Origin of the sequence: Tateyamaria sp. Alg231-49, from assembly GCF_900143535.1 — a bacterium.
Classification (GTDB): Bacteria; Pseudomonadota; Alphaproteobacteria; order Rhodobacterales; family Rhodobacteraceae; genus Tateyamaria.
The window spans coordinates 341,739-397,689 of record NZ_FRFA01000001.1; the positions used below are offsets into that span (position 1 = coordinate 341,739).

Here is a 55,951-nt window from a genome sequence, read left to right on the forward strand (position 1 = left end):
GTCCGAGGACAAAAGGCGCAGCCCCTTTGTGGCTTCGATGGACGCGGCATCAGATGTGCTCAACTCTGCCTGAGCGGGCAACGCAAGTACGGTCAGGGCAAAAACGGCAAGGCAAGTACGCAACAAGGCCATCAAGGATCCTCCACATCATGTTTTAAAAAGATACGGGTGAAGCAGACAACTGGATGTCCTGTGATGCTATTTTGAGAGCACAAGCCGTTTCGGGTCAGTCGACCAGACCTGCCCTCCTAGTCGCCTGACAACCAGTTTTCCTTGTGCTTGGACGAATTGGCACAACGCGAAAAACGCATGCCACCCCGACTGCTTTGCCATCCGTTCGATATCGGCGCGGCACGCATCGATCTAATCAAAAGTTCGAGGGGTCGCGGTGATAGCCACCGCTCAGGCGGTCTGTCCCTAAGATGGCCAAGGCGGGTTACGGGGCCCCCGATCAGCCCGCACGGCCAGAGCCCTGCAACGCTGAAGCGTGCCAAAGCACCCTTTCCTGCGGCGGGCGAAACGTGACGTGGCCCGACCCACTGCTGAAGAGGCCATGCCACGGAAAGCCGAACGGCTTACTTGGACGCTGCGTCCATCGCATCCAGACGCGCCTTTAGCGCCTCATTCTCTTCGCGCGCCTTTTGCGCCATCGCGCGGACCGCGTCGAATTCTTCGCGGGTGACGAAATCCCGATCCGCGAGCCAGCGGTCCATCATCGACTTCATCGCCGTTTCTGCTTCGTCCCGCGCGCCTTGGGCCACACCCATCGCGTTGGTCATCAGTTGCGAGATATCGTCGAAAATCTTGCCACGTGCCTGCATCTGTCGTCTCCTGTTCACAATTGATCTCTATATGGGGGCCTCGTGCCCACGGGGCAAGCTTGACCTTGCCTGCAGCCAGAGGCATTCAGACGCAGATGAACGCGCTCCTCCCCTTCCCCAACATCTCGCCCGAGATCTTTTCAATCTCGCTGTTCGGCATGGATCTGGCCCTGCGCTGGTATGCGCTGGCCTATATCGTGGGGATCATAATCGGCTGGCGGCTGGTGGTGATGGCGGTCAAGACCCCGCGGCTTTGGCCCAATCAGCAGCCTGTGATGACCCCCGCACAGATCGAAGACATGCTGACTTGGATCATTCTCGGCGTATTGTTGGGTGGGCGTCTGGGCTACGTGCTGTTTTACCAACCCGGCGTGTACCTCGAAAATCCGTTCGCAATCCTCGCGATCTGGGAGGGCGGCATGGCCTTTCATGGCGGCCTCTTGGGCGTTGTGCTGGCGGCCTTCCTCTACACGCGCCGCCACAATATCCCACAGCTGAGCGCGGCAGACGCGATCGCTTTGGGCGTACCACCGGGCCTACTGCTTGGCCGGATCGCCAATTTCATCAATGCAGAGCTGTGGGGGCGACCCACCGAACTGCCTTGGGGCGTGATATTTCCAGGGCAAGCCGCACAATACTGCCCGCAGATCGTCGGCGCCTGTGCGCGCCACCCTTCGCAGCTTTATGAGGCCTTTCTTGAAGGATTGGTGCTCCTCATCGTGCTCTTGTGGATGGTGTGGCGGCGCGATGCGTTCAAGCGGCCCGGTCTGGTCTGTGGCACGTTCCTTGCCGGATACGGGCTGTCCCGCTTTGCCGTTGAATTCGTCCGTCAACCGGATGCGCAATTTGTCGGGCCTGCCAACCCCTTGGGGCTGGCGTGGCATGTGGGCGGCTACGGACTGACCATGGGGCAGCTCTTGTCACTGCCGATGATCCTGCTGGGTCTGTTCCTGATCCAGCGCGCCCGTCGGATCGGAGTGCCCGCTGCATGACGTTGCAGCAGGATCTGGCGGCGCGTATTGCGACCTCGGGACCAATCACCGTCGCGGACTACATGAGCACGGCACTCCTGCACCCGACCTTCGGATACTACAGCACCCGCGACCCGTTTGGCACCGATGGGGATTTCACGACCGCCCCCGAAATCAGCCAGATGTTTGGCGAATTGATCGGCCTGTGCCTTGCGCAAAGCTGGCTGGATCAGGGATCACCGGCCCCCTTCACACTGGCAGAGCTCGGCCCGGGACGCGGCACTTTGATGGCCGACATCCTGCGGGCGACAGCGCAGGTGCCCGGGTTCCACAATGGTGCCCGCATCGTGCTGGTCGAAGCCTCGCCCATCCTCAAGGCACGGCAGGCAGAGACACTGGTTCATTTTTCACCGACATGGACCGACACGGTGGCCGACCTGCCCGATCTCCCCCTCTGGCTTGTTGCGAACGAGTTTTTTGACGCCCTGCCTGTGCGTCAGTTTCAGCGCGATGGAACCGGATGGCGGGAACGCAGTGTTGGTCTGAAGAACGAAACACTGACCTTCGGCCTCTCGCCCGTCGGCCCGCAACCTGCACTCGATCACAGGTTGGAGGACACAAAAGACGGTGATCTGGTGGAACTGAACGCCCCGGCGCAAGCAATCACTGCGGACATCGGCGCGCGCGTGGCCAAGGGTGGTGCTGCACTGATCATCGACTACGGCGAATGGCGCAGCCTTGGGGATACACTGCAAGCCTTGCGCGGGCACGCCCCCGTTGACCCACTGGATGCCCCCGGCACAGCCGACCTGACCACACATGTGGATTTCGAGGCCCTAGGCACCGCTGCCGCCCCGGCGGCTTTCACGCGTCTGACCCCCCAGGGCGTCTTTCTGGAACGGCTTGGGATCACCAATCGTGCGCAAACACTCGCCGGTGAGATGACCGGGGCGACCCTAAATGCCCATATTGCAGCACATCGGCGGTTGACGCACCCCGATGAAATGGGAAACCTGTTCAAGGTGCTGGGTCTCTACCCCGCAGATGCACCGCCCCCGCCCGGATTGGAGCCATGACACTTGAAATCCTAACTGCCGACACTCTCGCGCCCCTGCGCCACGGCTTTTTCACGCGCAAAGGTGGGGCGTCGTCGGGCGTGTTTGAGGGGCTGAATTGCGGCACCGGCAGCACCGATCAGACCGAAATCGTGGCCATCAACCGAAGCCGCGTGGCGGCCGCGCTTGACGTCCCCGAGGACCATCTTGCAAGCGTGCACCAAATACACTCAAGCGACGCGATCCATGTCACCGGTCCGCAGACTGAAAAGCCTCGCGCTGACGCACTGGTCACGGCCACACCAGGGATTGCGTTGACCGTGTTAAGTGCGGATTGCCAACCTGTGTTATTCGCCGACGCGCAGGCAGGCGTCATCGGGGCCGCCCATGCCGGCTGGAAAGGCGCACAAGGGGGCGTGCTTGAGACAACGGTGGACGCGATGGTCGCCCTCGGGGCCAACCGCGAAAACATCCACGCCGTCATCGGCCCTGCGATCAGCCAGCGCGCTTACGAAGTGGGCCCCGAGTTCTTTGACACCTTTCTGGATGAAGATCCCGACAACACACATTTTTTCGCAGGTGGTGACGGGGACCGGATGCATTTTGACCTGCCCGGCTATGGGTTGGCGCGGTTGCGCGCCGCCGGGGTGGGGTCCGCTGAATGGACCCGGCACTGCACGTATTACGACGCCGACCGGTTCTATTCGTACCGCCGGTCAGTGCACGCCAAGGATCCCGATTACGGACGGCTGATCTCGGCCATCGTGCTGTGATCGCGGCACAGTCGGGGCAAAAATTGCCTCAACAGCGCCCCATTGTTTCCTGTTTCGCACAAATGCATCGGGCGAAGCCCAGATAACTAAGGGTTTTTGCAACGTTCGCGCCCCGCCATGATTGACCAGATGGTTTTACTCAAATTTTCGAAAATCGCGCGGCAGCGTCAAAAACACGCCCGATTGCAACGCCATTCTGTGTTTGAGGCGGGCAAAACGCCCGAACAGAACAAAAACGCGAAGGCGACAGAACACATGGCAAAAGCACGTTTCATCAAATCCGTGGTCAAATCGGCCAAAGAAGACACCCCCCAATTGCCATGGGCGCGCGGGACACGGCGGGCAGCCTTCATCGCCAAGCGGACCACACCTGCGGCGTTGCGCAAATCAGCCTAGGTGCCGCTGGCACCTCTCGAATCAAATGTGGCGCGCTTGCCCTGCAAGGCGTCAACAATCCCGGCCAAAGGCGTATCATTGATGCGCCTTACTCTGTTTGTGTCCCGCATTTATTGACAGTTTGCAGCGAATTTCAGAATTATGAGTCATTGTTAAGACACATGGCACGTGCCCATCTGTCGTCGTCGGTGGGGGCCGACACAGATGTGACCAGTAAGACTGAGGTTACACATGACGATCCCCGCTCCTATGCGCACACGGCGCGCCCCCTCCACCCCTGTAATGCCGACGAGGTCCTATAATGTGGCCGCGCTCAACCCCGATGGCACGCGCTTTGTGCACAGCTTTCAAGCGCCGATGCTCCCCCTGTTTGAAACCGCATTTTCTGCTTTTGCCCGCGGGACGACTTTGGCTGGTCCTCATGGGGCTATTGCTATCGAAGACCTTGTGCCCGGTGACTGGCTCAACACTTCGGCGGGTCAACCGGCAGAGGTGACGTGGATCGGATCCACCACCTTCGTGCCTGCCCATGCAGGGCGGCGCATGCCGTTGGTGCGGATCATGGCGGACAGCTTTGGGCAAAGCCGCCCATCTTCCTTTGTTTCGCTGGGCAAGGGCGCACGCGTTCTGCAAACGCCACCGCATTTGCGCGGATCAACGGGCGGGGCGCAGACCCTGACCCCAATCAGCGATTTTGTTGACGGCGTGAACGTGATCGAAGTCTCTCCGCCCACACCGGTTCACCTGTATCACCTATGCCTGACGCGCCACGCGGCGGTGGATGTGGGCGGCATGATGGTCGAAACGTTTCACCCCGGCATGGGTGGCACCCGCGACATGTCATACGCCCAGCGCGATCAGTTTCTGTCGATGTTCCCGCGAATTTCGCACATCACCGATTTCGGCCCTCTGGCACACCCGCGCGCGCCCGAAGCCGAAGAGGCCGCCTAGGCCGACTTGGCCAATCGCGCCTCAAGCACATCAAACGGCACGCCGGGGGCATCCTTGGCCTGCCGGATCACCAGCGATGTCTTGACGGATTCAACATTGGGTGTGGTCAGCAATTCGCCCGTCAGAAAGCTCTGAAAGCTAGACAGGTCCGGCGCCACGCATTTCAGGATGAAATCAACCTCGCCGTTCAGCATGTGACACTCGCGCACCAGCGGCCAAGCGCGGCAGCGATCTTCGAACGCGCTCAGGTCAGACTCGGCCTGACTGGCCAGACCCACATTGGCAAACACCTGCACTTCAAACCCCAGCACATGGGCATCCACATCGCCGTGATAGCCGCGGATGTATCCAGACTCTTCCAGAGTGCGCACACGACGCAGGCAGGGCGGGGCCGAAATACCAACCCGTTTGGCCAGTTCCACATTGGTCATGCGACCATCTGCCTGCAATTCGGCCAGAATCTTGCGATCAATCTCGTCGAGACGTGTGGTTGCCATGACTACCCCCTATTTTAAGCGATATTATAGCAGGCCGGGCAAAACGCGCAATAATATTTCACACCTGCGCAACATCTGAAAAGAATGCGGCGCAGGCGCCATGCACAGCGCGCACATCTGCCTGCCAAAATCGGGGTTCAAACCCATAGCACTCGGGTCTATATCATCCCAACAATCCCTGCCTCAGGAGAGCTGCCAAATGCCCGACACAAAACGCACCAAGGTTCTGATCATCGGCTCCGGCCCTGCCGGATATACGGCGGGCGTCTACGCGTCGCGTGCTATGCTGGACCCGATCCTCGTGCAGGGGATCGAACCGGGCGGGCAATTGACCACCACGACCGAGGTCGAAAACTGGCCCGGCGACACCGAAGTACAAGGTCCTGACCTGATGGTGCGTATGGAAAGCCACGCCAAGGCGATGGGCTGCGAAATCATCGGTGACATCATCAGTTCCGTGGACTTCTCCAAGCGGCCGTTTGTTGCGCAATCCGACAGCGGCACCGTTTATGTGGCCGACGCAATCATCCTTGCCACGGGCGCGCGTGCCAAATGGCTTGGCCTGCCGTCTGAGGAAAAATTCAAAGGCTTTGGCGTCTCCGCCTGCGCCACCTGCGACGGCTTCTTCTATCGCGGTCAGGAAATCGCCGTGATCGGCGGCGGCAACACGGCCGTGGAAGAGGCGCTGTTCCTCACCAATTTCGCCTCCAAGGTTACGCTGATCCACCGCCGGGATGAGTTGCGCGCAGAAAAGATCCTGATTGACCGGCTGATGAAAAACCCCAAGATCGAACCGCTCTGGTTCCATCAGCTCGAAGAGGTCTATGGGACGGACGCGCCCCTTGGCGTCGAAGGGATCAAGGTCAAACACACGCAAACAGGTGAAATCACAGACATCCCAGCCAAGGGCGTCTTTGTGGCCATCGGCCACGCGCCTGCCAACGAACTGGTCAAGGATGTGCTGGACACCCACATGGGCGGCTACGTGGTCACCAAACCCGACAGCACAGAAACTTCCATTCCGGGCGTGTTTGCTGCGGGCGACCTCACAGACCACAAATACCGGCAGGCCGTCACGTCTGCGGGCATGGGCTGTATGGCCGCTCTCGAGGCGGAACGGTTCATCGCCGAAAACGGTGTCGAGGACGCAGCGATGGATTACACCGCCGTCGCTGAATAAATCCTGCCCTTGGACTGTTACCTCAATGGCGCGCGCCTCCCGTTGACCGGGGCGGGCACGCGCGCCACTGTGCACGGACCAGACAGGATCGAGAGAACAAGATGAATTCAGAGCTGTGGCGCGGCAGTTGGGCGACCCGCATTCGGATCGTGTCCGGGTTGATCTTGATGGCCTATGTCGCGGCCCACCTGATAAATCTCGCCTCGGTCCTGATCTCACCAGATGCCTATGACATGGTGCAAAAGGTGCGGTTTTGGGTCATCCGTTCTGATATCGGCACAACCGTGATCGGACTGGCGCTGCTTGCCCATATGGCGCTGTCACTGGGCAAGGTGGCCTTGGCGCGTTCTCTTCGAATGCCGCTGCGCGACGCGCTGCAAATATCGCTCGGGTTGATCATACCCCTGATCCTTGTCAGCCACGTGATATACACCCGTGCGGCACACGAAGTATTGGGCGTGAACACCACGCTTGGCTATATCAACACTCTGATCTGGACCACGTGGGATGGTTGGATGCAGGCGCTCTTGGTTATTGTCACATGGGTGCACGGCATGATCGGGATGCACATGTGGTTAAGGGTGACGCGTTGGTGGCGGGCATCATTTCCTTGGATTGTCGGCGTCAGCGTCCTGATCCCGACACTCGCGCTTGTTGGGTTTGTCATCTCGGCGCGTGTGATGCGCGGATTGATGCAAGATCCACGGGCCGCAGACCTTGCCCGGCAGGCATGGAACTTCCCTGACAGGGAAGGGTTTCAGCTGCTGGCCCAAATCGATCAGCAATCCACTCTGGCAGTGTGGGCAGTGCTGGCCCTTGCCCTGTTTGTCTTTGCCGTACGTCGCACGATGGCGGCATTGCGCAAACCGATCCGTGTTCAATACATTGATGGCCCGCAAGTGCGCGCACCGCGCGGCCAAACCCTGCTGGAAACCTCGCGGAGCAACGGCGTGGCCCATACGGCACTGTGTGGCGGACGTGGACGCTGTACCACCTGCCGCGTCATCGTCGAAGACGGGATGGACGACCTGCCCCTACCCTCCGAGGCAGAGGCCCGCACGCTGGCCGCCGTCGGCGCGCCCCCCAACGCGCGGCTTGCCTGCCAGATGCGGCCCAGCGCCCCGATCAGCGTCTTTCGCGTCTTTGCGCCTGACGGCAAACGCAGCCGCGCCCACGCAAGCCAAGGGAAAGAGGCGCAACTGGCCGTCCTGTTCCTTGATATGCGCGGGTTCACCGCCCGCACCGACGGGCAGTTGCCCTATGACGTTGTGTTCCTGCTGAACCGCTTTTTCGACCAGATCGTGCCACCGATCAACAAGGCTGGCGGGACCGTGGACAAGTACATGGGCGATGGGCTGATGGCGGTGTTTGAGACGGACACGCCCAGTGCCTCTGCACGTGCCGCGATCCAAGCTGTCGAAGGCATCGGACACGCGCTAGAGGCTTTCAACGAAACACTCAAAAGCGAAGGCGGCGCGCCCGTAGCGATTGGCATCGGTGTGCATTTGGGCAATGTCGTGCTGGGCGAGATTGGGGCAGCGGGCCAAGCGCCCCGGACGTTGATCGGGGACACGGTGAACACCGCCTCACGCCTCGAAAGCGAAACCAAGGGGCTGGCTGTTCAGGCCCTGATTTCCGAAGAGACCCTTCAAGCCGCCGGACACGCCGTGGCGACAAGCAACATGGTCCAGCTCTCCTTGCGCGGCCTTGAACATCCCCTGCCCGCGCTGGCGATAGATCAAGCCAACCAATTGCAAGACACGCTGGGGAAAGTCGGCGAAAACGCCCTCGCATAGTGCTGCGACACCTGTGCTGGACAGGCCAGTGCCGTCACAAAACCGCTATACCTGACAGTTTCGGCGGTTTCTGTCAGTACAGCCGCCCCGTCTCGTTATAGGCCATGCGCGCTTCGATGTCCTCTAGTGGGCTGTCCATCTTGCCCATGTCCTTCAGGGCCTCGGCATAGGTCGGCAGGCCCTCGATCGACCCCCAATGCTCTGGCTGCCACATCCGGGACCGGATCATCGACTTGCCGCAGTGAAAGAATGCCTCTTGAACGCGCACGATCAGCGCAAGGTTCGGGCGGTGACCATTGACGGTTGTCATGTCCAGAATGTCATCATCCCGCGCAATTTCGCCCACACCATTGATGCGCACGACTTCCTTGCGCATCGGAACCACCAGCATCAGGCCGATGGCCGGGTTTTGCAGATGTTGTGAAATGTATCCCCGCGCTTGTTGCCGATGCGGTCGGGGATGGCGAGAGTTGTGGGGTCCAGAACCTTGATGAACCCGGCCGGGTCCCCTTTGGGCGAAACATCCATCCGACCGCTTGCATCGCTGCTGGCAATGGCGACAAAGGTGGTTCTTTCGATCCACGCCCGGCAATTGTGATCAATGTGGTCAATGATCTTGTTGACCTGACTGGGATGCATCGTCGGGGTGTCGAGGATATCTTCAAGCTGCTCGGCAGTCGTGACCGGCTTTTGGATTTCGTACATGCGGCTACCCCGTTTCGGCGATCGACAGAGCAGAACGCTAGCACTGATCACGTGCCATTCAAAATTGATATGGCAGAACAGCCCGCCCAAAAGGCAGGCGCAAGCGTGCCCGATTAACCACAGATCCAAAAACCGGCGGCAAATTCAAAGTTTGTTCTTTTCTGAACATATTTTTCATGGCATATGTTCACGCGTGAACAAACACGAGTGACCCGGTGCCCAGTACTGCATCCAAATCCAGCGACGCACGCGACGACCAGATGTTCCGTCTGCTACGTCAGCTCGACGTAGCACCCGATGCGTCCCAACGGGCCATGGCGCAGACCATAGGCATATCGCTGGGCCGTCTCAACGCCCTGCTGCGCGATGCCACCACCGCCGGTCTGGTCAAAATCGGCAACAAAGACAGCACCGACAAACGCCAACGTTTTTCTTATGCGCTCACAACCCGCGGAGCAGGCGAAAAGAACCGCCTGACCGACCAATTCCTGACCCGAAAGTTCGCCGAATACGACGCGCTCTACGCCGAACTGACGGGCACCACCTCCGGCTTTAATCCCTTGAACTACAGGACCAAATTGATGGAAAACAACCTCGCCCCGATCCCCGAGCTGTTCGTGTCCTACGACAGCGCCCAGAAACTGAAAGCCGACGCAGGCGATCTGGTCAGCTGGGACCTCACACCGCGCCAGATCTGCGATCTGGAATTGCTGATGAACGGCGGGTTCAACCCGCTCAAAGGGTTCCTGTCCGAGGCCGATTACAACTCTGTCGTGGACACGATGCGCACCACAGACGGCGCACTGTGGCCAATGCCCATCACACTGGACGTAAACGATAAATTCGCAGGCCAGCTGGAAATTGGTCAGGACATCGCCCTGCGCGACCAAGAGGGCGTGATCCTCGCCACCATGACCGTGACAGACCGCTGGACACCCAACAAAGCACACGAAGCCGAACAGGTGTTCGGCGCCGACGACAGCGCGCACCCGGCCGTCAACTACCTGCACAACACCGCAGGCGACATCTACCTCGGCGGGCCCGTCACAGGCATCCAGCAACCGGTGCACTACGACTTCCGGGCCAAGCGCAACACACCCAATGAATTGCGCGCCTATTTCCGCAAAATGGGCTGGCGCAAGGTTGTCGCCTTCCAAACCCGCAACCCGCTGCACCGCGCGCACCAGGAACTGACCTTCCGCGCCGCACGCGAGGCCCAAGCCAACCTGCTGATCCACCCGGTCGTCGGGCTGACCAAACCCGGTGACGTCGATCACTTCACCCGCGTGCGCTGCTACGAGGCGGTGCTGGACAAATACCCCCAAGCCACCACATCCATGTCCCTGCTCAATCTGGCGATGCGCATGGCTGGCCCGCGCGAGGCGGTATGGCACGGCCTGATCCGGAAAAACCACGGCTGCACCCACTTCATCGTCGGTCGTGACCACGCTGGCCCCGGCCAGAACTCGGCAGGCGAAGATTTCTATGGGCCTTACGACGCACAGGACCTGTTCCGCGAACATCAGGCCGAAATGGGCATCGAAATGGTCGACTTCAAACACATGGTCTGGGTGCAGGAACGCGCCCAATACGAGGCCATTGACGAGATCAAGGACAAGGATGACATCACCATCCTCAACATCTCGGGCACCGAATTGCGCCGCCGCCTGTCCGAAGGGCTGGAAATCCCCGAATGGTTCTCCTTCCCCGAAGTCGTGGCTGAACTGCGCAAAACCAAACCACCACGGGCACAGCAGGGCTTTACCGTCTTCTTCACCGGGTTTTCCGGGTCGGGTAAATCGACAATCGCCAACGCCCTGATGGTCAAACTGATGGAAATGGGCGGTCGCCCCGTGACGCTGCTTGACGGAGATATCGTGCGCAAAAACTTGTCCTCCGAACTTGGGTTCTCCAAAGAGCACCGCGATCTCAACATCCGCCGCATCGGGTATGTGGCCAGCGAGATCACCAAGAACGGCGGCATCGCGATCTGTGCACCCATCGCGCCTTATGCGACCACCCGGCGGGCTGTGCGCGAGGATGTCGAAGCATTTGGGGCCTTTGTCGAAATCCACGTCGCCACCTCAATCGAGGAATGCGAACGCCGTGACCGCAAGGGGCTTTATAAACTGGCGCGCGAAGGAAAGATCAAGGAATTCACAGGAATCTCAGACCCCTACGACGTTCCTGCCAACCCAGAACTGAGCGTCGAAACTGAGAATGTAGATGTGGACAACTGCGCCCATCAGGTCCTGCTGAAACTGGAAAGCATGGGGCTGATTGCGGGATAATCCCCCCTTTTTCACACACCATCAAACCAATCAAAACGCGCCCTGTTCCGGGGCGCGTTTTTTGATGTACCCAACACGGGCACGCCTCGTCCCCTTCTAAGGCGCGCAAGCGGTTGGCATAAATGCACCACCCAAGCGGGCCACCCATTGCGCCCGCGTTGGTTCATTGGGTCAAAACTGCTATATCGACAGGCGAATAAAAGCGGCAATCACGCCTCTGACCAAATCGCAAAGATGCCATGTTTCACGGCTAAACCCGGCTCGAAAAGGAAGTCTCAGACCCATGGCCGATCCGTTTCTGTCAGAGATCAAATATCTGGGCGGTGCCAACCTCGACTTCATCGAAGTTGCGGTTGATGTGGGCTATGACGTGTCAGATTTGGTTCTGACCATCTACAATTCAAACGGCTCGATCAGAAGTTCAAGCAACCTTTCGGTGCTGACCCCAACCACCGTGAACGGCAAAGATGTTTACCTGATCGAAAACGGGGATGCCACGAACTTTAACGGCGTGGCCCTGTCGAACGCGGTGGCGTTGAGCGAAAACGGCACCGTTTATTCCTTTGTGTCCTTCAATGATACCGTTGGCGGCGTGACCGCAACGGAAGGTCCCGCAAGCGGGACAACCTCTGATGAGATTGGCATCGCCGGAGCAGGCTCATCCCTGGAAACAGACGATGGCGGGACGTCCTACTTCACCCAGACAAACCCAAACCCCGGCAGCGTGCCCTGCCTGACAACAGGGGCTAAAATTCAAACCAGTCATGGCTTAGTCAAGGTTGAAGACCTCAAGTCAGGGGCGCATGTCTACACGTTTGACGGGGTCCACAAACCGCTGAGAAAAATCTTTAAACGTGCCATCAGCAAGGATGAACTGAACCAGAATCCACGGCTCTATCCGGTGCGCATATGCGCGGGCGCCTTGGGGCCGGGCCTCCCGTCAGAGGACCTGTTGGTGTCGCGCCAGCACAGAATGGTGGTGTCATCTCCCATCGCCAAACGCATGTTCGGCAGTGCCGACGTGCTGGTTGCGGCCAACAAACTGACTTCGCAAAAGGGCATTTTTGTCGACACCTCTGTGTCCTCTATCGAATACTTCCATCTGTTGTTTGATGCGCACGAGATCATCTTTGCAGACGGCGCACCAACCGAAAGCCTGTTTCTTGGGGCCGAAGCGATGAACACCCTGCCCACAAAAATTCTCAATGAAATCAGGCGGATATTTCCCGGCATCAAGTTGCCGCTCGAAGACGCGTCTTCGAAACTTTATATACCGACCAACCGGCGACAAACAAAGCTGGTCGAAAGACACCTAAAGAACCAAACACGTCTGGTCACCGCCCTTTAAGAGGCGCAGGCAAGGTGCGTTGATCCTTACCGTTGCGCTTGTATCCTCGGGCGAGCGCCCTAATCCACCAAGCCCAACTGTCGGGCAATGGTGACGCTGTCGTAGTAATCGCGCCCTTCAACCACCATCCCATCCTTGACCCGCATCACCGAACAGTACCGCACCTCGGCCCGTTTGCCCGTAGCCGGGAAATCCCCAAGGCTAGAGCGCAGTGTGCCCTTGTGCGTTCCGGTGTTGCGAAACTCGACCGTCGCCCACTCTCCACACTGGCTCACGATGACGTTCTCAACCTTGCACAGCCCATCCGGAAACGCCTCGCGCCAACGATAGTAGTCTTCTTTGTATGCCTCTTTCCCGGTGAGTTTTTCGCCGCGCGCAATATCTTGGAAATCACAATCATCCGCGATGACCTCTGCACCCCGATCCGGGTCGCGCATGTCCCAGGATTCGTGAAACTGGCGGACTGTCTTTTCAGTGGGATGCATCGGATGTCGTCCTTTGGAGTGGGTCAAAGATCTGGTCTTCGCCGACCTTTAGCACAGACAGATGAGCGGAGTCTGCCAGCGCCGCACAGCCCTTGCCCTAATCTGTCCTGTGCTGGGGACTGCTCTTGATTCCCAACCTGCACTGTAACGCCCTGATGGAAGAAAACCCTGCATCCTGCGTCGCGTTTCTATGCGGGAAACATGAACAATAGGTTAATCCACCTCTGTAAGCCATTGATTTCACGTGTCCCTCGTCGTGTCCCAGCGTGGGACACTCCAGAGGCCCAAGCCCAGCAAATACCCCTAGACTCCCCTGCTCTCATTTCCGATGATCCGATGGAATTCAAAACGGGGACTGTTGCCATGAAGACCTTTCTCACCGCCACCCTTCTGACCCTCACCGCCTCCGGCGCCTTTGCCGCGGGCCATTGCTCGGCGGGAAAAACCCTGACCGAAGGGACCCTGACAATCGCAACGGGCAACCCCGCCTACTATCCGTGGGTCATCGACGACGCCCCCGAAGCCAAACAAGGTTTCGAAGCCGCCGTCGCCTATGCCATTGCAGCCGAAATGGGTTTTGCCGACAACGCCGTCACATGGGTGCGCACCTCTTTTGACGAGGCGATCCAACCCGGCGCCAAGAATTTCGATCTCAACATGCAGCAGTTTTCGATCACCGCAGACCGTGATCGCGTCGTTGATTTCTCAGCTCCCTACTACACCGCCCCTCAGGCCGTAATGACGACAGTCGAGGCCGTCGATGCGGGGGCAAAGCCGACCATGGAAAGCCTTAAGGCCATGAAGTGGGGCGTCGTTGCATCCACGACCGCCCTGCCCGTGGTAACGGAAACGATCCAACCCACCCAATCGCCGCTCGTTTATGACGACAACGCCAACATCACGGCCGCCATGCAGGCGGGCCAGATTGACGCTGCACTGTTTGATCTGCCCACCGCCCTCTTCACCGCAGCTGTCCTGATGGACAATGGCGTGGTTCTGGGCCAGTTCGATGCGTCGGCGGCCGAAAGCCCCGATCAGTTCGGGGCGCTGATGCCAGAAGGGTCCGCTCTGAAAGAGTGCGTCGACGAAGCCCTCGCCGCACTGACGGCAAGCGGCGAACTGGCTGCCATCGAGGCCGAGTGGCTGCAAGCCGCTGTCGGAGTACCTCTGATCAAGTGACCACACGCCGCGCCGCCTATGAGGCCCGGCAGCGCCGCCGGGCCAACCTGCTTGCCGGGGGCAGCACGGCTGTCGTGCTTATCCTGTTGATTGTCCTCGTGCCGCTGGCACCGGGGTGGGAGGGCGTACAGGCGTCCTTTTTCAACGCCGAGATCTTTGCCCGCACATTCCCCGATCTGCTGAGTGCCTTCCTTATCAATATAGCCATCTTTGCATGGTCTGTGCCCCTGATCGCAGCCCTCGGTCTGGCAATCGCTTTGGCGCGCGGCGCGCGGGCGCCTGTGCTGTTTCCCCTGCGCATTTTCGGGGCCATCTATGTTGATTTGTTTCGCGGCATTCCGGTGGTCCTGCTGGTGTATCTGGTGGGCTTTGGAATTCCGGGGCTTGGACTGCCGCGCCCTTGGAATTCGCCCTATATCTGGGGCACGGTGGCGTTGGTCCTGACGTATTCGGCCTATGTCGCCGAAGTCCTGCGTTCAGGCATCGAAAGCATTCACGAAAGCCAGCGCAACGCCGCTGTCTGTCTGGGGCTCAGCGAACGGGACACCATGCGTTATGTAGTGTTGCCCCAAGCCATCCGACGGGTGGTCCCGGCCAACATGAACATGCTCGTGGCCCTGCAAAAGGACGTCGCCCTGCTGTCTTTTATTGGACCTGTCGAAATCCTGCGGCAAGCCGGTATCTTCAAAAGCCTACTGGCCAATTTCACGCCCTATGTCGCCGCGGCAGTGATCTTTCTGTGCGTTACCGTGCCCGCCACGCGCTACGCCGACTATCTGATGAACAGGGACCGCAATGCCAGAACCTAGGCTCGCGCTCAGAGGCGTGAAGAAGAGCTTTGGCGACGTCGAGGTGCTTCACGGGATCGATCTGGCGGTAAACCCGGGCGAAATGGTGTGCCTGATTGGTGCGTCCGGGTCAGGCAAATCCACATTGTTGCGGTGCATGAACGGGTTGGAGCCAGTGGATGATGGAGAGGTGCGCCTTGACGGGGTCGACATCGCCGAACCCGGCTTTGATCTCGCCCCGATCCGCCAAAAGATCGGGATCGTCTTTCAGTCCTTCAACCTCTTTCCTCATATGACGGCCTACGACAACGTCGCACTCGCACCGCGCCGCGTTCTGGCCGAGGACGCAAGGACACGGATTGAGGCGCTGTTCGAACGCTTTGGTCTGGCAGCGCATATGGGCAAGTATCCCGATCAACTGTCGGGCGGGCAACAGCAACGGGTGGCGGTGATCCGGGCGCTTGCCATGCGGCCGCAGACGATGCTTTTTGATGAAATCACGTCTGCACTCGACCCTGAGTTGGTGGATGAGGTACTGGATGTGCTGCGATCCCTGCGCGATGACGGGATGACAATGGTTCTGGCCACGCACGAAATGGGATTTGCCCGCGAACTGGCCGATCGTATCTGCTTTATGGACAAGGGTGTGATCGCGGAAGAAGGCGCTCCGGATCTGATCTTTTCCACCCCTCAAAGGGAACGCACCAAACAGTTTCTCGCGTCAGTCCTGCGCTGATGTCGCCACTTTATCTGCGCCCCGTGGAGCCAGTCTGACTTGGGAAAAACCTGTCAGTAAAGATTCCAGTCATCCGTCTCGGCCAGCGAGCCGATGGACGTCCACGCCACGCGCACCCGGGCAACGCGAGTGTCCCCCCAAGTACGAAAAACCAGATCAAAACCTTCTGCCGAAACCGCGTCGGCGGACACATCCGCGCGCAGCGGTGTTTTGGTGTCCACATCCCACATAGAAATAGAGACCTGGACAGATGGTGCCGTTTGGTACTTTTCAGAGAATTCAATGCGGCGACGCCGCTCACGTGGCCCACGCCCCGTCCACATCTCACCATCGTTTTCAAAATCCGAAAACAGAATGACATCGCCTTGGTCGATGCCGATCAGATGGTTCTCTAGTCGCTTCATAAGGTCGTCGTCTCAAAATCGTCAGGTCATCAACTTGGCTACTTTGATGCACCTAACAAAACAAAACGGCAATATTGGGACTGCGCATAAAAAAGGGCCCTGACAAAGGTCAGGGCCCCTTTTTCAACTGTCGCGATAAAACGGCTTACAGGCTCGGCGATTTGGTGCTCAAACCGATTTCAGAACCCACGGCAACAATGTCCGCCATCAATTTGGCTGCATCATCAACCGGGCCGGAATTACCGTCCGCCGCTTGCTTGGCGCGGTTGTAGGCGTCCTGCACCTCGTCGAACATCGCGTCCATGTCGTCTTGGGTCATGTCAGTCTTTGCCACGGCCCGTTCAGCAAGAACCGAAACGCCTTGCGTCCCAATCTCGGCAAAGCCACCGGTGACAACATACTCATGCGTGTTGCCACCCACCTCAACCCGTAGAACACCGGGGCGCAGGGTCGTGATGGTCGGGGCGTGATCCGCCATGACCGTCATATCACCGTCCGCGCCGGGGATTTGAACCGAAGCTGCATCCATGGACGCCAGTTCGCGTTCGGGCGACACAAGATCAAATTGCATAGTCTTCTCCTCATTTGAACGCTTGGGTCAGACCCGTGCGCCCGGAGGTTGATCGGAGATGTAAGGCGGGGATATCCCCCGCCCCGCACATTAGGCTGCGTCAGCAGCCATTTTCTGAGCCTTGGCAATCACTTCCTCGATGCCGCCAACCATGTAGAAGGCGCCTTCGGGCAAGTGATCGTATTCGCCGGCCACAACCGCCTTGAACGAGGCAATCGTGTCTTCCAGCGGAACCTGAACACCGTCAGAGCCGGTGAAGACCTTCGCCACGTCAAATGGCTGGGACAGGAAGCGCTGGATTTTACGGGCGCGGGCCACGGTCAGCTTGTCCTCTTCGGACAGTTCGTCCATGCCGAGGATCGCGATGATGTCTTGCAGCGATTTGTAGCGCTGAAGTATCTGCTGAACGTCGGACGCCACCTTGTAGTGCTCTTCACCCACAATCTGCGGGTCCATCAGGCGCGAGGAGCTGTCGAGCGGGTCCACAGCCGGGTAGATACCCAGTTCGGAAATCGCACGGGACAGAACGGTTGTCGCGTCCAAGTGGGCGAATGTTGTCGCAGGTGCTGGGTCGGTCAAGTCATCCGCAGGCACGTAGACCGCTTGGATCGATGTGATCGAACCGGACTTGGTCGATGTAATCCGTTCCTGCATCTGACCCATGTCAGTCGCCAGTGTTGGCTGGTAACCCACCGCCGAAGGAATACGGCCGAGCAGAGCCGAAACTTCGGAGCCCGCTTGCGTAAAGCGGAAGATGTTGTCGACGAAGAACAGAACGTCTGTGCCGGAGGCATCGCGGAACTGTTCGGCCAGTGTCAGACCGGTCAGAGCAACACGCGCACGCGCTCCGGGAGGTTCGTTCATCTGGCCGTAGACCAGAGCAACCTGGCTTTCTTCAAGGTTGTCGGGCTTGATCACGTTGGATTCGATCATCTCGTGATAAAGGTCGTTGCCTTCACGCGTCCGCTCACCCACGCCCGCGAACACGGAATAGCCCGAGTGCACTTTGGCGATGTTGTTGATCAGTTCCATGATCAGAACGGTCTTGCCCACGCCGGCACCGCCGAAGAGGCCGATTTTACCGCCTTTGGAGTAAGGTGCGAGCAGGTCAACCACCTTGATGCCTGTCACCAGAATTTCGGATTCTGTCGACTGCTCGGCAAAGGCCGGTGCGTCTGCGTGAATGGGGCGGAATTCTTCGGCGCCCACCGGGCCACCTTCATCGACCGGCTCACCGACGACGTTGAGGATACGGCCAAGTGTTTTGGGGCCCACGGGCACCATGATCGGGCCGCCTGTGTCCACAACTTCCTGTCCGCGCACGAGGCCTTCGGAGCTGTCCATCGCGATGCAGCGCACGGTGTTTTCGCCCAGGTGCTGTGCAACTTCCAACACCAGCTTGTTGCCGTTGTTGTCGGTGGTCAGCGCGTTCAGAATTTCCGGCAGGTGATCACCGAACTGCACGTCGCAGACGGCCCCGATGACCTGTGTGATTTTGCCTTTAGCGTTTGCCATGTTTCGTCTCCGGTTTTTCTTATAGCGCTTCCGCGCCGGAAATAATTTCGATCAGCTCGTTCGTGATGACGGCCTGACGCGAGCGGTTGTACTGAATGGTCAACTGATCAATCATATCGCCCGCATTGCGCGTTGCGTTGTCCATCGCGGACATGCGCGCGCCCTGTTCAGATGCGCCGTTCTCCAGCAGAGCTGAGAAGATCGCAGTGGCCACGGCCCGGGGCAGAAGGTCGGCCAAAATCGCCTCTTCATCCGGTTCGTAGTCATAAAGCGTTTCGCCCGCTTCGTAATCCTCAGGGATCGCAAAGGGGATGATCTGCTGCGCCGTCGGGATTTGCGTCACAACGTTCTGGAAGCGGCTGAAAAAGATCGTTGCCACGTCGAATTCCAACGCATCAAAGCGACCCAGTACGTCCTTGGCGACACCTTGGGCGTCCGCATAAGACATGCGCTTGACCTCGGACATATCCACGTGACCAACGAACGCATCGCCAAAGTCACGTTTCAACTGGTCCCGGCCTTTTTTGCCGACAGTCAAGATTTTGACGGTCTTTCCAGCAGCTTGCAGCTCCTGCGCCTTGGTGCGCGCCAGCTTGGCGATGTTCGTGTTGAACCCACCGCACAGACCGCGCTCGGACGTCATAACCACCAGCAGGTGCGTCTGATCTGACCCCGTGCCGCTCAGCAGTTTCGGCGCGCTGTCCGATCCTGCCGCTGCAGACGCAAGCCCCGCCATCACGGCCGTAAACCGTTCAGCATAGGGGCGTGACGCCTCGGCTGCTTCCTGTGCCCGCCGCAGTTTCGCGGCGGCCACCATCTGCATGGCCTTGGTGATCTTGCGCGTTGATTTAACGCTCTCGATCCTGTTTTTCAGGTCCTTGAGATTTGGCATTGCCCGACCTCCAAATTAAGCGAAGGTCGAAGCGAACTCGTCAAGAACCGCCTTCATCTTGTCGACGTTCTCGCCGCCTTTGAATTTTGGATCTTCGTCCGAAATCCACTTGAGGAAGTCCGCCTTCTGGCTGCGCAGGAAGGCAAGCAAACCGGTCTCGAACTTGCCCACGTCACCGACGGGCAGTTTGTCGAGATAGCCGTTGGTGCCTGCGAAGATGACGCAAACAATCTCGGCGTTGGTCAGCGGTGCATATTGCGCCTGCTTCATCAACTCGGTCAGACGCGCACCACGGTTCAGCAGCTGCTGAGTGGCGGCATCAAGGTCAGAACCAAACTGCGCGAAGGCAGCCATTTCGCGATACTGAGCCAGCGACAGTTTCACCGGACCCGCAACAGACGACATCGCGTCTGTCTGAGCAGACGAACCAACCCGCGAAACCGACAGACCGGTGTTCACAGCTGGGCGGATGCCCTGATAGAAAAGTTCGGTTTCAAGGAAGATCTGACCGTCCGTGATCGAAATCACGTTTGTCGGAATAAAGGCCGACACGTCGCCGCCTTGGGTTTCGATGATCGGCAGAGCCGTCAGCGAGCCTGCGCCATTGTCTTCGTTCAGCTTGGCCGAACGCTCCAGCAAACGGGAGTGGAGATAGAAAACGTCACCAGGATAAGCTTCACGGCCTGGTGGGCGACGCAGAAGCAGGGACATCTGACGATAAGACACGGCCTGCTTGGACAAGTCATCATAGATGATCAGCGCGTGGCGGCCATTGTCGCGGAAGTGCTCCGCCATAGAGGTCGCGGCATAGGGTGCAAGGAACTGCATCGGCGCCGGGTCGGACGCGGTCGCGGCCACAACGATCGAATACTCAATCGCACCAGATTCTTCGAGCTTCTTCACCAGCTGCGCAACGGTCGAACGCTTTTGACCAACCGCGACATAGACGCAGTACAGCTTCTTGGACTCATCGTCGCCTGCGGCGTCGTTGTAGGATTTCTGGTTCAGGATCGCGTCCAGAGCCACGGCAGTTTTACCGGTCTGACGGTCACCAATGATCAGCTCACGCTGGCCACGGCCAATCGGGATCATCGCGTCAACGGCCTTGAGGCCCGTCGCCATCGGCTCGTGCACCGATTTACGCGGGATGATGCCTGGGGCTTTCACGTCCGCAACCGAACGCGCCTTGGATTTGATCGGGCCCTTGCCGTCCAGCGGATTGCCCAGACCGTCAACAACGCGGCCCAGCAGTTCGTCACCGACAGGCACGTCCACGATCGAGTTGGTGCGCTTAACAGTGTCACCTTCTTTGATGTCCCGGTCGGAACCGAAGATCACCACACCGACGTTGTCGGTCTCGAGGTTCAGAGCCATGCCCTGAATGCCACCGGGGAATTCAACCATCTCACCGGCTTGGACATTGTCGAGGCCGTAGACGCGGGCGATACCGTCGCCCACGGACAAAACGCGGCCCACTTCGGCCACTTCTGCTTCCTGACCAAAGTTCTTGATCTGGCCTTTAAGGATTGCAGAAATCTCTGCTGCTTGGATACCCATTTATCCGACCTCTTTCATTGCATTCTGGAGGGAAGAGAGCTTGGAGCGGATCGACGTGTCGATCATCTTCGAGCCCACTTTTACGATCAAACCGCCGATGAGGCTTTCATCGACGGAAGCATTAATAGTGACGTCCTTGCCCATACGGGCCTTGAGCGTCTTGGCAAGGCTTGCGCTTTGCGCCTTGGTCAGCGCCTTGGCGGATGTGACGTCCGCCGTCACTTCACCCTTGTCTTCGGCAATGGCCAGACGCAGCGCTTGCACGAGGTGTGGCACTACGAACAGACGGCGTTTGTCCGCCATCAGAGCCAGCGTGTTGCTCATCACCGATGTCAGTCCCGCCTTAGCGGCAATGGCTGTTACGGCGGCGCGCTGTTCATCGCGGCTGTAGAGAGGTGAATTGATCAGCGCATTGAAATCTGAACTCTCGGCCATGGCCGCGGTCAGGATTTCGATGTCGCCTTCAAGGCTCTTGACGTCACCTGCCTCTTTGGCAAGTTCATAGACAGCTGTGGCATAGCGTGCAGCGATGCCTGTGGAGATCGAAGCTGGTTCGGACACGTCCACCCTTTCGATGTCTTGGCCCCGAATTTGCGCCATGCTTGGCGGAAAACCGAGGGTGTTGGTTCGCCCGAAGAAACCCCCAAGCGATGAAATCAGGGGGGATGTAGCAGAGGGTGCGAGACCCCGCAACATATGTTCGTGAACACCCATTTCTTGGGTTATCAAGTGTTTTCAGCAGGTTAATCAAAGTGCGACCGTTTGGCCCGATGGGAATGTTAGAAATCTGTCGCAAAAGTCACGCTTTTGCATGCGATTCCGTTGGGCGCGGCCGACAAAGTGCTGAAAATCGAGGCTCTCGGCAAGGCCGTGCATTCGGATAATGCAGGAAAGACTCCGAAAAGGTCCCCCCACCCATATCCGACGGCCTTTTCTTCCGTCAAAGGCGCCCAAGACGGTGTGTCTGCAACCGGTCGGTCACACGCCTCCGGCGATTGGCGCAGGCACCCCTTGCGGTATTTTCTGCCGTTTGGCCTGCACAGGTTTCACCTTGCCCTTAGGCGGATAGACCAGCTTGGACGCCTCGACCATAAATGCGCCCCCTGCAATCATGCCTGGCATTGTGCGCCCCACCTTTTCAAACATCGCACCCGACTTCATCCATACTCGTTTAGTCGATGGGAACTGATAAAGCGCGCCCATATGCCGTTCGGGCAGGAATTGATGCTTGCGCAACTGCGTCTCAAGCTGACTGGCAGAATAGGGACGGCCAAATCCAAACGGCGTGCGATCGCGACGCGACCAGAGCCCGGCACGGTTGGGCACAATAAACAGCGCCTTGCCCCCCGGCCCCAACACCCGCCATGCCTCTTCCAAAAGATCAAAGGCGCGTTCGGATGTCTCTAGGCCATGCAGGATGATCAGCTTGTCCACATGCCCGGTCTCGATCGGCCACAGAGTTTCTTCGGTCAGGACAGAGACGTTCGTTCCATCCGGCGGCCATGGCATCACACCCTGAGGCCCGGGCATCAGCGCAATCACCCGGCGCGCGTCGGCGAGGAACGGGCGCAGTAGCGGTACAGCAAAGCCAAAGCCCGCTACGGTTTGCCCCTTGGCCTCTGGCCAGAATTCAAACACGCGGCGCCGCATAGACGACTGTGCCGCCCGCCCTAGGGCACTGCGGTAATAAAAGTTGCGCAGATCTTGTACGTCCAGATGCATCGGTCTCTTGCCCTTGGGTGGCTCACGGGCCACCTTTGCACTATACCTACTCCAAGAAAGCGCAAATGCCATGCCTCTCGAAATTCGCACGATCCCTTGCCTGTCGGATAATTACGCCTATCTCGCCCATGACCCGGACACCGGGGCCACGGCGGCAATAGATATTCCGGAGGCAGGACCGATCATCGCGGTGCTCGCCGAAACAGGTTGGACCCTGTCGGATATTCTGATTACGCATCACCATTATGATCATGTGGACGGGTTAGCCGACCTGCTTGCCGCCCATCCGGCACGGGTGATCGGGTCCGCAGCGGACGCGCACCGTTTGCCCACTCTCGATGTGGAGGTTAACGAAGGGGACACCGTCCGCATTGGCAACGAAATTGGCACGGTCATTGATGTGTCAGGCCACACGATCAACCATATCGCCTTTCACTTTCCCGATTCGGCAGCTCTGTTTACGGCCGACAGCCTGATGGCATTGGGCTGCGGGCGGGTGTTCGAAGGGACCAAGCCGCAAATGCACGCATCATTGCAAAAGCTGGCCGCCCTTCCGGGTGACACGGTTGTTTATTCAGGCCACGAATACACTGCCGCCAACGCAAAATTTGCGCTGACCATTGATCCCGACAATCCAGCACTTATATCGCGGGTCCGTGATGTGACCGAAAAACGCGCAAACGGCATAGCCACGGTGCCCTCACTTCTGTCCGAAGAGCTGGCAACAAACCCTTTCCTGCGCGCCAACGACCCTGCCGTCCAATCCCAAATGGGGATGACAGGTGCCAACGCCGCCGACGTGTTTACAGAAATTCGCACCCGAAAAGACAATTTCTGAGTGCGATTGCGCTAACAGCACGCCCACTTTGTTAACAAACACGCGACGATCACGCGATTTGTGAGCGTCAAGGCAAAGAAAAGCCTTGAAGACGCGCGCTGTTCAACCAAACTTAAACACATGAGGCCATGGTTGGTATGGGGTCTCGATATCCCTTGTGACCCCGGGCCAACCCCGATCGATAGGAGCACCGCTGTGCCTTCATTCTCGACATCACTCGAAAAAGCCATCCATCAGGCGCTTGCGCTGGCCAACGAACGCCGGCACGAATTTGCAACGCTCGAACATCTTCTTCTGTCGCTCGTCGATGAACCGGACGCACGCCGCGTAATGCAGGCATGCTCTGTCGACATTGATGAGCTGCGCGGAACGCTGGTCGAATTTGTCGATGATGACCTGTCCAATCTGGTCACGGATATCGACGGATCCGAGGCGGTGCCAACCGCAGCCTTCCAACGTGTTATTCAACGTGCCGCCATCCACGTCCAATCCTCCGGGCGCACCGAGGTGACGGGTGCGAACGTACTGGTCGCCATTTTTGCCGAACGCGAGTCAAATGCCGCCTACTTCCTGCAGGAACAGGACATGACGCGCTATGACGCGGTGAACTACATCGCGCACGGTGTGGCCAAAGACCCCGCCTTTGGAGAGGCGCGACCCGTGTCGGGCGCACCAGAGGCCGAGGAAGAACCGCAAGGTGTGACCGAGGGCGAGAAAAAAGAATCCGCGCTGGCCAAATACTGCGTGGACCTCAACGAAAAATCCCGCGAGGGCGATATCGATCCGCTGATCGGGCGCGATTCCGAGGTGGAGCGTTGCATTCAAGTGCTGTGCCGCCGTCGCAAGAACAACCCACTTTTGGTGGGCGATCCCGGCGTGGGCAAAACAGCCATCGCCGAGGGCCTTGCGCGCAAGATCGTTGCCGGTGAAACACCCGAAGTGCTCTCAGGCACCACAATCTACAGCCTTGATATGGGTGCGCTTCTCGCAGGTACCCGATATCGCGGCGATTTCGAAGAACGGCTAAAGGCTGTCGTGACCGAGCTTGAGGAACACGACGACGCGGTGCTGTTCATCGACGAAATCCACACCGTGATCGGCGCGGGTGCAACGTCTGGCGGTGCAATGGATGCCTCCAACCTGCTGAAACCTGCCCTGCAGGGCGGCAAACTGCGCACCATGGGCTCAACCACCTACAAAGAGTTCCGCCAGCACTTCGAAAAAGACCGCGCGCTGTCCCGTCGTTTCCAGAAGATCGACGTGAACGAGCCTTCGGTCGAAGATGCCACGAAGATCCTCAAAGGCCTCAAGCCCTATTTCGAGGATCACCACGGCGTCAAATACACCTCGGACGCGATCAAAACGTCCGTAGAATTGGCGAGCCGCTATATCAACGACCGCAAGCTGCCCGACTCGGCCATTGATGTGATCGATGAAGCCGGTGCAGCCCAGCATCTGGTTGTCGCCGCGAAACGGCGCAAGACGATCGGCACCAAAGAGATCGAGAATGTCGTGGCCAAAATCGCACGCATTCCGCCCAAGAACGTGTCCAAGGACGACGCCGAAACGCTGAAAGACCTTGAAGCGTCCCTTAAACGTGTCGTGTTCGGGCAGGACGACGCCATCGTGGCGCTGTCTTCGGCCATCAAACTGGCGCGGGCAGGTCTGCGCGAACCTGAAAAGCCCATCGGGAACTACCTGTTCGCAGGTCCTACCGGCGTGGGTAAAACCGAAGTGGCCAAGCAATTGGCGGATACGCTCGGCGTGGAAATGCTGCGGTTCGATATGTCGGAGTACATGGAGAAACACGCAGTCTCACGCCTGATTGGTGCCCCTCCCGGCTATGTCGGCTTTGACCAAGGCGGCATGCTGACGGACGGTGTGGATCAGCACCCGCACTGTGTGCTTCTGCTCGACGAGATGGAAAAGGCGCACCCGGATGTCTACAACATCCTGCTGCAGGTGATGGACCACGGCAAACTGACGGATCATAACGGCCGCACAGTCGACTTCCGCAACGTGATCCTGATTATGACGTCGAACGCTGGCGCTTCGGAAATGTCCAAAGCCGCCATCGGGTTCAACCGTGACCGGCGCGAGGGCGAGGACACGGCGGCAATCGAGCGGACGTTCACACCTGAATTCCGCAACCGTCTGGACGCGGTGATCAGTTTTGCGCCACTGCCGAAATCGGTGATCCTGCAAGTGGTCGAAAAGTTCGTGCTTCAGCTTGAAGCGCAGCTGATGGACCGCAACGTGACCATTGAGTTGACTAAGCCTGCCGCTGAATGGCTCGCCAACAAGGGTTACGACGACAAAATGGGGGCCCGCCCCTTGGGTCGCGTGATCCAAGAGTACATCAAGAAACCGCTCGCCGAAGAACTCTTGTTCGGCAAGCTGATGAAAGGTGGTGTGGTCAAGGTTGGCGTCAAAGGCGGCGAGCTGGACCTGAAACTGGAAGGCCCGGACAAACCGCGCCTGTCCGGAAACAAGCCACCACTGCTGACCGCAGACTGATGCGCACGGGCGCGCTTGCGTCCCTTTACATGATCCTTGTCGCAAACCCGCTTGCGGCAAGGGACATCCTCCTCACTCCCCCCATCGCCTGCGATCTGCAAGCCGACTGCTACATCCAGCAATATGTGGATCACGACTCATCGGACGCAGCGATGGATTTCCGCTGCGGGTCGCTGACCTACAACACCCACTCTGGCACCGACTTCGCGCTGCGCTCTATCGCGCAAATGGATCGCGGCATTGACGTAAAGCCTGCCGCCCCCGGCATAGTGCGCGGTACGCGGGACGGGATGTCGGACCAGATTTACACGCCTGAGCTCGCCGCAGAAATCGACGGACAGGACTGTGGCAACGGTGTTGCGATCGACCACGGCGGCGGATGGAGCACGCAATACTGCCACCTCAAGCAAGGCTCGATCACCGTGCGATCGGGTGACCGCGTGCGTCTGACAACGGTGCTGGGACAGGTCGGATTGTCAGGGCGCACCCAGTTCCCACATGTTCACATGACTTTACGCAAGGATGGCAAAGTCGTGGATCCGTTTGATCCGGATGGCCAAATCACCTGCGGCACCCCAAGCACGGAAACCCTGTGGCAAGAGCCGCCCCCTTACCGCCCTGGTGGCATCCTAACTGTCGGCTTTGCAGATGCAGTGCCAGATTTTGGTAACGTAATAGCAGGCACCGCCAGTGCGGACATCCTCGGCCCCGATGCACCTGCCCTCGTCGTCTTTGCTCACATTTTCGGAGGTCAGGAAGCGGATATCATCGCATTGCGCATCGACGGACCCAAAGGGATAGTCATGGACGAAACCGTGATCCTCGAAAAGGATCAGGCCCAGCTGTTTCGCGCTGTCGGCAAACGCCACCGCGTCGACTGGGACAGCGGATCCTATACCGGCACTGCCCGCCTGATCCGAAACGAACAGGTGATCAGCACGAAACAGAGCGTTGTGCGCATTCGGTAGGCCACACCTGTGAGACGCCCCTATTTTTCGGTAAACTTCATCTCAATCCGACGGTTTTGCGCGCGCGCTTCGGGCGTGTCCGCAAGGTTGATTGGCTGGTACTGACCAAAGCCGTTGGCCGACAATCGGTCCGGCGGAAGCCCCAAAAATTCTACCATATAGCGGACCACAGACAGGGCCCGCGCCTGGCTCAGCTCCCAGTTGTCGGCAAATTCACCGGTGCCCGACAACGGGATGTTGTCGGTATGCCCATCGACTTGCAGCACCCAATCAATGCCGGCAGGAATTTCACCAGCAATATTGCTGAGGATGCTCGCAATTTTTGTGATCTCGGCCTCGCCCAATTCAGACAGATCAGCGCCGCCCGGGGGGAACAAAACTTCGGAAGAAAACACAAATCGGTCCCCGACAATCTGTACCCCATCCTGCGTACCCAGAATATCGCGGACCCTGCCAAAGAATTCCGAGCGATAGCGCTCCAAATCCTGCGCCTCTGCCTCAAGCGCCTGCGCTTCTGCCTCAAGGGCTGCACGCTCCGCCTCGAGACGCGCGCGTTCGGCCTCTTCCAATTCGCGCCGCCGACGCTCTTCAGCAGCCACGCGGGCCAGCGCCGTGTTCAACTCAGAGCCCAAAGACTGCAACTGAACATCGCGCGCCGCATCCCGGGCCACGGCGTCATCCAGAAGGGCCTGCAACTGGCCCAACTGGTTGCGCAATGCTGCAACCTGCTGGTTCAGCAGTTCCGTTTGCCGCTGCGCTTCCAGCGTCGCAGCTTCCTCAGCAGTCAATGCTTCGCGCGCAGCGGTCAAAAGGGCCGCGCGTTCGTCTGCCGCTTTGTTGCTGTCGGTCAGCGCCGCCTCAGCGGCCGCTTTTTCTGCTAGCGCTGCAACCAACGCGGCCCGTACCTCCGCCGTGTCAGCACCAAGGCTCTCCATTTCGGTTTCTGCCGCCAGCTTGGCCGCCAATGCTGCGGCCAGTTGCGCGCGCACCTCTGAATTGTTGCTCCCCGCTGCATCGACATCAGCGAGGGCCGCATCGCGCGCGGCGATGGCAGAGGCCAGTTGGGTACGCAAATCGTTCAAATCAGCATTTTGGCCGGCCAACGCCCCTTCGGCTGCCGTGCGTGCCGCCAATGCCGCGGCAAGACGATCCCTTATGTCGCTCATCTCCAGATCAGAGGCGGCGATGCGGGCCTCAAGCGTCGTAAGGCGGGCCTCAAGTCGTGTCACATCTTCTACTGACGCAGCTCGGGCCGCCTGCGCGGTGTCCAGTTGCGCCCGCAATTCAGTCACATCTGCCTGGCTTTGCGCCAGCGCTGTTTGGGCCGCGCCCAAGTCAGTTAGCAACTCAGCGCTGGTCGTCGTGCCGTCATCCAAAGCCGCCTCAGCCGCTTGCAGGCGCAGTTCGAGTGACGCCGCAAAGGCAGTGCGCTCGTCCAACTGGCTTAAGGCCCGCGACAACTGCGATTCGAGATCGGCCGCCGCTGCCGCACCGCCTTCCGCGTCCAGCAAAGCTGCTGCCAATTGCGCTTCAAGGCTAGCGCGTTCGGTTGTCGCACTCAAAGACCGGGCCTCTGCCGCACTCAACGCAGCCAGCGCCGCGGCAAGATTCGTCTCCAATTGCTCCAACTCCGACTGCATTGCCGCAGCACTGCTCGACGTCGTCTCAACTGCCAAAAGCGCTGCCGCCAGTTGCGCATCCAGATTGGCTTCGGCGGCGCGTGCAGCGGCGAGCAGAGTCAATGTATCTTCGGCCTCCTGCCGTTGCGCCTCCAGCGCAAGCGTCATCGCCGTCAACTCTGCATCCGCATCAGCCAGCCGCGCGCGCAGCGCCTCTGCCGCCGCAGCCTCGGCCAGTCGGGCGACCTCTTCCGCACTTAGTGCGTCTTGGGCGTTATCCAGATCGGCCTGCAAGGCCGCAGCCTCGGCAGCACTGTCCGCATTCCGGCTCCGCAAATCCGCGATCAGCGCCTGCAAGGCATCTGTGCGCGCTGCAGCCAAGCGCGCAGCTTCAACCTGCGCATCAATTTCGGTCCGTGACTGCGCAAGGGCCAGATTTAGTGCCTCTTGCTCGGACAACAGGCGCGTCTGTTCACTCTCAAGCCCAGTGATCCGTTCCAACGCACCGTCGCGCTCGGAAATCAGAGCGGCAACCTGTGCCTCAAAACTCGTTATTCGGGTTTGCGCGGCGGTCAGCGCCTCGGCTTGGGCATCCCGCTCTGCACTCAACGATGCAATCAAAGCCGTTTGCTGTAGAACCTCTGCCTGCGCATCACTCAGCGTTGCGTTCAGCGATGTGACCCGCGCATCCAGTTGGTCGGCACGCTGCTCTTCCAGTCCCAATGCTTGCGCAAGGGTCGCGACTTCACCAGCCAATTGGTCAAGTTCAGTTTCCTGCCCGGTGATCGTTTCGCGCAGGACGAACTGCACCACCATGAAGATGGTCAAAACGAACATCAACACCAGCAAAAGGCCCGTCATCGCATCGACAAAGCCCGGCCAGATCGAGGCCTGAAACCGTTGCCCGGTGCGTCGCGATAACGCCATGGCTAACCTGTCCCGCCGTCAGTCTTTTTGCGTGTTTGCGAAGTCGTGGTACGGCGCGTCTGACCACCCGCGTTCAGTGCTGCGGCTAATGCAGACAGATCCGTGCGGATTTCGGACATGGTTTCCTGCCGCCCGGCACTGATTTCTTCGAGGATACGCAACATCTGCACATCAATCGAACGCAGGCGCATACGGCTTTCTGCATCAATCCCGTCGCCCGTGCTTTGCGCCTCGGCCACTTCGATCAGGCGTTCCTGCCCGGCCACGCTTTGCGCTTGTCCCTCCGCAAGAGCGCGCAGGCCTTCAACCATCTGCCCCTGCCCTGCGATCACGCCATCGAGTGTCCCTGAGCCTGCGCCGCCTTGCATCTGATCTGTCATACGCTCAATCGCATCTGTCAGTTTGCCCAGCTTTTCGTCGACAATCGCCCGGCTCACGTCAGATTGCAGAAACACGTTTTGCAGGCTTTCCATCTGTTCCGCCAGATGATCCACCACGCCCGCCATCATGCTGGCCTCGGCGTTGCCCTCGCCTTCGGCATCGGCCGCAAAACTGACGCGGGTGATTGAGCTCAGCCACTCTTCCAATTCTCGGTAAAAGCGGTTTTGACCGTGCCCTGCGAACAGCTCCAAAAGGCCCACGATCAGCGATCCGGCAAGACCCAGAAGGGATGAGGCAAAGGCGACACCCATCCCGCCCAATTGATCTTCCAGCCCGCTCATCAGCCGGGCAAAGACCTCAAAACCTGCTTCGCCGTCCTGCGGTGCAAGACTGCGGATCGTGTCCACTAGGGCTGGGACCGTTGTTGCGAGGCCATAGAAAGTCCCCAAAAGTCCAAGGAAAATCAGCAGATTGACAATGTAGCGCGTAATTTCTCGCGCCTCATCGATACGTGTCGCCACCGAATCCAGAATTGAGCGGGTCGAGGTGGCGTTCAGCTGCATCCGCGAACCACGGCTGCGCAGCAACGACGCAAGCGAGGCCAGCAGGCGCGGCGCTTTGTCGTTCGCTGTGGGTCCATCCTTGGCGAACCCTTCGATCCAGCGCACCGACTGGATCAATTGCAGCACCATCCAGAAACAGGCAATCACGCCGATCAGGAAAACAAAGACGATAAATCCGTTGAGGTACGGGTTCGCCTCAAACACGGGCAAGACACGCGGCAAGGCCAGCACAACGCCTGCGCCGGACAGGCCCAGAACGATGACCATCAATGCAATTTGCCGCAGCGGCTGGCTAAAGTACGGCTGTGCCTCGGGTGTGGTCTGCGCCATAGGCTGGCTCCTGACCCCTTATTTGTTCTGCTCTTGGCGCAATCTATCGGCTTTTCGGCAAAAGTGCCAAGGATTTATCCGGTGATCGCTGCGACGCGGCGTGATAGCCAATCAAGGTCCGGATCCGCCACCCCAAGCGCGGTCAAATGTTGGGCGGTGTTGAACAGATATTCGTAGTTTGGCCCGCGCCCGCCGACTGCACGCGCGATGATCTGCGCCTGTTCTTCGAGCGGTAGACCACCGCAATACTGCACGTGGTCCGGATCAATGACGTAGGTGACTGCCTGCACGGTCGGCCCGCTCTCTAACGAGATGTCCAGCATCCGCTCCAAATAGGCGGACGAGATCAACTCGCGTTCGCGCAAGTAGGCCAGTGTCGCATCTTCCGTCCCCGGCGCGGCGCGCAGTGCCACTCCGTTGCACACCGTGTCTTGATGTTCGTCCAACGCCAGAACCAGCCCCGGATCCTCGTCAGTTCCGCGGTGGTGAATCGACCGCATGCAAAACGACCGCGCATAGCCCGACAGTGTCGCAGGCACTTCTTCGGCGACATCAAAGCCTGGGTTCCACAACAGGCTGCCATATCCAAACACCCACATAGTCATTTGACTGGTCCTTTCTATGTCGAATGGGATAGACCCGATTTCGCAGTCAAGGGAAAGGGCCCGCATGCGCAAATTGTATGTTGTGGTGGCACTGTTATGTGCCGCGTGGTGCGTGTGGTGGTGGGTGGCGTCATCGACGCTGCATAACGGGGTGCAGGCCTGGTTCGATGCGCGTCGCGCCGAAGGGTGGCAAGCTGAGCTCGGTTCGCTTACAGGCGGTGGCTTTCCCTTTCATTTGCAGGCTGAGTTGTCCGATATTGCACTTGCGGACCCTGACGCTGGCCTCGCCATTCAGACAGACCGTCTCGACATCACAGCACCGGCGCACTGGCCCGGTAACGTCAGTGTTGCACTGGATGATGGCCCGATTCTGCTGGCCTCCCCCCTTGGTCGATCGGCCCTGACCATGCAGGACGGGCAAATGGCGCTCAATCTACACCCGGGCACTGCCCTCGAACTTGCCGCATTGGGGTGGACCGCCAACAAGTGGACCATCAGCGACGCGACCGGTGTCCAGGTCGAGGCAGACACGTTAACGCTGACAATGACGCAGGACAGCGGACCGACCTACGATTTCGTGGCCCGCGCCGACAGCTTCGCGCCCGGCGATGCCACCCGCGCACCTTTGCGTCTGCCAGATACGTTCCCGCGCGCCTTTGACAGCCTGACGATGCAGGCCCGGGTCACCTTTGACCGCGCTTGGGATCGGCGCGCCCTTGATACCATCCGCCCACAACCACGTCAGATCACCTTGCATCTGGCAGAAGCAAAATGGGGTGGTCTGAACCTGAACTTCGCAGCAGATCTTTCAGTCAACGCACAGGGCGTCCCCGACGGGTCCATGTCCATCCAAGCCGAAAACTGGCGCACGATGCTGGACCTTGCACAAGCCAGCGGAACACTCCCCCCTGCCTTTCGCGATCAAACTGAAACAGTGCTAAAACTGCTCGCCGGTGCCTCCGGCAACCCCGATACGCTGGATGTGGACCTTACACTGCGCGATGGCGCGATCTATCTGGGTTTTCTGCCCATCGCGCCCGCGCCAAGGCTGATCATCAGATAGGGCCCCGTGTGTTCTTCTGGCCAAACCGAGCCGAGGGCGGGCGCGCAGCGCCGGGGCAAGTCACCCAGCCTCAGATTATCGGCAATACGTCCCGCTGCGATGGTTGGCGGTGTCAAAATGGAAATGATCACGGTGGAACCGGTCCGAATTTGGCCCCAACACGGTTCCAAAAGGCCCACATGCTGCGCGGTGCATGGATTTAAGAGCCTTCCCATTCCGTGAACTCCAGTCGTTCAACACGGTAAGGGTTGTCCCGTCCTTCAAGACAAAACCAGAAATATCAATCGCCTTGCCGCGCCCGTGTTCTGAAATCCGCCCACCCGGTTGGTTGTTTCGCGTACGGCAGGCATAGTGCGCTGCAACACGGTAAGTCGCCAGCCCGCCTCCCTTTTTGCGCAGTGCCGGTTTGGCGCCGTTTTCCGTCCAGCGTTTCAGTGCCTTGGCTGTATTACAATCGATCACCGCGGCTTGGCTCAAGGTCACGCCCGACACAGAGCGCAGTCGAACCGCCTCGGAAACTCCGCATCCTTTGATGCGCCCGGGGACCATACCAACCTCGTCCCCCTGCAAATCGGGATCACCACAAACCTGCCCCTTACGCCGTTGGGCCCGCCGCGCCATCGCCTGCTGCACAATCTCAGGCGGGCGCATGAAAGGGCGCAACGAAGTTGCCTCACGAGAAAATGCCGCCAGTTGCACAGGTGCGTCGGGCGCGACATTGCGGTTATCGGTTCCGATGCGTGCCACCGGGCGTTTGGACGTATCGGGTGCCGCCAGCGCGGCACTGGTCAAAAGAACGAGTGCAAGCGCAAGCGCCTTCACCGCTGTCCTCCGCGCCCGAAATCCGGTGCGTCTGTATCTTGACCCGCTTCAATGATTCCACGGCGGATCGCACGGGTGCGTGTAAAATAAGCATGCAGGTGATCGCCGTCACCTTGCCGGATGGCTCGTTGCAGTGCGAACAGCTCTTCGGTGAAGCGGCCCAGGATTTCCAGCGTCGCATCCTTGTTGTTCAAAAACACATCGCGCCACATCGTCGGGTCACTCGCCGCAATGCGGGTGAAATCTCTAAACCCGGCGGCGGAATACTTGATCACTTCGCTGTCGGTCACCCGGCGCAGATCATCCGCGACCCCAACCATCGTATAGGCAATGAGGTGCGGCGCATGACTGGTGACAGCCAGAACAAGGTCATGGTGGTCCGGCTCCATCTCTTCGACGAAAGCACCCAGCCGTTCCCACAGCTTGCGCAAGCGCGCGACGGCGTCCGGGTCGCTGCCCTCGACTGGCACCAAAAGGGTCCAGCGATTGTCAAACAGCTCGGCAAAGCCACTTTCGGGTCCGGAATGTTCAGTGCCAGCCAGCGGGTGGCCAGGCACAAAATGCACACCTTCGGGCAAGTGTGGGGCGACCGCGTCGATCACCTCCCGCTTGACCGATCCCACATCCGTCACCGTCACCCCGGGTGCCAAATGCGGTCCGATTTCTGCGGCCACAGCACCCATCACACCCACGGGGACGCAGAGAATGACAAGGTCTGCTCCGTCCACAGCCTCAGCCGCGCTGTCGCAAACCACATCACACAATCCGATCCGGCGAGCCGTGTCGCGGGTTTCCGCAGACCGGGCATAACCGCGCACTTCGCCGACCAATCCACCCCGTTTCATCCCCCAGAACATCGAGGACGCAATCAGGCCAAGGCCAATCAGTGCTACACGGTTGTAAATCACGCTGCCGCTCCTTCACGCCACTGTGTCAGGGCCTCAATTACGCGGCCAGTCTGCTCTGCGTTCCCGACGGTGATGCGCAAGCCCTCAGGAAAGCCATAGCCCGCAACCCGCCGCACCAGAATACCAGCTGCGTTCAATGCGGCCTCTGCCGCATCGGCTTCCGTGCTGTCTGCGGCTCGGGCAAGGACAAAGTTGGCGTGGCTTTCGTCACAGGCCAGACCCAATTGGCGTAAGGCTCCGGTCAGACGCGCGCGTTGTTCGGAGTTGAGGGCAATGCAGGTGTCCAGCCAATCGCGATCCCGCACGGCGGCTTCAGCCGCCGCCAGTTGAACGACCGACAGGTTGAAAGGCTGGCGAATGCGGTTCATCACATCCATCATCTCACGTGGCCCATAGCCCCAGCCAACCCGCAGCCCTCCGAGGCCATAGAGTTTCGAAAAGGTGCGCGTGACCAACACGTTGGAGCGATCCCGCGCCAGCGAAATGCCCCCGTCATACCCGTCAGAAAATTCCGCATAGGCCCCGTCGATCACGAGGATCACATAGTCAGGCAACCCGTCGGCGAGACGTTCCAACTCTTCCACTGGCAGCATGGTGCCGGTCGGGTTGGCAGGGTTGGCCAGCAACACAACGCGCGTGTTTTCCGTGACCGCAGTCAGGATCGCATCTACGTCCACGACCCGCTCGTGTTCATCCACACAAACCCGCGTTGCTCCGGCCATGCTGGTCAGGATCGGGTACATTGAGAACCCGTGCTCGGTATAGATGATCTCATCGCCCGGCCCGGCAAAGGCTTGCGTTACGAACTGCAAAACCTCGTCCGAACCCACACCACAGATCACACGGTCCAGATCCACGTTCCAGACCTCGCCAATAGCCGCGCGCAAGGACGCGTGATCGGTCGATGGGTAGAGGTGCATTCCGCCTGCCGCGTCGCTCAGGGCCTGCATCGCACTTGGCGGCGGTCCCAGCGGATTTTCATTGGAACTGAGCTTGAGCACGTCTGACACACCCGCAAGATACGACTGCCCGCCCTGATAAAGAGCGATGTCCATAATGCCGGGTTGCGCGGTAATGCGGGTCATGTCGGGCCTCTTAATGCGTAAGCGTCGTTTTAGGACGCACGGCAGTCAGTGGCCAGTGGCAAAAGCGCGCGCGAAGAACCGCGCGGGCCCCGGCACGGAATCAAGGCCGCAGGCCGCCGTGCCAGCGGCTGCCCGCCCCCTGGGCGGCCGCTACGTCACCGAAAGCGCGTCATCTGGACGTTGTAGGCAAATGAGAACCATAAACCGCGCAGCACAAACGGCAGGGCGGCAACCCGAGGGCAGCCGCAGGCACGGCTCGCACACCTACACAGCCGCCCCGTCCGCAGGCTTCCACTTGAACCCCACGCGGATCACCCCGTGATCGTTGGTCCCGCTTTCCTTGTGGTCGTGGTAGTTGAGGTGGTCGTTCTCCACCACCATCTCGTCAAAGGCCCAGATCCGGCGTTTGGAGTTGTCGTAGAATTCCTGTGAAAACATGATGTGATCAAGGCTCTCGCGGTTCCCCTTAAAAACATGGGTGTAATAGACGTCGCGAACCGACCGGTATTCCTGCATCGTCTGCGCGGTATAGAGGGAATTGTCCCCTCCCCCAGTCGACAGTGGCGACAGATAAGTGGGCTGTTCGCTCAGGATGTTGAGGGTGTTGCTGTCTTTGCCGTCGTTCATGTCGCCGATGACGACAACGGGTGTGTCCGTCTTCTTGGCAAGGTTGGTGACCAGCACGCGCAAGGCCGCCGCCTCTGCCGTCCGACGCACCGTCGAGATCGCATAGCCGAGCGCGCTGAGGTGGGGGCCATGCACGTCCTTTTCATACCAGCTTTCGCGCCAGAACTGCGTCGGGCGGCGGGATTTGAAATGGCAGACAAAGACATGGATGACCGGCGTGCGCGGATCGGGCTGTACCTTGAAGTGCAGAACAGGGCGCGAAAACGTGCTCAGGTTCACCTCGATAAAGTCCTGTTGCGGATCATCCCCACCCGATTTCAGAACGTATTCATCCGGGAAATCCCTGATCCACTCTGGCTCGTCCACCAACATGCCGTTGCGCACAAGGGCGGCACAGACAATGCTCTTGCCATTGTGGCCCGGTGGGATGAGCGCGGTGTAGTCGGCCTCTAACCCGCCGGCCACCAGCGCCTGATCCAGCGCGTCAGCGGCCCAGAGCTCCTGAAGGCCGATCACATCCGCGTCCTGACGCAGCAACACGTCGCGGGTAAAGTTGATCTTGCGGGCAAAGATGTCGAAATCCCAACCGTCCGTATCGCCGTAAATCGCAGCACCGGGCAGTTGCAGGTTGAGAAGGTTGAAACTCGCAAAAGAAATATCACGGGCACCCATGGCAGTCTCCGAATCTGATCAAAGAATGCAGATAATCTACCACAGGTTGCAGTGCGCGGGCATGAAACTTTTATGACACCGCCGGATCACGAGCCGGACGCCACATCGGCCCAACGCCAAGTACGAGAATCCCTATGTTAAACAGCACGTTCGAGGGATGCCCCGACAGGGCAGACCCTGCGCTGTCCAACACAAACCAGCACACCAACGCAGTGACGACGGTTCGGCGCACGCCTTCGGGTGCTGCGTCGTAAACCCAAGCCTGCAACAGCCAGATGGTCACTCCCCAGCCCAGCAAAAGGCCGCTGAGAATGGCCGAGAGAAAGCGGCTTGCCGGATCGCCGTACACAGGCAAGCCGTCCAGCGGCAGGCCCAAAAGATCCAGCGTGAATTGCATGGGCCATGCCGTCGCCTCCATGCTGCCCAGAAACATGACGGGGGCAAACGATGCAATTATTACGGCGGTGATCTTCAGCCAGAATTTGTGAAAGTCGTGGGTCATCTGCCCCTCCTAATGGTCTGTTCAAAGAAGACCTAAGGGCTGGGGCATCATCGTTTCAATTACCTCAGAAGTAATGGGCGCGCGCCGAAATCCACGTTACGGTTCCTTTATGACCACGTTTCCCGGCACATTGCGCACATGGCGCAAAGCACGTCGCCTCAGCCAGTTGGACCTTGCAGGCGAGGCAGGCGTCTCCGCGCGCCACATCTCCTTTCTGGAAAGCGGGCGGTCGCGGCCCAGCCCCGAGATGATCGGACGGTTGGGTGATGCACTGGCCCTGCCGCTGGACGCCCACAACCAAATGCTGACCCATGCAGGCTTTGCCGCGCGCTATCCGGGCCGGGCGTGGGACGATGCCGAGATGGAGCCGATCCGCAAAGCGGTCAGCTACATTCTTGAGGCCCATGCCCCCTACCCCGCACTGGCCGTCGACAAGCTGTGGACCGTGATGGCGCTGAACGCCCCGGCGGCGACGTTGTACGGAATGCTGGGGGTGGGCGAAGGCGACAGCCTGCTTGATCTGATGATGTCCGATACCTTGCCGCCAATGATCGAAAACTGGGCACAGGTCGCCCACCATGCCTGCCAGCGGCTGCGCACAGATGGTGCGGCACAAGGCGGCGTTCCGGCGCTTGATCGCGCCGCAGACCATATGGGCCGCGTCCCCCGCCCTCGCGGTCAGGCCACGGGTCCGGTGATACCGACGATCCTCAACACCGGGACAATGCGCTTGTCGATCTTTGCCACCATAGCTCAGTTGGGCACACCAGAGGATGTCGCACTCCAAGATCTGAAGATTGAGCTGTATTTTCCCACCGACGACGCCTCGGCATCATTGCTGCGCCAACTGGCTGACCTGTCCGGTTAGGCCGGTGTCGTCAGGGGTTCTGCCTTTGCAACCCGCGCCAACGCGTTGCGTGCAACAAGGATGTGGAACGGCAGGATCGCGGCCAGATAGATACGTCCGCCGATGTTGTGGGGATGTACCCACGTCGCCAGTGAGACCCGACCCGAATCCGCATAGACTGACACCCGAAAATTAAGGTGCTTGTCGTCAAACCCGGCAATCACCTCTTTGCCGGTGTCCAACTCAACAGGGAACGGTCCGAGCTTGTCATCGGCCTCCGGCCCATCCTGAGACAAACCGAATGGGGCAGTCACGATGCGACGCACCATCAACAAACCCCGCGCCCATCCAGGGAAAGCAGTGATCACCTGTGCGGCATCGCGGGCAGACATGTCACTGGTAACCGAATAACAATCCAGAAAATCACCCTGCCCGACATACCCGTGCAAAGCGCTCTGGTCTGGAGGGGTGTGGCGTTCACGTGCATGACAAATGCTCCTGCGAAATCTCAATCTAAAGTAGTCACAAGAGCAGGCGCTTACAGCGCGACATGAGGCCACGGGTTGTCCGTTGGGCCCAAACCAAAAAAGGGCCGCCCCCGATGGGACGGCCCTCTTATTCATTAGCAGCGGGACAAGCCCGCAAACTTTAGTTCTTGGCGTAGAATTCGACGACGAGGTTCGGTTCCATCATCACCGGATATGGCACATCGCCCAGTGCCGGCGTGCGCACGAATGTCGCGGTCAGTTTGGAGTGATCAACGTCCATGTAGTCGGGCACGTCACGCTCGGGCAGTTGTGTCGCCTCGAGGATCGCTGCCATTTGCTTGGAACGATCACGCACCTCGATCACGTCGCCTTCTTTGACGCGGTAGGAGGGGATGTTGACCTTTTTGCCGTTCACACGGACGTGGCCGTGGTTCACGAACTGACGGGCAGCAAAGACTGTTGGCACGAATTTGGCGCGGTAAACAACGGCGTCCAAACGACGCTCCAGCAGGCCAATCAGGTTTTCACCGGTATCGCCTTTGACACGCTCAGCTTCGGCGTAGATGCGGCGGAACTGTTTTTCGGTCAGGTCGCCGTAGTAGCCTTTCAGCTTCTGCTTGGCGCGCAGCTGAATACCGAAATCAGACAGTTTGCCCTTGCGGCGCTGACCGTGCTGGCCGGGGCCATATTCACGACGATTGACGGGGGATTTGGGGCGACCCCAAATGTTTTCGCCCATACGGCGATCAAGTTTGTACTTGGCAGCTGTGCGTTTTGTCACGGCTGATCTCCTTCGTTTAGGTTTCGAAGGGCGTTGTCCTCTGACCCGATTTTGCGGGACCGACAGGAAACCCCTTGCGGGGGCCACCAACACCAATGAAAGCGCGCTTATAGGGATGCGCCAGACAGAGTCAACGCCCCTTTGGCGATTGTGCCATCGCGGCGCACTCGGCGTGGCGGTGGCATGTCAGGATGTGATCATTCACCAACCCCGTCGCTTCCATGAACGCATACACAATCGTAGGGCCACAGAATTTGAAGCCACGCGCCTTGAGGTCCTTTGACGCCTGCGCCGACATGGGGGTCGAGGGCGGCACGTCTGCTTGGGCGGCAAAGCGGTTCTGCAGGGGCTCACCATCCACGTATTTCCATAAAAAATTATCAAAACCCTCGGTGGCGTTAACCTCGAGATAGGCGCGGGCATTGGTGATCGTTGCTTCGATCTTGCCACGATGACGGATGATACCAGGATTGCCCAATAACCGCTGCACATCTGCGTCACCCCATTCCGCGATCACTTCGGGGTCAAACCCCTCAAAGGCCGCACGAAAGTTGTCCCGCTTCTTCAAGATTGTGATCCAGCTCAGACCCGCCTGAAAGCCGTCAAGTATCAGCTTTTCCCAAAGCGTGCGGGCATCATATTCGGGCACGCCCCACTCGGTATCATGATAATCCACATAGATTTTCTCTAACCCAGCCCAGCCACATCGCCCGTCCATTTGAGTGTCCTTTGGTTAACGCAGAAAATTAGAACGAAATGCAAACCTTAAGACAGTTTTTACACCCATCAGAGCATGGTGGCCAGACAATGTCTGCGAAGGGACGGCTGCCACACCATGCCAAAATTCGAACCAATCGACATGCCGGTCGGCGCTGCAAGCCCGCTTGATGCGGCCGTCTCGAACCGGGATCGAAACACCCTCGCGATGGTGGCCGAGGCGCTAAAGCACAAACAAACTTTGCTGGCCTTTCAACCAATCATGGTTGTAGGTGACACCCCGCGTGTCGGTTTCTACGAAGGGTTGATCCGGGTGATCGACGACACAGGGCGGGTGATCCCGGCCAAGAATTTTATGCCAGCGATCGAACGGGCAGAACTTGGGCGCGAGATCGACGTCAACGCTTTGAACATGGGTCTGCGCACACTGCACCAAAACCCATGCATACGCCTGTCGATCAACATGTCTGCACGCTCCATTGGCTACCAGCGCTGGATGCAAACCCTCAACCGCTGGCTCAAGAAAGACGAATCCGTAGCAGACCGGCTGATCCTCGAAATCACCAAAAGTTCGGCTATGGACCAGCCGGAATTGGTAGTCGATTTCATGAACCGGCTCAGCGCGCGGGGTGTGTGTTTTGCACTAGATGATTTTGGCGCTGGCTTTACCGCGCTGAGATACCTCAAGGATTTCTATTTCGACGTTCTCAAGATCGACATGCAGTTCTGTAACGGCATCGCCAATGATTTCGACAACCAAGTGCTGACGCGCGCGATGGTCCAGATCGGCCAACACTTTGACATGCTTGTCGTCGCCGAAGGGGTCGAACGGGGCGAGGACGTGGAATGTCTGTTGGAAATGGGCGTCGACTGCCTGCAAGGATACTATTTTGCCGCCCCCCAACTCCGCCCCGATTGGCTGGGCGGGCTTGGAACAGGTAAAAAGACGAGCCAGCGCGCCTGATCAAAGCGGGTATGCGCGCGCCAGCACGCAGTTCGTTTGCGCACAGTGGCCGAATCTTATATCGCACGCTCATTGCGGGGCAGTCTGAGGTCCGCACAACGTGCCAGTCTCGGGGTGCCGCTCGGACAGTCCTCACGGTAACTTAAACTGAGGATTTGACCACATGACCAATATCGTGATCGCTTCTGCTGCCCGGACTGCCGTCGGCAGTTTTGGTGGCTCTTTCGCCAACACCCCTGCACATGACCTCGGCGCGACGATGCTCGAAGCTATTGTCGAACGCGCAGGCGTCGACAAATCCGAAGTATCTGAAACGATTCTAGGTCAGGTTCTGACAGCCGCCCAAGGCCAAAACCCCGCACGCCAGGCGCATATCAATGCCGGTCTGGCTCAGGGTTCTGCCGCTTGGTCGATCAACCAAGTCTGCGGCTCTGGTCTGCGCGCCGTGGCCCTTGGCGCCCAGCACATCGCACTGGGCGATGCTGACATCGTCGCCGCTGGCGGTCAGGAAAACATGACACTCAGCCCCCATGCCGCGTCCTTGCGCGCAGGTCACAAAATGGGCGACATGAAATACATCGACACCATGATCCGTGATGGTTTGTGGGATGCCTTCAACGGCTATCACATGGGGCAGACGGCCGAAAACGTCGCCGACCAGTGGCAGATCACGCGCGATGCTCAGGACGAATTTGCCGTCGCCAGCCAGAACAAGGCAGAAGCCGCGCAAAAAGCCGGAAAGTTTGCTGACGAAATCACGCCATTCACCGTGAAGACGCGCAAAGGCGATATCGTCGTGGACAGCGACGAATACATCCGCCACGGCGCCAACCTCGAAGCAATGGCGAAAATGCGCCCCGCCTTTACCAAGGACGGGTCCGTGACCGCCGCCAACGCCTCCGGCCTCAATGATGGTGCCGCGGGTGCTCTGCTTATGTCCGCCGACAACGCTGAAAAGCGTGGGATCGAGCCGTTGGCCCGCATCGCCAGCTACGCCACCGTTGGCCTTGACCCATCGATCATGGGCGTCGGCCCGATCTATGCCTCGCGCAAAGCATTGGAAAAAGCGGGTTGGAAGCCCGAAGACCTCGATCTGGTTGAAGCGAACGAAGCCTTTGCCGCTCAAGCCTGTGCCGTGAACAAGGACATGGGCTGGGATCCAGCGATCGTGAACGTGAACGGCGGCGCAATCGCCATTGGCCACCCAATCGGGGCCTCTGGTGCGCGCATCCTCAACACGCTGCTGTTTGAAATGAAGCGGCGCGATGCGAAAAAGGGTCTTGCCACTCTCTGCATCGGTGGCGGCATGGGTGTCGCCATGTGCCTCGAGCGTGACTAAGCGCCAATTCAAAGAGCAACTGATCCAGATCAAGGCGGCGCCCCCGAGCGCCGCCTAAATCCCAAATTCATATGACGATACGTCTTAGACAGCATAGAGCGCGTAATAATGTTGCGCGCCGTACGATTTTCGTGAAACAAAGACACTGACCTTACCGGAGGAGAACTATCTATGTCCCGCACCGCACTTGTGACCGGAGGCAGCCGAGGAATCGGAGCCGCCATTTCTACCGCTCTGAAGGACGCAGGCTATTCCGTCGCAGCGACCTATGCAGGCAATGACGAGGCTGCGGCCAAGTTCACGGATGAAACCGGCATCAAGACCTACAAATGGAACGTCGCAGACTACGATGAATCCGCAGCTGGCATTGCGCAGGTCGAGGCCGACATCGGGCCGATCGATGTTGTCGTTGCAAATGCGGGCATCACCCGTGACGCGCCCTTCCATCGCATGACGCCCGAGCAATGGCATCAGGTGATCGACACCAACCTCACCGGCGTGTTCAACACGGTCCACCCTGTGTGGCCCGGTATGCGCGAGCGCAAGTTTGGCCGCGTCATCGTGATCTCTTCGATTAACGGTCAAAAAGGCCAGTTCGCTCAGGTGAATTATGCCGCGACCAAGGCCGGTGATCTGGGCATCGTCAAATCACTGGCGCAGGAAGGCGCGCGCGCAGGCATCACTGCCAACGCGATCTGCCCCGGCTACATCGGCACCGACATGGTGATGGCAGTTCCGGAAAAAGTGCGCGAATCAATCATTGCGCAAATCCCCGCGGGTCGTCTGGGCGAACCCGAAGAAATCGCGCGTTGCGTGGTGTTCCTTGCTTCGGACGATTCAGGTTTCATTAACGGGTCGACCATTTCGGCAAACGGCGCGCAGTTTTTCGTCTGACACACCGTTTCGGTGCACACTCGGTGCACCGCCAGAACCAAGAAAAAAGGGCCGGTGCATCGCTGCACCGGCCCTTCCTTTTCATCCCGTAAGATGGCGCGCGCGCATCAGCGGGAAGATTTGCCCCCAAACAACCAGTGCCAGGCCTGTTTCATGGCTTCCGCGCGTTCTGCGCGTGCCCGATCAAGTCCGTTACGGATGGCGGGGTGTGCGGATGTCTCAAACATGATGTTGTCCTTTTCGCGGTGTGGCGGTGTGTCTGTTCTTGATCTCAATATGTCTTTTTGACCGCCGCCCGACAAACGAGACTTTCCCTTACTTCAGTTAAGCTGTACTTGTGTGAAGCATGTCAGACAGATTGCCACCTCTCACCGCTTTGCGCGCCTTTGACGCCGCCGCACGACACATGTCCTTTGCCAAGGCAGCAGAGGAATTATTCGTCACGCCCGCCGCACTCAGCTTCCAGATCAAATCGCTCGAGGAGCACTTGGGCACTCAGGTCTTTCGCCGCTTAAACCGCGCGGTGGAACTGACCGACGCAGGCAAAGCCCTTGCCCCCGGGACTTCAGTTGGATTTCAATCCTTGGCTGCGGCATGGCGGGCCGCGGAAAGAACGATGGATAACCATACACTTACCGTCACAGCCGGACCGGCGTTTACTGCAAAATGGCTGGCCCCACGTCTTTACGACTTCGCCCAAGCGCATCCGGAAGTCGAATTGCGTTTTTCTGCCTCTCTAAAGATGATGGACTTTGGGCGCGATGCAATCGATGTGGCGATCCGCTTCGGCTATGGGCAGGACAACGGCCTTTACTCGATCCCTCTGGCCGAAGAATGGATCTGTCCGGTGATGACCCCCGCTCTGGCTGAACAGTATCCAACGGCAAAAAGCCTAACCAAAGCCCCTTTAATATTTGATGACAGCATCAGTTTTCTCAAACCGCGTGCAGATTGGGAAACGTGGTTTCGTTCGCAGGGAATCGACTTTGCACCAACACAGGGTCCCCGGTTTTCTCAGGCTGATCACGCCATTGATGCAGCTCTTGCCGGCGTTGGCGTCGTGCTTGGTCGCCGCGCACTAGTCGTCAAGGATTTGGACGATGGCCGGCTGGTTGCACCCGTCCCAATCGCTCTTGATACAGGTGTGCGGTTTCGATTTCTGTGCGCTGATGGCGCACAAGCACGGCCCCAGATCGCCGCATTCCGCGACTGGATCATCGCCGAAATCGCCAAGACGGCCCACATCACTGACGCTATGACGCGTCTGCCCTCCGCAGACTTTCAGCGCCCATGACAAAGGGGATCGCAACGCTCGTCGGGTTTATCGCGGTCCTGTTGTGGGGCGTGCTTGCTCTTTTGACCGTTGGTTCTGCACCGACACCCCCGTTCCTTTTGAATGCAACATGTTTCGCAATCGGCGGGACGCTTGGACTGATCTGGACTGCGGCATCGGGGGGACTGGAACAACTGCGCGCCGTGCCCTTACATGTCTACCTTCTCGGGACATTGGGGCTTTTTGGCTACCACGCATTGTACTTCACGGCTTTGCGCCTTGCACCCGCAGCCGAGGCCAGCCTGATAGCATACCTCTGGCCGCTCTTAATCGTGTTATTTTCAAGCCTGCTACCCGGCGAACGCTTGCGCGCAGGTCACGTCATAGGCGCGTTGGTTGGGTTTGCCGGCGCCGGCCTTATCGTCACTGGTGGCGGTGCCGGGTTCCAAGCCGAGGCGATCACGGGATACCTGATTGCCCTATCCTGTGCGCTGACCTGGTCCACGTATTCTGTGATGTCCCGCAGGTTTGGCACAGTGCCCACTGCATCGGTTGCCATTTTTTGCATCGCAAGTGCCGCGCTGTCCCTGCCCCTGCATCTGGCCTTTGAAACAACGGCTTGGCCTATAGGCACGAAAGGATGGACCAGCGCAATTTTGTTGGGTCTCGGGCCCGTTGGGCTTGCCTTTTACGTCTGGGACATTGGGGTCAAGCGTGGAGATATACAACTGTTGGGCACGGCATCCTATGCCGCGCCGCTGCTGTCTACGCTTGTCTTGATACTGGCAGGCGTTGCCAACCCAACATGGTCATTGGCCGTAGCTGCCGCCCTTATCACTGCGGGCGCTCTCTTGGCAGCCCGCGCCAGTCTGAAAGCGGGCTAACCCGACAATCGGGCGATTTCTTCTTTCAGTTTCAGCTTTTGCTTTTTCAGTGTCGCAACCTCGACCTGGTCGGCACCCGGCGCGCGTTGCGCCATTTCGACCTGTTCGCTCAAGGTCCGATGCTTCCTTTTCAACTCTTCGAGATGGGCAGTGATGCTCATGTAGTTCTCCTTGCTGATAAAGTGCATCTTCAGCAAACCACAACATAGGCCCCATGTCACGCTGCAGACGCACAATGTGGATAAGTCAATGCGGTTTGGGTTAAGGATCGGTTAAATCCCGAGCGCAGCGCCCTCGCGCAATACCGCCCTTATGACAGGCGCATAACTGTCTGCATCGCGCAGATGCTGCGCCCCTTCGTGCAGAATAATCGGGGCGTGAAGGCGAAAATTGGCGCGGCCATCTTTGCGGGCACGGAAAATGACCAATTCGGCAGCGCGGCCAACACGCGGGGAAATCGGCCAAATTTCGGGGCTACCAAGCCGCCCTTGCGCCGCCGCGAGCAAATCGGGCACGCGTTCGGCCCGATGGATCACGTGCAGATATCCCTTGTGGCGCAATCGTTTGGCTCCGGCCTTGATCCAATCGGACAAGGGCGTGTTCAACCCGCGCGCCACCTCACGCCCGGCATCGCTTGCTTCTCGACCAGACTTTCGATCGAAAAATGGGGGGTTGGCCAGAACATGATCAAAGCTGCGGCAGCGGACTTCGTCTGGCAGGTCCGTCACGGTTCCAACAGCGACCGGCAATCCGTTGCGCGCGGCCAAAGCGGCATATTCCGCTTGCTGCTCGACCCCCATCAGATCAAGCCCCGGCACCCGCGCCCCCAAACAAAGGGCCGCCGCTCCGACACCACACCCTAGATCCAGCACCGACTCGCCCGATTGAGCAGGCACAGACGCGGCCAGCAAGACTGGATCGACTCCAGCCCGATAGCCCGAACGCGGCTGCCACAGGTGCAACCGCCCGCCCAGAAACGCGTCACGCGTAAGATCAGTGTCCAAGGTCGATGTCATTATCCTTCATCGCACGCAATGCAGCATCGTAATCCGCCTCTCGCACCATCAGCCGGCGCGGGAAAATTCCTATGCCACCTTCGAGGATGCTCATGTTTACGTCCATCTGAAAGCAGTCTATATCCTCGCCTTCAAGTAGGGCCGAAGCAAACGCGATAATGGTTGGGTCGGTGCTGCGCAAAAGTTCCTTCATATCATCGATGTAGGAGCATCCCGCGCAAAATGTCGAGGGGGAATGGGGTAAGGGCATGGACGCTTCCACAATTGCAAAACCGCATGATCGATTGGCGGATTGGCTGGCCGACGACATGGGCGCCGTTAACACGCTGATCCAGACCCGGATGGCGTCGGAACACGCCCCGCGCATTCCCGAAGTAACCCGTCATTTGGTAGATGCGGGAGGCAAGCGGTTGCGCCCCATGCTGACCTTGGCAGCTGCGCACATGTGTGGCTACGAAGGCCCCTATCACGTGCATCTGGCCGCCACGGTGGAATTCATTCACACCGCCACCCTACTGCATGATGATGTTGTCGATGAAAGCGCGCAACGCCGCGGGCGCCCCACGGCAAACCTCTTGTGGGACAACAAATCGTCTGTGTTGGTTGGCGACTACCTTTTCTCGCGCAGCTTTCAGTTGATGACTGAGACGGGCAACATGGACGTGCTGCGTATCCTTTCTGACGCGTCAGCGACCATCGCCGAGGGCGAAGTGTTGCAGATGACCGCAGCGCAGGATCTGGCGACGGATGAGTCAGTTTATCTGCAAGTGGTGCGCGGCAAGACGGCGGCTTTGTTTTCTGCCGCGACCGAAGTTGGCGGGGTCATCGCTGGCGCGGATAAGACGACCGTGCAGGCGCTGTTTGACTATGGCGACGCACTTGGGGTCGCCTTTCAGATCGTGGACGACTTGCTGGATTATCAGGGCCAGTCGAGCGCCACAGGCAAGAACGTCGGCGACGATTTCCGCGAGCGCAAACTAACCCTCCCTGTGATCAAGGCCGTGGCCAAGGCCGACGCAGAAGAGCGCGCTTTCTGGTCCCGCACGATTGAAAAAGGCCACCAAGAGGAAAGCGATTTAGACCACGCGCTGAACCTGCTGCACCGCCACGGTGCTTTGGAGGCGACACAACACAACGCAATCGCGTGGGCGGACAAAGCCAAGGCCGCCATGTCAGACGTGCCTGCGCATCCTTTGCGCGACATGTTGATCGATCTGGCCGACTACGTTGTGGAACGGATTAACTGAGGGGCGGCACGCCGCCCGCCGTTCAAACGTCCGCTTTGCACCCACCAGTTTGGATGTGCCGCCCGAATTTCTTCGGCTGCGGCTTCGGCCTTGTGCACGCGGTCAAACAGACCAAAACACGTCGCCCCCGATCCGGACATGCGCGCAAGGCGGCACGTTTCGTGCGCAGACAGCGCGCCCAGCACATCCCCAATGGACGGACAATCCCCGACCGCCGCATCCTGCAAATCGTTACGTTGTGCGCTCAGCCAATCCAGCACCGCGTCACGATCCTCAAAACTCTCGGGCCACGGTTCTATGGTCGCATTCTGCTTTGTCGCCAATTGTGAAAAGACGGACGGGGTGGACACCTGAACCCGCGGGTTCACCAGGACAATCGGATAGGGATGAAAATCCGTGATGGGCTCTATCTGCTCACCAATCCCGCGCACGCGGGCTGGTTCGCTCAGAACACACATCGGCACATCCGCGCCAATTTCCAACAGATCGTGGGCATCCTGACGGGTTGGATCACGCGGGATGTCCTGCCCCTCCAAAGCTGCGCGCAGCCGTAGCAGACCGCGATAGGTGGCGGCCGCGTCTGCCGATCCCCCCCCAATGCCCGACGCCATCGGCAGGTGCTTTTCCAAAGCGAGAGAGACATAAGTGTCCGGGTGCCAAAACTTCTGCGCCGCATGCCACATGATGTTGTTGTCGCTAGACAGTTCCGGCGTCGCTTCGGGCCCTGTCACGGCAAGAGCACCCGGCCCAGTGCTTGAAACTGTGATGACATCCCCGATGTCCGCAAAAGCGACCAGCGTGTCTAGAAGATGGTAACCGTTCTCAAGTTGGCCGGTCACATGCAGGCACAAATTGATCTTGGCCGGAGCAAAGACCTCGACCGAGACCTTATCCTTCGTCATCCGCCACTTTCAAAGGCGGCGCACCTTCTTCTTCCAACACGACATCCAAACCGACTTCCAACTTGCGCCGCATGCGGTCCGGGTCTGCCTCGCCATCTACTTCTTCGGGGTCAACAAAGCTAAGCGCGCGCATCCACTGGAATTGCGCCTCGCGTTCGCGCCCGACAGCCCAATAGACGTCACCAAGGTGGTCATTCACCACCGGATCGACAGGCATCAGTTCAACTGCGCGTTCCATGTGGCCAACGGCTTCGTCAAAACGGCCAAGGCGGTAAAGAACCCAGCCAAGGCTGTCCACGATATAGCCACTTTCGCCATTGGTCGCGTCGACCGCCTGCTCGATCATGCTCAGCGCTTCGTCCAGCTTGATCTGCTTTTCCACCAGCGAATAGCCTAGATAATTCAGCACCTGCGGCTGCCCCGGGTTCAGTTCGAGGGCACGGCGAAAATCAGCCTCGGAGCGGGTCCATTCGTCTTGGCGTTCCAGCGTTATGGCGCGGGCATAATACAGGAACCACGTCCCGTTCGCCCCCTCTGGCGTCAGATCAATAGCACGGTCATAGGCTCCGGTGGCTTCTGCAAACCGGTCCTGCTGTCGCAACACGTCGCCCAAAGTGGAATGGACCACTGACAAGTCGCCAAACCGCTTTGCCAGTTGCTCAAGTACTTCAATGGCCGCGTCCACCTTGCCGGACTCGCGCAAGGTGCCAACGCGACCCAGTTCGGCGGCGTGGAAGGCGGGGTGGTCCGCAGGTACTTCTTTGTAAACAGCCCCTGAAAGTTCGTACTGCTCCAGCTCTTCGAGCAGATCCGCGACCAGCAACAGCGCATCAATCTGCTCGGGGCGTAAGTGACGCGCAAGGCGCGCGTAGATCAACGTGTAATCGGCACCTGCATCCGCGCGCAGCGCACCTGCAACAGAGTAAAACACCTCTGCCGCGCCATCGCGGGCTGAAGTCACATGGGTGAACGGCATCACGTCACCCGCGGCAAGTCCGTCCCGCATCGTCGCCAGTTCTGGGTCTGAAGAAGTACCAAACGCCGCCTCAAGAGAAGCGATCGCGTCATCATTTCGACCCAGTTGCGACAACACTTCCGCCCGCGCCATGGCGCCGCGCCGGGTGCGCTGCAAAGGGCCCGCTTCGGACGCAAAAATGGCCTCTGATGCCTCGAAATCCCCCTCCAAAGCCAGCGCCATAGCCTTGTGATAAAGCGCAAAGCCGCGCAAACCGCGTTCTTCGCTGATCCGGTCAAATTCTGCTAGACCATCCTCAACACGACCCGCCCCGATCATAGCCCATGCGCCCAAAAGGCCATCGACCAGCGGCCCAATACCGGCGGCTTCTACATTGCGGTTCAGGTAATCGTCATAGGCTTCGCGCGCAAACATGTCGGCGATGACCGTCATATGCGCGGCCTGACTGCGAATGCCCTTCCCCTCAAGCAACTTGGCGATCGGCAAGGCGCGGTCGATACGACCCATGGCCAGTTGCGTGGCAATGGTGTCCTCCATCAGCCCCACATTGGATGGGTCGCGGGCCAAAGCAGCGGTATAATAGCGCGATGACGCCTCGAAGTCGTCTCGGATCGCCGCTTGGCGCCCCGCCAAATATGCACCGGACAGCGAATCCGCAGCAACGATCTGAGGCGAGGCAAAAAGGCTGGTGGTCAATGCAGTACAAATGAGAAGCGTGCGGATCACGGGGGGGCACCTGTTATGTGAGAGCTCGAGTTGACGCTACGCTAACACGTCTGACACCGGGTGCAACGTGACCTCGCGAAATGGTTAGCGTGTCGCAGGGTGCGACACGCACATAGCTTACATATTGGGATAATTCGGCCCGTCACCGCCCTGTGGCGTGGTCCACGTGATGTTCTGCGCCGGGTCCTTGATGTCACAGGTCTTGCAGTGCACGCAATTCTGGAAATTGATCACAAAGCGGGTGTCTTTGCCCTCTTCCTCGACAAACTCGTAAACACCTGCCGGGCAATAGCGCGCCGAGGGACCTGCGTATTTGGCAAGGTTCGATTTCACGGGCACGTCCGCGTCTGTCAGATGCAAATGCGCAGGCTGGCTTTCTTCATGGTTGGTAAAGCTGAAGGCCACGTTGGTCAGGCGGTCAAAGGACAGCTTTCCATCCGGTTTGGGGTAATCAATGGCAGTATGCTTGGACGCCTCTTCGGTCGCGTCCGCGTCGTTCTTGCCATGCGCCTGCGTTCCGAACAAAGAAAAGCCAAGCGTGTTCGTCCACATGTCAAACCCGCCAAGCGTAAGCGATGCCATCAGGCCATATTTTGACCACAACGGCTTGACGTTGCGCACTTTTTTCAGGTCTGCACCAATGTCGCCATCGCGGACTTCGCTCTCATAATCGGTTAGTTCATCGCCGGAACGCTCCGCCTTGATCGCATCGAACGCCGCCTCCGCAGCCGCTTTGCCCGAAAGCATCGCGTTGTGGTTGCCCTTGATGCGGGGGACGTTGACCATGCCCACGGAACAGCCAAGCAACGCCACGCCGGGCGCGACCATCTTGGGCATGGACTGGTATCCACCTTCAGAAATCGCGCGCGCGCCGTAGGCCACCCGTTTGCCGCCCTTGAGCAGTTCGGCCACCATCGGGTGATGTTTGAAGCGCTGGAACTCCATGTAAGGGAACAGGTGCGGGTTCTTGTAGTTCAGGTGCACCACAAACCCGACGTAAACCTGATTGTTCTCAAGGTGATAGATGAAAGATCCACCGCCCGCGTTCTTGCCCAGCGGCCAGCCCATGGTGTGGGTAACGGACCCTTCCTTGTGCTTGTCGGGGTCAATTTCCCAGATTTCCTTCATGCCAAGGCCGTACTTCTGAGGCTCCGAGTCCTTGGCCAGATCGTATTTCGCGATCACTTCTTTGGAGAGCGACCCGCGTACACCTTCGGACAGGAACACGTATTTGCCATGCAGCTCCATGCCGGGTTCTGTGCCTTCACCAATGGACCCGTCCGCTTCCAGACCAAAGACACCAGCGACCACGCCTTTGACTTCTCCGGCCTCACCATAAACCAGTTCAGAACAGGCCATGCCCGGGAAAATTTCGACGCCCAGTTCCTCCGCCTGCTCGGCCATCCAGCGACACACATTCCCCATCGATACGATGTAGTTGCCGTGGTTGTTCATCAGGGGCGGCATGGGAAAGTTGGGGATACGGATCTGCCCCGCCTCGCCCAGCATATAAAACTTATCTTCCTTGACGGGCACGTTCAGCGGCGCGCCTTTTTCTTTCCAATCAGGGATAAGTGCGTCAAGACCACAAGGGTCCAGCACCGCACCCGACAGGATGTGCGCGCCCACTTCTGACCCTTTCTCCAAAACAACGACGTTCAGATCAGCATCAAGCTGTTTGAGACGAATGGCTGCCGACAGGCCCGCGGGGCCAGCACCCACGATTACCACGTCATATTCCATTGCTTCGCGTTCTATCTCGGCCATGTTCGTCCACTCTCTGATATCGCAGGCGCAAGGCAGCCTTGCGCGAAAAACATTTGGAATTGGCTAGCGCAGGTGCGCAGACGATGCAATCGCGACACCGCGTAAAATGATCCGGTGCTGCGATGGGTCACAGCACTGCGGCTCAGGCGTGGGCCCACATGGCACTGTCGGCGAATTTGTCGGACTTCCACCAGTCTGTCCGCCCGGCGTCATAATTGAAGTTGCGCGATCCCGCCTGACTTTGCAGGGGTGCCGATACCTGCCCGCCCGGCAGTCGGCGGGCGCGATGGTTTTTGGATTCCGGAACCACCATCGACACATGCCCCGACGCCCCATCATTCTTGCGCCGTGCAATGATCATGCACACCGCCCCCAGATTTGCATGATTTTGTAATTCCGTTGTGGACGCGATGCGTTGCCAGCCAAAACCAGAGCCATAGTCCGCCAGCCAGCGGAACAAATCATTGGCGCGCATTTCCTTGATCGTGTTGCCATAAAGTGGCTTGACCTCGGCGCCTCTCGCAATCGCACCCAATGCCCCCTCCATCCACCAAACCCGAGGGAAATAGACCCCGCAAAGCGCACAAAAGTCGTGGGCGTAAATATTGCAAAAGGTGAGCCGCCCGCGCGGGGCATAGCGCGCATGTCGCGCCGTGTTCTCCGGATTCAGGAACGCGATCACATCGTGAATACTGGCGCGCAGCATCTCGGGCGTCGTCCCTCCGCGCCCCGGCATTCCCTGTTCATTCAAAGAATGGGCCCCTGCCTGTTCTGTGCGTTTGGTGATCAATGCAGATTTGCGGGGCATCCAAACCGGCTCTACCGCGTGCTTGGCAGGAGGTTCCAAAGGCTCCAGCGGTGCAATTGGTTCCATCGGGGCGGCGGGGGTCGCATCCGCCAGAAAATCGGCAAACGCAAAGCCACGAAAAACTGTCCCCGACAGATCCGCCTCAACTTCCCGAAACCCATTCTGCGATTTTGTTCCAAAGGCCCGCACTGGCCAGCCGTCGGGCAAATCGGCAATCACGTTCTTAGTCGCGGGGCTGCTGACCTCCGGCTCACTGCGCAACCGCAGGGTCGTGGTCGATGTGTCAACAACCAGCCATGGCCCAGTTGCTTGCGGGGGGCGCAGCGGAGGAAGAACAGTCTGGCCGTCGTCAGGCACCACAACCGCCGGACCATCGGGCACTGCAATCTGGCGCAGGCGCGCCACATAGTCGTTGATATGCTCGCCGTAATGCTTGGCTCCGTCGAAATGCCCCTGCTTCAGCCCCTTGTTGGGGCGAAACCGCCCGGTGTTATAAGTGATGGCGATGGTCACAAATTCAAAATCCGTGATCGAAGTCCGATCCTGCAACCCGCGCTTTTTCTGGCAGGATTTTAGCTCGCGCATGGCGCGCCCGAGTGTTTCGGAAAACTGTTCGTACCGCCGTTCAAGGAAGTACTCAGGCTCGACCTTGAAGAACTGCAGATCCAGCTGAAACACCCCATAGCCATGGCAAAACTTGTTTTTACGTTTCTTCGCAAACCCATAGCCGGGCACGTGTTCGGACATATCTAGCAGTGCTTTGCGCGCAATATTGAACATCTCTTTGCCGCGCGGTTCCGCCTCAAGATGGCCGCGAGTCTTGGGAAAAGCGCTGCGGTTTGGTGCATCCAGCGTATCACCGCAACACAGACGCACGATTTCGTCCTTTGACAGCCCCTTGTCGCGCATAGGCGCCCACAGACTGCCAGTTTCCTGACAGGCGATGGCGCTGACCATGTCAGGGTCAAAAACGGTGCCGTCGATTGCGGCCTTTAATTCAGCCCAGAAAGTCTCCTTGAACCACCGCATGTCCGAGGTCTTGACCATACAAAAATCTCCAAAATGAAAAACGCAATAAATATCTCTAAACGCTAGACCGGGCAGACGCCGCGATCAAGAAATTCCACCTATGCGCGTTATTTGTCCGGGCTATCGCCCAACAGGTACCGCGGCCCCGTCCCACGCTCGGCTGCGCGATCTTTGGGGTTGTAAAGGGCACATGCCTCAAGGCTCAGGCAGCCACAGCCGATACAGCCATCAAGCGTATCGCGCAGCTTTTCCAACCGGGCAATTCGAGTATCGAGACCACTGCGAAACGTTTTGCTTATGCGCGTCCAATCCGCTTTCGTGGGGGCGCGGTGGCGGGGCAGACGATCCAGCTCTACCCGGATCTGCGGCAGAGTGAATCCAAACTGCTGCGCGATCATGACAAAGCTCAAGCGCCGGATGTCGGCGCGCTGAAACCGCCGGCGTCCTGCTGAGTTGCGCCACGGGGCGATCAGCCCTTCTTCTTCGTAGTATCGGATTGCTGACACAGCGAGACCGGTGCGTGCTGCAATCTCACCGATGCTCAAACCCTCGGCTGCACTCATGCGAAAAAACCTCTTGACCTCAAGTTAACTTGAGGTGGGACACTGCCCTCATCAACTTCGAAAGGAAAGTCAAAATGGCCAACGCCGCTCAGCTTGAACACACCAACTTTACCGTGACCGACCCCGATGCGACCGCCAAATGGATGTGCGACCTGTTTGGTTGGCACGTCCGCTGGACTGGAGGATCGCGCGAAGTGGGCTATTCGGTCCATGTGGGCACCGAAAACCACTACCTTGCACTCTATGTGCCCAAGGAAGGCGGGTTGAACGCGCGCGAAGACAACTACACCACAACCGGCGGCCTTAACCACATTGCAGTCGTCGTGGATGACATTGACACCATGCGTGCCCGGGTGGCCGAAACCGGCTTTGAGCCCGGCGAACACTATGACTACGAACCGGGGCAGCGGTTCTACTTTCACGATCATGACGGCATCGAATACGAGGTGGTGCAATACGACTGACCGGCTGCGCCCATGTTTTAGGGCGTTCAAGATGAGTACTTGGCACACGGGCACGGCAGCGATCAAATCCGCTTGCATTCCCCTGCTTCATTGGGTCAGGTATTGGGTATGAACTTATATCGGCGGCTCCACACCGGGGCCGCCGCACCTTATCTGGACGACGCCCATGGAAAAGATCCCAATGACCCGCGCAGGGGCACAGGCTCTGGAAACCGAGCTGAAACACCTCAAGTCCGTCGAACGGCCCGCCATCATCAAGGCGATCGCCGAGGCGCGCGAACATGGGGATCTGTCCGAAAACGCCGAATATCATTCCGCAAAGGAAAAGCAGTCCTTTATCGAGGGGCGGGTCAAGGAACTCGAAGGGGTAATCTCTCTGGCCGACGTCATCGATCCTGCCAAAATGTCCGGTGCGATCAAGTTTGGCGCGACAGTGACACTCGTGGATGAGGACACGGATGAGGAAAAAACCTATCAGATCGTTGGCGAATATGAGGCCAACATCGAAAAGGGCCTTTTGAACATCAAATCGCCGATTGCCCGTGCCCTTATCGGCAAAGAAGAGGGCGACAGTGTCGAAGTACGCACACCGGGCGGTGAAAAGTCCTATGAAGTACTGAAAATCAGCTATAGCTGAGGCCATGGCCGACGAAACAACACCCCCCGCATCCCGACCGACTCCGCTCGGGATCTATGACAAGCCGCAACAGGCCACCGTGACTTCGATTGAAGTCGTGGCATTGGTCATGTCCGCACTTTGGTTGCTCGGCGCGGCGGCGTTCTTTCTGCTGACCGATACGGGCGCTGATACGACTGGGTTCGAGGGTTTCCGCTTTCTGATCACGATGCTGGCCGTTTTCATGCCCATCGCAATGATTTGGGTTGCAGCCACAGCGGCAAGATCAAGCCGGGTGATGCGCGAGGAAAGCCAGCGGCTGCAGGCCGCCATCGATGCCATCCGCCAAACCTACATCGCACAAGCGCAGGGTGCCGGGGTCAAGTCCGAGGCGTCTGTGGCGCGCAAACTGGACGAGATCGCTGCGGCAACCCGCAAGACCGAAACGGCGCTGGCTACGTTCCAGTCGCGGAGGGAGGCGGATCCCACGCCACGCTCTGCCGCACCCCCTGTCGATAGCGGCGATCAACCGGCCCTCGCCCTAGGCACCAGTGCCGAAGACATGGCACTGCCTCTGGAGATTGATGATT

The 55,951-nt window shown here is 58.9% G+C and carries 58 protein-coding genes (2 of these 58 only partly in view); 26 read left to right on the forward strand and 32 right to left on the reverse strand.

The window, feature by feature from the left end; translation table 11 throughout:
• Window positions 1–132, reverse strand: partial view of a hypothetical protein gene (locus DHN60_RS01625; RefSeq protein WP_108835508.1) — the beginning only. Its footprint begins 261 nt before the window's first position; 132 of the gene's 393 nt are visible here — the first part of the coding sequence; the start codon lies at window positions 130–132; its stop codon lies beyond the left edge, outside the window.
• A gap of 443 nt (window positions 133–575) precedes the next feature.
• A complete protein-coding gene (locus DHN60_RS01630) occupies window positions 576–821 on the reverse strand; it encodes an accessory factor UbiK family protein (RefSeq protein WP_108835509.1) in 246 nt (81 codons plus the stop codon).
• A gap of 95 nt (window positions 822–916) precedes the next feature.
• Here DHN60_RS01630 and lgt point away from each other — a divergent pair, with 95 nt between their 5' ends.
• The 5 genes from lgt (at window position 917) to DHN60_RS01655 (ending at window position 4,967) form a co-directional block, all read left to right on the forward strand.
• Window positions 917–1,813: a prolipoprotein diacylglyceryl transferase gene (lgt, locus tag DHN60_RS01635; protein ID WP_108835510.1), complete on the forward strand. Its 897-nt coding sequence runs from the start codon at window positions 917–919 to the stop codon at window positions 1,811–1,813.
• Complete coding sequence (locus DHN60_RS01640) at window positions 1,810–2,868, forward strand: class I SAM-dependent methyltransferase (protein WP_108835511.1); 1,059 nt, start codon at window positions 1,810–1,812, stop codon at window positions 2,866–2,868. Before lgt ends, DHN60_RS01640 begins: the two co-directional genes overlap by 4 nt.
• Window positions 2,865–3,620, forward strand: coding sequence for a peptidoglycan editing factor PgeF (pgeF, locus tag DHN60_RS01645; RefSeq protein ID WP_108835512.1), 756 nt, complete (start codon window positions 2,865–2,867; stop codon window positions 3,618–3,620). The genes DHN60_RS01640 and pgeF overlap by 4 nt, the downstream gene beginning before the upstream one ends.
• 255 nt (window positions 3,621–3,875) lie before the next feature.
• Window positions 3,876–4,016 carry a hypothetical protein gene (locus DHN60_RS22445; RefSeq protein WP_199913612.1) on the forward strand — a complete coding sequence of 47 codons (141 nt, stop codon included), beginning with the start codon at window positions 3,876–3,878 and terminating at the stop codon, window positions 4,014–4,016.
• A 231-nt stretch (window positions 4,017–4,247) separates the two neighbouring features.
• The gene (locus tag DHN60_RS01655; protein WP_234423482.1) at window positions 4,248–4,967 is read left to right on the forward strand and encodes a Hint domain-containing protein; all 720 of its coding nucleotides are present in this window, start codon (window positions 4,248–4,250) and stop codon (window positions 4,965–4,967) included.
• Here DHN60_RS01655 and DHN60_RS01660 read toward each other — a convergent pair.
• Complete coding sequence (locus DHN60_RS01660; protein WP_108835515.1) at window positions 4,964–5,464, reverse strand: Lrp/AsnC family transcriptional regulator; 501 nt, start codon at window positions 5,462–5,464, stop codon at window positions 4,964–4,966. The two genes, DHN60_RS01655 and DHN60_RS01660, sit on opposite strands and share 4 nt — an antisense overlap.
• 199 nt (window positions 5,465–5,663) lie before the next feature.
• On the opposite strand from DHN60_RS01660, the gene trxB reads away from it, so the two are divergent.
• Both trxB and DHN60_RS01670 read left to right on the forward strand, forming a co-directional pair.
• A complete protein-coding gene (gene trxB, locus DHN60_RS01665) occupies window positions 5,664–6,644 on the forward strand; it encodes a thioredoxin-disulfide reductase (RefSeq protein WP_108835516.1) in 981 nt (326 codons plus the stop codon).
• Between the two features lie 101 nt (window positions 6,645–6,745).
• Window positions 6,746–8,440 (forward strand): adenylate/guanylate cyclase domain-containing protein, encoded by a 1,695-nt coding sequence (locus DHN60_RS01670; RefSeq protein WP_108835517.1) that lies wholly within the window; start codon window positions 6,746–6,748, stop codon window positions 8,438–8,440.
• A gap of 73 nt (window positions 8,441–8,513) precedes the next feature.
• Here the strand turns inward: DHN60_RS01670 and DHN60_RS01675 are convergent, their stop codons facing one another.
• Window positions 8,514–8,831, reverse strand: coding sequence for a hypothetical protein (locus DHN60_RS01675; protein WP_108835518.1), 318 nt, complete (start codon window positions 8,829–8,831; stop codon window positions 8,514–8,516).
• Window positions 8,831–9,145 (reverse strand): pyridoxamine 5'-phosphate oxidase family protein, encoded by a 315-nt coding sequence (locus DHN60_RS01680; RefSeq protein ID WP_108835519.1) that lies wholly within the window; start codon window positions 9,143–9,145, stop codon window positions 8,831–8,833. The genes DHN60_RS01675 and DHN60_RS01680 overlap by 1 nt, the downstream gene beginning before the upstream one ends.
• A gap of 260 nt (window positions 9,146–9,405) precedes the next feature.
• Between DHN60_RS01680 and DHN60_RS01685 the strand changes: the two genes are divergently transcribed.
• Window positions 9,406–11,436 (forward strand): bifunctional sulfate adenylyltransferase/adenylylsulfate kinase, encoded by a 2,031-nt coding sequence (locus DHN60_RS01685; protein ID WP_199913625.1) that lies wholly within the window; start codon window positions 9,406–9,408, stop codon window positions 11,434–11,436.
• 283 nt (window positions 11,437–11,719) lie between these two features.
• Window positions 11,720–12,784, forward strand: coding sequence for a Hint domain-containing protein (locus DHN60_RS01690; protein WP_108835521.1), 1,065 nt, complete (start codon window positions 11,720–11,722; stop codon window positions 12,782–12,784).
• Between the two features lie 59 nt (window positions 12,785–12,843).
• Here the strand turns inward: DHN60_RS01690 and DHN60_RS01695 are convergent, their stop codons facing one another.
• Entirely contained in the window at window positions 12,844–13,269 is a 426-nt protein-coding gene (locus DHN60_RS01695; RefSeq protein WP_108835522.1) for an ester cyclase, read from the reverse strand.
• 363 nt (window positions 13,270–13,632) lie between these two features.
• Here DHN60_RS01695 and DHN60_RS01700 point away from each other — a divergent pair, with 363 nt between their 5' ends.
• Genes DHN60_RS01700 through DHN60_RS01710 form a run of 3 tightly spaced genes read left to right on the forward strand, consistent with a single transcriptional unit; the run spans window position 13,633 to window position 15,972 of the window.
• A complete protein-coding gene (locus DHN60_RS01700) occupies window positions 13,633–14,448 on the forward strand; it encodes an ABC transporter substrate-binding protein (RefSeq protein WP_108835895.1) in 816 nt (271 codons plus the stop codon).
• Complete coding sequence (locus tag DHN60_RS01705; protein ID WP_108835523.1) at window positions 14,445–15,257, forward strand: amino acid ABC transporter permease; 813 nt, start codon at window positions 14,445–14,447, stop codon at window positions 15,255–15,257. Before DHN60_RS01700 ends, DHN60_RS01705 begins: the two co-directional genes overlap by 4 nt.
• On the forward strand, window positions 15,244–15,972 hold the full coding sequence (locus DHN60_RS01710; protein ID WP_108835524.1) for an amino acid ABC transporter ATP-binding protein: 729 nt from the start codon (window positions 15,244–15,246) through the stop codon (window positions 15,970–15,972). Before DHN60_RS01705 ends, DHN60_RS01710 begins: the two co-directional genes overlap by 14 nt.
• A gap of 53 nt (window positions 15,973–16,025) precedes the next feature.
• Here the strand turns inward: DHN60_RS01710 and DHN60_RS01715 are convergent, their stop codons facing one another.
• From DHN60_RS01715 to DHN60_RS01745, 7 genes are all read right to left on the reverse strand, one after another.
• Complete coding sequence (locus DHN60_RS01715) at window positions 16,026–16,376, reverse strand: H-type lectin domain-containing protein (RefSeq protein WP_108835525.1); 351 nt, start codon at window positions 16,374–16,376, stop codon at window positions 16,026–16,028.
• Window positions 16,377–16,521: 145 nt separating this feature from the next.
• Window positions 16,522–16,947 (reverse strand): F0F1 ATP synthase subunit epsilon, encoded by a 426-nt coding sequence (locus DHN60_RS01720; protein WP_108835526.1) that lies wholly within the window; start codon window positions 16,945–16,947, stop codon window positions 16,522–16,524.
• Between the two features lie 90 nt (window positions 16,948–17,037).
• Window positions 17,038–18,462 (reverse strand): F0F1 ATP synthase subunit beta, encoded by a 1,425-nt coding sequence (atpD, locus tag DHN60_RS01725; RefSeq protein WP_108835527.1) that lies wholly within the window; start codon window positions 18,460–18,462, stop codon window positions 17,038–17,040.
• Window positions 18,463–18,481: 19 nt separating this feature from the next.
• Entirely contained in the window at window positions 18,482–19,354 is an 873-nt protein-coding gene (locus tag DHN60_RS01730; protein ID WP_108835528.1) for a F0F1 ATP synthase subunit gamma, read from the reverse strand.
• Between the two features lie 15 nt (window positions 19,355–19,369).
• Window positions 19,370–20,911: a F0F1 ATP synthase subunit alpha gene (gene atpA / locus DHN60_RS01735; RefSeq protein ID WP_108835529.1), complete on the reverse strand. Its 1,542-nt coding sequence runs from the start codon at window positions 20,909–20,911 to the stop codon at window positions 19,370–19,372.
• The gene (locus DHN60_RS01740) at window positions 20,912–21,472 is read right to left on the reverse strand and encodes a F0F1 ATP synthase subunit delta (RefSeq protein ID WP_108835896.1); all 561 of its coding nucleotides are present in this window, start codon (window positions 21,470–21,472) and stop codon (window positions 20,912–20,914) included.
• Window positions 21,473–21,889: 417 nt separating this feature from the next.
• Entirely contained in the window at window positions 21,890–22,633 is a 744-nt protein-coding gene (locus DHN60_RS01745; protein WP_108835530.1) for a hypothetical protein, read from the reverse strand.
• Window positions 22,634–22,703: 70 nt separating this feature from the next.
• On the opposite strand from DHN60_RS01745, the gene gloB reads away from it, so the two are divergent.
• From gloB to DHN60_RS01760, 3 genes are all read left to right on the forward strand, one after another.
• On the forward strand, window positions 22,704–23,471 hold the full coding sequence (gloB, locus tag DHN60_RS01750; RefSeq protein WP_108835531.1) for a hydroxyacylglutathione hydrolase: 768 nt from the start codon (window positions 22,704–22,706) through the stop codon (window positions 23,469–23,471).
• Between the two features lie 195 nt (window positions 23,472–23,666).
• Entirely contained in the window at window positions 23,667–25,988 is a 2,322-nt protein-coding gene (clpA, locus tag DHN60_RS01755) for an ATP-dependent Clp protease ATP-binding subunit ClpA (protein ID WP_108835897.1), read from the forward strand.
• A gap of 29 nt (window positions 25,989–26,017) precedes the next feature.
• Entirely contained in the window at window positions 26,018–26,956 is a 939-nt protein-coding gene (locus tag DHN60_RS01760; protein WP_234423483.1) for a M23 family metallopeptidase, read from the forward strand.
• A 20-nt stretch (window positions 26,957–26,976) separates the two neighbouring features.
• On the opposite strand, the gene DHN60_RS01765 is transcribed toward DHN60_RS01760, so the two are convergent.
• From DHN60_RS01765 to DHN60_RS01775, 3 genes are all read right to left on the reverse strand, one after another.
• Window positions 26,977–29,502 (reverse strand): peptidoglycan -binding protein, encoded by a 2,526-nt coding sequence (locus DHN60_RS01765; RefSeq protein WP_108835532.1) that lies wholly within the window; start codon window positions 29,500–29,502, stop codon window positions 26,977–26,979.
• A 2-nt stretch (window positions 29,503–29,504) separates the two neighbouring features.
• A complete protein-coding gene (locus tag DHN60_RS01770; protein ID WP_108835533.1) occupies window positions 29,505–30,776 on the reverse strand; it encodes a biopolymer transporter ExbB in 1,272 nt (423 codons plus the stop codon).
• 74 nt (window positions 30,777–30,850) lie between these two features.
• Window positions 30,851–31,381: a gamma-glutamylcyclotransferase gene (locus DHN60_RS01775; protein ID WP_108835534.1), complete on the reverse strand. Its 531-nt coding sequence runs from the start codon at window positions 31,379–31,381 to the stop codon at window positions 30,851–30,853.
• Window positions 31,382–31,445: 64 nt separating this feature from the next.
• On the opposite strand from DHN60_RS01775, the gene DHN60_RS01780 reads away from it, so the two are divergent.
• On the forward strand, window positions 31,446–32,444 hold the full coding sequence (locus DHN60_RS01780) for a DUF2125 domain-containing protein (RefSeq protein WP_159089080.1): 999 nt from the start codon (window positions 31,446–31,448) through the stop codon (window positions 32,442–32,444).
• Window positions 32,445–32,519: 75 nt separating this feature from the next.
• On the opposite strand, the gene DHN60_RS01785 is transcribed toward DHN60_RS01780, so the two are convergent.
• From DHN60_RS01785 to DHN60_RS01805, 5 genes are all read right to left on the reverse strand, one after another.
• Entirely contained in the window at window positions 32,520–33,266 is a 747-nt protein-coding gene (locus DHN60_RS01785) for an extensin family protein (protein WP_108835536.1), read from the reverse strand.
• A complete protein-coding gene (locus DHN60_RS01790; RefSeq protein WP_108835537.1) occupies window positions 33,263–34,174 on the reverse strand; it encodes a prephenate/arogenate dehydrogenase family protein in 912 nt (303 codons plus the stop codon). The genes DHN60_RS01785 and DHN60_RS01790 overlap by 4 nt, the downstream gene beginning before the upstream one ends.
• Window positions 34,171–35,259, reverse strand: coding sequence for a histidinol-phosphate transaminase (gene hisC, locus DHN60_RS01795; RefSeq protein WP_108835538.1), 1,089 nt, complete (start codon window positions 35,257–35,259; stop codon window positions 34,171–34,173). Before hisC ends, DHN60_RS01790 begins: the two co-directional genes overlap by 4 nt.
• A gap of 264 nt (window positions 35,260–35,523) precedes the next feature.
• A complete protein-coding gene (locus DHN60_RS01800; protein ID WP_108835539.1) occupies window positions 35,524–36,558 on the reverse strand; it encodes an endonuclease/exonuclease/phosphatase family protein in 1,035 nt (344 codons plus the stop codon).
• Window positions 36,559–36,628: 70 nt separating this feature from the next.
• Window positions 36,629–37,060, reverse strand: a complete 432-nt coding sequence (locus DHN60_RS01805; protein WP_108835540.1) for a hypothetical protein — start codon at window positions 37,058–37,060, stop codon at window positions 36,629–36,631.
• A gap of 109 nt (window positions 37,061–37,169) precedes the next feature.
• Here DHN60_RS01805 and DHN60_RS01810 point away from each other — a divergent pair, with 109 nt between their 5' ends.
• A complete protein-coding gene (locus DHN60_RS01810; RefSeq protein WP_159089081.1) occupies window positions 37,170–37,928 on the forward strand; it encodes a helix-turn-helix domain-containing protein in 759 nt (252 codons plus the stop codon).
• Here DHN60_RS01810 and DHN60_RS22565 read toward each other — a convergent pair.
• The 3 genes from DHN60_RS22565 to DHN60_RS01825 form a co-directional block, all read right to left on the reverse strand.
• The gene (locus DHN60_RS22565) at window positions 37,925–38,356 is read right to left on the reverse strand and encodes a DUF2867 domain-containing protein (RefSeq protein WP_255415546.1); all 432 of its coding nucleotides are present in this window, start codon (window positions 38,354–38,356) and stop codon (window positions 37,925–37,927) included. The two genes, DHN60_RS01810 and DHN60_RS22565, sit on opposite strands and share 4 nt — an antisense overlap.
• Window positions 38,357–38,555: 199 nt before the next feature.
• Entirely contained in the window at window positions 38,556–39,176 is a 621-nt protein-coding gene (gene rpsD / locus DHN60_RS01820; RefSeq protein WP_108835543.1) for a 30S ribosomal protein S4, read from the reverse strand.
• A gap of 130 nt (window positions 39,177–39,306) precedes the next feature.
• Entirely contained in the window at window positions 39,307–39,894 is a 588-nt protein-coding gene (locus DHN60_RS01825) for a DNA-3-methyladenine glycosylase I (RefSeq protein ID WP_108835544.1), read from the reverse strand.
• Between the two features lie 117 nt (window positions 39,895–40,011).
• On the opposite strand from DHN60_RS01825, the gene DHN60_RS01830 reads away from it, so the two are divergent.
• The 5 genes from DHN60_RS01830 to DHN60_RS01855 all read left to right on the forward strand — a co-directional run bounded on the left by DHN60_RS01830 (window position 40,012) and on the right by DHN60_RS01855 (window position 45,247).
• A complete protein-coding gene (locus DHN60_RS01830; protein WP_108835545.1) occupies window positions 40,012–40,857 on the forward strand; it encodes an EAL domain-containing protein in 846 nt (281 codons plus the stop codon).
• Between the two features lie 163 nt (window positions 40,858–41,020).
• Complete coding sequence (locus DHN60_RS01835) at window positions 41,021–42,196, forward strand: acetyl-CoA C-acetyltransferase (RefSeq protein WP_108835546.1); 1,176 nt, start codon at window positions 41,021–41,023, stop codon at window positions 42,194–42,196.
• Window positions 42,197–42,367: 171 nt separating this feature from the next.
• Window positions 42,368–43,090 (forward strand): acetoacetyl-CoA reductase, encoded by a 723-nt coding sequence (gene phbB / locus DHN60_RS01840; RefSeq protein ID WP_108835547.1) that lies wholly within the window; start codon window positions 42,368–42,370, stop codon window positions 43,088–43,090.
• Window positions 43,091–43,436: 346 nt separating this feature from the next.
• The gene (locus DHN60_RS01850; RefSeq protein ID WP_108835549.1) at window positions 43,437–44,384 is read left to right on the forward strand and encodes a transcriptional regulator GcvA; all 948 of its coding nucleotides are present in this window, start codon (window positions 43,437–43,439) and stop codon (window positions 44,382–44,384) included.
• A complete protein-coding gene (locus DHN60_RS01855; protein WP_108835550.1) occupies window positions 44,381–45,247 on the forward strand; it encodes a DMT family transporter in 867 nt (288 codons plus the stop codon). Before DHN60_RS01850 ends, DHN60_RS01855 begins: the two co-directional genes overlap by 4 nt.
• On the opposite strand, the gene DHN60_RS01860 is transcribed toward DHN60_RS01855, so the two are convergent.
• From DHN60_RS01860 to DHN60_RS01870, 3 genes are all read right to left on the reverse strand, one after another.
• Complete coding sequence (locus DHN60_RS01860; RefSeq protein WP_108835899.1) at window positions 45,244–45,408, reverse strand: YdcH family protein; 165 nt, start codon at window positions 45,406–45,408, stop codon at window positions 45,244–45,246. The genes DHN60_RS01855 and DHN60_RS01860 overlap by 4 nt on opposite strands.
• Before the next feature lie 111 nt (window positions 45,409–45,519).
• The gene (locus tag DHN60_RS01865; protein ID WP_108835551.1) at window positions 45,520–46,263 is read right to left on the reverse strand and encodes a tRNA1(Val) (adenine(37)-N6)-methyltransferase; all 744 of its coding nucleotides are present in this window, start codon (window positions 46,261–46,263) and stop codon (window positions 45,520–45,522) included.
• A complete protein-coding gene (locus DHN60_RS01870) occupies window positions 46,241–46,456 on the reverse strand; it encodes a DUF2007 domain-containing protein (RefSeq protein ID WP_108835552.1) in 216 nt (71 codons plus the stop codon). Before DHN60_RS01870 ends, DHN60_RS01865 begins: the two co-directional genes overlap by 23 nt.
• Before the next feature lie 55 nt (window positions 46,457–46,511).
• Between DHN60_RS01870 and DHN60_RS01875 the strand changes: the two genes are divergently transcribed.
• Complete coding sequence (locus DHN60_RS01875) at window positions 46,512–47,510, forward strand: polyprenyl synthetase family protein (RefSeq protein WP_108835553.1); 999 nt, start codon at window positions 46,512–46,514, stop codon at window positions 47,508–47,510.
• Here DHN60_RS01875 and DHN60_RS01880 read toward each other — a convergent pair.
• The 5 genes from DHN60_RS01880 to soxR form a co-directional block, all read right to left on the reverse strand.
• A complete protein-coding gene (locus DHN60_RS01880) occupies window positions 47,486–48,412 on the reverse strand; it encodes a 4-(cytidine 5'-diphospho)-2-C-methyl-D-erythritol kinase (RefSeq protein ID WP_108835554.1) in 927 nt (308 codons plus the stop codon). The two genes, DHN60_RS01875 and DHN60_RS01880, sit on opposite strands and share 25 nt — an antisense overlap.
• The gene (locus DHN60_RS01885; protein WP_306415963.1) at window positions 48,399–50,114 is read right to left on the reverse strand and encodes a tetratricopeptide repeat protein; all 1,716 of its coding nucleotides are present in this window, start codon (window positions 50,112–50,114) and stop codon (window positions 48,399–48,401) included. Before DHN60_RS01885 ends, DHN60_RS01880 begins: the two co-directional genes overlap by 14 nt.
• 117 nt (window positions 50,115–50,231) lie before the next feature.
• A complete protein-coding gene (locus DHN60_RS01890) occupies window positions 50,232–51,881 on the reverse strand; it encodes an electron transfer flavoprotein-ubiquinone oxidoreductase (RefSeq protein WP_108835555.1) in 1,650 nt (549 codons plus the stop codon).
• 142 nt (window positions 51,882–52,023) lie between these two features.
• Complete coding sequence (locus DHN60_RS01895) at window positions 52,024–53,736, reverse strand: hypothetical protein (protein WP_108835556.1); 1,713 nt, start codon at window positions 53,734–53,736, stop codon at window positions 52,024–52,026.
• An 89-nt stretch (window positions 53,737–53,825) separates the two neighbouring features.
• On the reverse strand, window positions 53,826–54,281 hold the full coding sequence (soxR, locus tag DHN60_RS01900) for a redox-sensitive transcriptional activator SoxR (RefSeq protein ID WP_108835557.1): 456 nt from the start codon (window positions 54,279–54,281) through the stop codon (window positions 53,826–53,828).
• Between the two features lie 74 nt (window positions 54,282–54,355).
• Here soxR and DHN60_RS01905 point away from each other — a divergent pair, with 74 nt between their 5' ends.
• From DHN60_RS01905 to DHN60_RS01915, 3 genes are all read left to right on the forward strand, one after another.
• Window positions 54,356–54,745 (forward strand): VOC family protein, encoded by a 390-nt coding sequence (locus tag DHN60_RS01905; RefSeq protein WP_108835558.1) that lies wholly within the window; start codon window positions 54,356–54,358, stop codon window positions 54,743–54,745.
• Window positions 54,746–54,911: 166 nt separating this feature from the next.
• Window positions 54,912–55,382, forward strand: a complete 471-nt coding sequence (gene greA, locus DHN60_RS01910; RefSeq protein ID WP_108835559.1) for a transcription elongation factor GreA — start codon at window positions 54,912–54,914, stop codon at window positions 55,380–55,382.
• A gap of 4 nt (window positions 55,383–55,386) precedes the next feature.
• Window positions 55,387–55,951 carry the 5' portion of a hypothetical protein gene (locus tag DHN60_RS01915; protein ID WP_108835560.1) on the forward strand. The gene runs 452 nt beyond the window's last position, so 565 of the gene's 1,017 nt are visible here — the first part of the coding sequence; it begins with the start codon at window positions 55,387–55,389; its stop codon lies beyond the right edge, outside the window.

Excerpts from the sequence above, each read along its gene's own strand:
- DHN60_RS01670 (WP_108835517.1), top strand. The coding sequence starts at position 6,746 with ATGAATTCAGAGCTGTGGCGCGGCAGTTGGGCGACCCGCATTCGGATC.
- pgeF (WP_108835512.1), top strand. The coding sequence starts at position 2,865 with ATGACACTTGAAATCCTAACTGCCGACACTCTCGCGCCCCTGCGCCAC.
- DHN60_RS01810 (WP_159089081.1), top strand. The coding sequence starts at position 37,170 with ATGACCACGTTTCCCGGCACATTGCGCACATGGCGCAAAGCACGTCGC.
- DHN60_RS01780 (WP_159089080.1), top strand. The coding sequence starts at position 31,446 with ATGCGCAAATTGTATGTTGTGGTGGCACTGTTATGTGCCGCGTGGTGC.
- DHN60_RS01850 (WP_108835549.1), top strand. The coding sequence starts at position 43,437 with ATGTCAGACAGATTGCCACCTCTCACCGCTTTGCGCGCCTTTGACGCC.
- DHN60_RS01760 (WP_234423483.1), top strand. The coding sequence starts at position 26,018 with ATGATCCTTGTCGCAAACCCGCTTGCGGCAAGGGACATCCTCCTCACT.
- DHN60_RS01690 (WP_108835521.1), top strand. The coding sequence starts at position 11,720 with ATGGCCGATCCGTTTCTGTCAGAGATCAAATATCTGGGCGGTGCCAAC.
- DHN60_RS01835 (WP_108835546.1), top strand. The coding sequence starts at position 41,021 with ATGACCAATATCGTGATCGCTTCTGCTGCCCGGACTGCCGTCGGCAGT.
- DHN60_RS01860 (WP_108835899.1), bottom strand. The coding sequence starts at position 45,408 with ATGAGCATCACTGCCCATCTCGAAGAGTTGAAAAGGAAGCATCGGACC.
- DHN60_RS01765 (WP_108835532.1), bottom strand. The coding sequence starts at position 29,502 with ATGGCGTTATCGCGACGCACCGGGCAACGGTTTCAGGCCTCGATCTGG.
- DHN60_RS01895 (WP_108835556.1), bottom strand. The coding sequence starts at position 53,736 with ATGGTCAAGACCTCGGACATGCGGTGGTTCAAGGAGACTTTCTGGGCT.
- DHN60_RS01715 (WP_108835525.1), bottom strand. The coding sequence starts at position 16,376 with ATGAAGCGACTAGAGAACCATCTGATCGGCATCGACCAAGGCGATGTC.
- DHN60_RS01875 (WP_108835553.1), top strand. The coding sequence starts at position 46,512 with ATGGACGCTTCCACAATTGCAAAACCGCATGATCGATTGGCGGATTGG.
- DHN60_RS01640 (WP_108835511.1), top strand. The coding sequence starts at position 1,810 with ATGACGTTGCAGCAGGATCTGGCGGCGCGTATTGCGACCTCGGGACCA.
- trxB (WP_108835516.1), top strand. The coding sequence starts at position 5,664 with ATGCCCGACACAAAACGCACCAAGGTTCTGATCATCGGCTCCGGCCCT.
- DHN60_RS01890 (WP_108835555.1), bottom strand. The coding sequence starts at position 51,881 with ATGGCCGAGATAGAACGCGAAGCAATGGAATATGACGTGGTAATCGTG.
- hisC (WP_108835538.1), bottom strand. The coding sequence starts at position 35,259 with ATGACCCGCATTACCGCGCAACCCGGCATTATGGACATCGCTCTTTAT.
- DHN60_RS01675 (WP_108835518.1), bottom strand. The coding sequence starts at position 8,831 with ATGCTGGTGGTTCCGATGCGCAAGGAAGTCGTGCGCATCAATGGTGTG.
- DHN60_RS01700 (WP_108835895.1), top strand. The coding sequence starts at position 13,633 with ATGAAGACCTTTCTCACCGCCACCCTTCTGACCCTCACCGCCTCCGGC.
- DHN60_RS01745 (WP_108835530.1), bottom strand. The coding sequence starts at position 22,633 with ATGCATCTGGACGTACAAGATCTGCGCAACTTTTATTACCGCAGTGCC.
- DHN60_RS01710 (WP_108835524.1), top strand. The coding sequence starts at position 15,244 with ATGCCAGAACCTAGGCTCGCGCTCAGAGGCGTGAAGAAGAGCTTTGGC.
- DHN60_RS01880 (WP_108835554.1), bottom strand. The coding sequence starts at position 48,412 with ATGACGAAGGATAAGGTCTCGGTCGAGGTCTTTGCTCCGGCCAAGATC.
- atpA (WP_108835529.1), bottom strand. The coding sequence starts at position 20,911 with ATGGGTATCCAAGCAGCAGAGATTTCTGCAATCCTTAAAGGCCAGATC.
- DHN60_RS01720 (WP_108835526.1), bottom strand. The coding sequence starts at position 16,947 with ATGCAATTTGATCTTGTGTCGCCCGAACGCGAACTGGCGTCCATGGAT.
- DHN60_RS01865 (WP_108835551.1), bottom strand. The coding sequence starts at position 46,263 with ATGACATCGACCTTGGACACTGATCTTACGCGTGACGCGTTTCTGGGC.
- DHN60_RS01805 (WP_108835540.1), bottom strand. The coding sequence starts at position 37,060 with ATGACCCACGACTTTCACAAATTCTGGCTGAAGATCACCGCCGTAATA.
- DHN60_RS01870 (WP_108835552.1), bottom strand. The coding sequence starts at position 46,456 with ATGAAGGAACTTTTGCGCAGCACCGACCCAACCATTATCGCGTTTGCT.
- atpD (WP_108835527.1), bottom strand. The coding sequence starts at position 18,462 with ATGGCAAACGCTAAAGGCAAAATCACACAGGTCATCGGGGCCGTCTGC.
- DHN60_RS01730 (WP_108835528.1), bottom strand. The coding sequence starts at position 19,354 with ATGCCAAATCTCAAGGACCTGAAAAACAGGATCGAGAGCGTTAAATCA.
- DHN60_RS01685 (WP_199913625.1), top strand. The coding sequence starts at position 9,406 with ATGTTCCGTCTGCTACGTCAGCTCGACGTAGCACCCGATGCGTCCCAA.
- DHN60_RS22445 (WP_199913612.1), top strand. The coding sequence starts at position 3,876 with ATGGCAAAAGCACGTTTCATCAAATCCGTGGTCAAATCGGCCAAAGAA.
- DHN60_RS01825 (WP_108835544.1), bottom strand. The coding sequence starts at position 39,894 with ATGGACGGGCGATGTGGCTGGGCTGGGTTAGAGAAAATCTATGTGGAT.
- gloB (WP_108835531.1), top strand. The coding sequence starts at position 22,704 with ATGCCTCTCGAAATTCGCACGATCCCTTGCCTGTCGGATAATTACGCC.
- DHN60_RS01770 (WP_108835533.1), bottom strand. The coding sequence starts at position 30,776 with ATGGCGCAGACCACACCCGAGGCACAGCCGTACTTTAGCCAGCCGCTG.
- greA (WP_108835559.1), top strand. The coding sequence starts at position 54,912 with ATGGAAAAGATCCCAATGACCCGCGCAGGGGCACAGGCTCTGGAAACC.
- DHN60_RS01830 (WP_108835545.1), top strand. The coding sequence starts at position 40,012 with ATGCCAAAATTCGAACCAATCGACATGCCGGTCGGCGCTGCAAGCCCG.
- DHN60_RS01905 (WP_108835558.1), top strand. The coding sequence starts at position 54,356 with ATGGCCAACGCCGCTCAGCTTGAACACACCAACTTTACCGTGACCGAC.
- DHN60_RS01660 (WP_108835515.1), bottom strand. The coding sequence starts at position 5,464 with ATGGCAACCACACGTCTCGACGAGATTGATCGCAAGATTCTGGCCGAA.
- DHN60_RS01800 (WP_108835539.1), bottom strand. The coding sequence starts at position 36,558 with ATGGGTGCCCGTGATATTTCTTTTGCGAGTTTCAACCTTCTCAACCTG.
- DHN60_RS01855 (WP_108835550.1), top strand. The coding sequence starts at position 44,381 with ATGACAAAGGGGATCGCAACGCTCGTCGGGTTTATCGCGGTCCTGTTG.
- DHN60_RS01695 (WP_108835522.1), bottom strand. The coding sequence starts at position 13,269 with ATGCATCCCACTGAAAAGACAGTCCGCCAGTTTCACGAATCCTGGGAC.
- phbB (WP_108835547.1), top strand. The coding sequence starts at position 42,368 with ATGTCCCGCACCGCACTTGTGACCGGAGGCAGCCGAGGAATCGGAGCC.
- lgt (WP_108835510.1), top strand. The coding sequence starts at position 917 with ATGAACGCGCTCCTCCCCTTCCCCAACATCTCGCCCGAGATCTTTTCA.
- soxR (WP_108835557.1), bottom strand. The coding sequence starts at position 54,281 with ATGAGTGCAGCCGAGGGTTTGAGCATCGGTGAGATTGCAGCACGCACC.
- DHN60_RS01775 (WP_108835534.1), bottom strand. The coding sequence starts at position 31,381 with ATGACTATGTGGGTGTTTGGATATGGCAGCCTGTTGTGGAACCCAGGC.
- DHN60_RS01655 (WP_234423482.1), top strand. The coding sequence starts at position 4,248 with ATGACGATCCCCGCTCCTATGCGCACACGGCGCGCCCCCTCCACCCCT.
- DHN60_RS01680 (WP_108835519.1), bottom strand. The coding sequence starts at position 9,145 with ATGTACGAAATCCAAAAGCCGGTCACGACTGCCGAGCAGCTTGAAGAT.
- DHN60_RS01630 (WP_108835509.1), bottom strand. The coding sequence starts at position 821 with ATGCAGGCACGTGGCAAGATTTTCGACGATATCTCGCAACTGATGACC.